This window comes from Streptomyces sp. E11-3 (assembly GCF_046540415.1).
GTDB lineage: Bacteria > Actinomycetota > Actinomycetes > Streptomycetales > Streptomycetaceae > Streptomyces.
This window is the reverse complement of record NZ_JAZGRL010000001.1, coordinates 845456-903126: the sequence shown is the minus strand read 5'-3', so window position 1 is coordinate 903126 and position 57671 is coordinate 845456. Positions and strand designations below refer to the sequence as shown.

The 57671-nt window shown below is 71.9% G+C and carries 51 protein-coding genes, 1 tRNA gene and 1 riboswitch (1 of these 53 cut by a window edge); of the genes, 31 read left to right on the top strand and 21 right to left on the bottom strand.

What is annotated here, in order from left to right:
• Positions 1-369, bottom strand: the 5' portion of a protein-coding gene (locus tag U9R90_RS03950; RefSeq protein WP_411054958.1) for a DUF309 domain-containing protein. Its footprint begins 186 nt before the window's first position; the window shows 369 of its 555 coding nt (coding positions 1-369); it begins with the start codon at positions 367-369; its stop codon lies off the left edge, out of view.
• 98 nt (positions 370-467) lie between these two features.
• Between U9R90_RS03950 and U9R90_RS03945 the strand changes: the two genes are divergently transcribed.
• Positions 468-568, top strand: a tRNA-OTHER gene (locus tag U9R90_RS03945).
• A 117-nt stretch (positions 569-685) separates the two neighbouring features.
• Here U9R90_RS03945 and U9R90_RS03940 read toward each other — a convergent pair.
• Positions 686-1405, bottom strand: coding sequence for a vWA domain-containing protein (locus U9R90_RS03940; RefSeq protein ID WP_411054957.1), 720 nt, complete (start codon positions 1403-1405; stop codon positions 686-688).
• Positions 1406-1576: 171 nt separating this feature from the next.
• Here U9R90_RS03940 and U9R90_RS03935 point away from each other — a divergent pair, with 171 nt between their 5' ends.
• Entirely contained in the window at positions 1577-3022 is a 1446-nt protein-coding gene (locus U9R90_RS03935; protein ID WP_411054956.1) for a glyceraldehyde-3-phosphate dehydrogenase, read from the top strand.
• Positions 3023-3121: 99 nt separating this feature from the next.
• Here U9R90_RS03935 and U9R90_RS03930 read toward each other — a convergent pair whose 3' ends face one another.
• Entirely contained in the window at positions 3122-5335 is a 2214-nt protein-coding gene (locus U9R90_RS03930) for an MMPL family transporter (RefSeq protein WP_411054955.1), read from the bottom strand.
• 387 nt (positions 5336-5722) lie between these two features.
• Here U9R90_RS03930 and U9R90_RS03925 point away from each other — a divergent pair, with 387 nt between their 5' ends.
• The 5 genes from U9R90_RS03925 to U9R90_RS03905 all read left to right on the top strand — a co-directional run bounded on the left by U9R90_RS03925 (position 5723) and on the right by U9R90_RS03905 (position 11121).
• Positions 5723-7429 (top strand): VanW family protein, encoded by a 1707-nt coding sequence (locus U9R90_RS03925; RefSeq protein ID WP_411057631.1) that lies wholly within the window; start codon positions 5723-5725, stop codon positions 7427-7429.
• Between the two features lie 96 nt (positions 7430-7525).
• Positions 7526-7618: riboswitch (cobalamin riboswitch) on the top strand.
• A gap of 156 nt (positions 7619-7774) precedes the next feature.
• A complete protein-coding gene (locus U9R90_RS03920) occupies positions 7775-8872 on the top strand; it encodes a FecCD family ABC transporter permease (RefSeq protein WP_411054954.1) in 1098 nt (365 codons plus the stop codon).
• Positions 8872-9639, top strand: coding sequence for an ABC transporter ATP-binding protein (locus U9R90_RS03915; RefSeq protein ID WP_411054953.1), 768 nt, complete (start codon positions 8872-8874; stop codon positions 9637-9639). Before U9R90_RS03920 ends, U9R90_RS03915 begins: the two co-directional genes overlap by 1 nt.
• A 35-nt stretch (positions 9640-9674) precedes the next feature.
• Positions 9675-10706 carry an ABC transporter substrate-binding protein gene (locus tag U9R90_RS03910; protein ID WP_411054952.1) on the top strand — a complete coding sequence of 344 codons (1032 nt, stop codon included), beginning with the start codon at positions 9675-9677 and terminating at the stop codon, positions 10704-10706.
• A 103-nt stretch (positions 10707-10809) separates the two neighbouring features.
• Entirely contained in the window at positions 10810-11121 is a 312-nt protein-coding gene (locus U9R90_RS03905) for a hypothetical protein (protein WP_411054951.1), read from the top strand.
• A gap of 33 nt (positions 11122-11154) precedes the next feature.
• Here U9R90_RS03905 and rho read toward each other — a convergent pair whose 3' ends face one another.
• A complete protein-coding gene (rho, locus tag U9R90_RS03900; protein WP_411054950.1) occupies positions 11155-12294 on the bottom strand; it encodes a transcription termination factor Rho in 1140 nt (379 codons plus the stop codon).
• Positions 12295-12801: 507 nt separating this feature from the next.
• Here rho and U9R90_RS03895 point away from each other — a divergent pair.
• A complete protein-coding gene (locus U9R90_RS03895) occupies positions 12802-14706 on the top strand; it encodes an ABC transporter ATP-binding protein (protein WP_411054949.1) in 1905 nt (634 codons plus the stop codon).
• Positions 14707-14723: 17 nt separating this feature from the next.
• On the opposite strand, the gene U9R90_RS03890 is transcribed toward U9R90_RS03895, so the two are convergent.
• From U9R90_RS03890 to U9R90_RS03855, 8 genes are all read right to left on the bottom strand, one after another.
• Positions 14724-15542 (bottom strand): endo alpha-1,4 polygalactosaminidase, encoded by an 819-nt coding sequence (locus tag U9R90_RS03890; protein WP_411054948.1) that lies wholly within the window; start codon positions 15540-15542, stop codon positions 14724-14726.
• A gap of 1 nt (position 15543) precedes the next feature.
• Entirely contained in the window at positions 15544-16212 is a 669-nt protein-coding gene (locus U9R90_RS03885; RefSeq protein WP_411054947.1) for a spherulation-specific family 4 protein, read from the bottom strand.
• Positions 16213-16278: 66 nt separating this feature from the next.
• A complete protein-coding gene (locus U9R90_RS03880; protein WP_411054946.1) occupies positions 16279-17196 on the bottom strand; it encodes an NAD-dependent epimerase/dehydratase family protein in 918 nt (305 codons plus the stop codon).
• A 3-nt stretch (positions 17197-17199) separates the two neighbouring features.
• A complete protein-coding gene (locus U9R90_RS03875; protein WP_411054945.1) occupies positions 17200-17913 on the bottom strand; it encodes an NDP-sugar synthase in 714 nt (237 codons plus the stop codon).
• 42 nt (positions 17914-17955) lie between these two features.
• Complete coding sequence (locus U9R90_RS03870; protein ID WP_411054944.1) at positions 17956-18957, bottom strand: SDR family NAD(P)-dependent oxidoreductase; 1002 nt, start codon at positions 18955-18957, stop codon at positions 17956-17958.
• Between the two features lie 65 nt (positions 18958-19022).
• Positions 19023-20369, bottom strand: a complete 1347-nt coding sequence (locus tag U9R90_RS03865) for a hypothetical protein (protein ID WP_411054943.1) — start codon at positions 20367-20369, stop codon at positions 19023-19025.
• On the bottom strand, positions 20366-21880 hold the full coding sequence (gene pelF / locus U9R90_RS03860; RefSeq protein ID WP_411054942.1) for a GT4 family glycosyltransferase PelF: 1515 nt from the start codon (positions 21878-21880) through the stop codon (positions 20366-20368). The genes U9R90_RS03865 and pelF overlap by 4 nt, the downstream gene beginning before the upstream one ends.
• A gap of 69 nt (positions 21881-21949) precedes the next feature.
• On the bottom strand, positions 21950-24178 hold the full coding sequence (locus U9R90_RS03855) for a hypothetical protein (protein ID WP_411054941.1): 2229 nt from the start codon (positions 24176-24178) through the stop codon (positions 21950-21952).
• Between the two features lie 362 nt (positions 24179-24540).
• On the opposite strand from U9R90_RS03855, the gene U9R90_RS03850 reads away from it, so the two are divergent.
• Positions 24541-24741: a hypothetical protein gene (locus U9R90_RS03850; protein WP_411054940.1), complete on the top strand. Its 201-nt coding sequence runs from the start codon at positions 24541-24543 to the stop codon at positions 24739-24741.
• A gap of 115 nt (positions 24742-24856) precedes the next feature.
• Here the strand turns inward: U9R90_RS03850 and U9R90_RS03845 are convergent, their stop codons facing one another.
• Positions 24857-25441, bottom strand: a complete 585-nt coding sequence (locus tag U9R90_RS03845) for a universal stress protein (RefSeq protein WP_411054939.1) — start codon at positions 25439-25441, stop codon at positions 24857-24859.
• Between the two features lie 622 nt (positions 25442-26063).
• Between U9R90_RS03845 and U9R90_RS03840 the strand changes: the two genes are divergently transcribed.
• From U9R90_RS03840 to U9R90_RS03820, 5 genes are all read left to right on the top strand, one after another.
• Positions 26064-28883 (top strand): cation-translocating P-type ATPase, encoded by a 2820-nt coding sequence (locus tag U9R90_RS03840; protein ID WP_411054938.1) that lies wholly within the window; start codon positions 26064-26066, stop codon positions 28881-28883.
• 82 nt (positions 28884-28965) lie between these two features.
• Complete coding sequence (panD, locus tag U9R90_RS03835) at positions 28966-29391, top strand: aspartate 1-decarboxylase (RefSeq protein WP_411054937.1); 426 nt, start codon at positions 28966-28968, stop codon at positions 29389-29391.
• A gap of 74 nt (positions 29392-29465) precedes the next feature.
• Positions 29466-29822 carry a GNAT family N-acetyltransferase gene (locus U9R90_RS03830; protein ID WP_411054936.1) on the top strand — a complete coding sequence of 119 codons (357 nt, stop codon included), beginning with the start codon at positions 29466-29468 and terminating at the stop codon, positions 29820-29822.
• Between the two features lie 124 nt (positions 29823-29946).
• A complete protein-coding gene (locus U9R90_RS03825) occupies positions 29947-30603 on the top strand; it encodes an aspartate/glutamate racemase family protein (protein WP_411054935.1) in 657 nt (218 codons plus the stop codon).
• Between the two features lie 28 nt (positions 30604-30631).
• Positions 30632-31072 carry a nitroreductase family deazaflavin-dependent oxidoreductase gene (locus tag U9R90_RS03820; protein WP_411054934.1) on the top strand — a complete coding sequence of 147 codons (441 nt, stop codon included), beginning with the start codon at positions 30632-30634 and terminating at the stop codon, positions 31070-31072.
• A gap of 524 nt (positions 31073-31596) precedes the next feature.
• Here the strand turns inward: U9R90_RS03820 and gndA are convergent.
• Entirely contained in the window at positions 31597-33036 is a 1440-nt protein-coding gene (gndA, locus tag U9R90_RS03815; protein WP_411054933.1) for an NADP-dependent phosphogluconate dehydrogenase, read from the bottom strand.
• A 98-nt stretch (positions 33037-33134) separates the two neighbouring features.
• Between gndA and U9R90_RS03810 the strand changes: the two genes are divergently transcribed.
• Both U9R90_RS03810 and U9R90_RS03805 read left to right on the top strand, forming a co-directional pair.
• Positions 33135-34109: an acetylxylan esterase gene (locus tag U9R90_RS03810; protein WP_411054932.1), complete on the top strand. Its 975-nt coding sequence runs from the start codon at positions 33135-33137 to the stop codon at positions 34107-34109.
• 112 nt (positions 34110-34221) lie between these two features.
• Entirely contained in the window at positions 34222-35445 is a 1224-nt protein-coding gene (locus tag U9R90_RS03805; protein WP_411054931.1) for a transglycosylase family protein, read from the top strand.
• Between the two features lie 66 nt (positions 35446-35511).
• On the opposite strand, the gene U9R90_RS03800 is transcribed toward U9R90_RS03805, so the two are convergent.
• The gene (locus U9R90_RS03800; RefSeq protein WP_411054930.1) at positions 35512-36657 is read right to left on the bottom strand and encodes a DMT family transporter; all 1146 of its coding nucleotides are present in this window, start codon (positions 36655-36657) and stop codon (positions 35512-35514) included.
• A gap of 229 nt (positions 36658-36886) precedes the next feature.
• Between U9R90_RS03800 and U9R90_RS03795 the strand changes: the two genes are divergently transcribed.
• The 3 genes from U9R90_RS03795 (at position 36887) to U9R90_RS03785 (ending at position 40714) form a co-directional block, all read left to right on the top strand.
• On the top strand, positions 36887-37606 hold the full coding sequence (locus tag U9R90_RS03795) for a (2Fe-2S)-binding protein (protein WP_411054929.1): 720 nt from the start codon (positions 36887-36889) through the stop codon (positions 37604-37606).
• Positions 37607-37719: 113 nt separating this feature from the next.
• On the top strand, positions 37720-39132 hold the full coding sequence (locus U9R90_RS03790) for a wax ester/triacylglycerol synthase family O-acyltransferase (protein ID WP_411054928.1): 1413 nt from the start codon (positions 37720-37722) through the stop codon (positions 39130-39132).
• 118 nt (positions 39133-39250) lie between these two features.
• The gene (locus U9R90_RS03785; RefSeq protein ID WP_411054927.1) at positions 39251-40714 is read left to right on the top strand and encodes an SDR family NAD(P)-dependent oxidoreductase; all 1464 of its coding nucleotides are present in this window, start codon (positions 39251-39253) and stop codon (positions 40712-40714) included.
• Positions 40715-40795: 81 nt separating this feature from the next.
• Here the strand turns inward: U9R90_RS03785 and U9R90_RS03780 are convergent, their stop codons facing one another.
• Positions 40796-41419, bottom strand: coding sequence for a TetR/AcrR family transcriptional regulator (locus tag U9R90_RS03780; RefSeq protein ID WP_411054926.1), 624 nt, complete (start codon positions 41417-41419; stop codon positions 40796-40798).
• Positions 41420-41491: 72 nt separating this feature from the next.
• Here U9R90_RS03780 and U9R90_RS03775 point away from each other — a divergent pair, with 72 nt between their 5' ends.
• Positions 41492-42091, top strand: coding sequence for a hypothetical protein (locus tag U9R90_RS03775; protein ID WP_411054925.1), 600 nt, complete (start codon positions 41492-41494; stop codon positions 42089-42091).
• Between the two features lie 8 nt (positions 42092-42099).
• On the opposite strand, the gene U9R90_RS03770 is transcribed toward U9R90_RS03775, so the two are convergent.
• On the bottom strand, positions 42100-42759 hold the full coding sequence (locus tag U9R90_RS03770; RefSeq protein WP_411054924.1) for a response regulator: 660 nt from the start codon (positions 42757-42759) through the stop codon (positions 42100-42102).
• The gene (locus U9R90_RS03765; RefSeq protein WP_411054923.1) at positions 42756-44087 is read right to left on the bottom strand and encodes a sensor histidine kinase; all 1332 of its coding nucleotides are present in this window, start codon (positions 44085-44087) and stop codon (positions 42756-42758) included. The genes U9R90_RS03770 and U9R90_RS03765 overlap by 4 nt, the downstream gene beginning before the upstream one ends.
• A 133-nt stretch (positions 44088-44220) precedes the next feature.
• On the opposite strand from U9R90_RS03765, the gene U9R90_RS03760 reads away from it, so the two are divergent.
• Entirely contained in the window at positions 44221-45129 is a 909-nt protein-coding gene (locus tag U9R90_RS03760) for an ABC transporter ATP-binding protein (RefSeq protein WP_411054922.1), read from the top strand.
• Positions 45126-45968: an ABC transporter permease subunit gene (locus U9R90_RS03755; RefSeq protein ID WP_411054921.1), complete on the top strand. Its 843-nt coding sequence runs from the start codon at positions 45126-45128 to the stop codon at positions 45966-45968. Before U9R90_RS03760 ends, U9R90_RS03755 begins: the two co-directional genes overlap by 4 nt.
• 98 nt (positions 45969-46066) lie before the next feature.
• On the opposite strand, the gene U9R90_RS03750 is transcribed toward U9R90_RS03755, so the two are convergent.
• Positions 46067-46540 carry a hypothetical protein gene (locus U9R90_RS03750; RefSeq protein WP_411054920.1) on the bottom strand — a complete coding sequence of 158 codons (474 nt, stop codon included), beginning with the start codon at positions 46538-46540 and terminating at the stop codon, positions 46067-46069.
• Between the two features lie 335 nt (positions 46541-46875).
• Between U9R90_RS03750 and U9R90_RS03745 the strand changes: the two genes are divergently transcribed.
• Complete coding sequence (locus U9R90_RS03745; protein ID WP_411054919.1) at positions 46876-47049, top strand: hypothetical protein; 174 nt, start codon at positions 46876-46878, stop codon at positions 47047-47049.
• A 124-nt stretch (positions 47050-47173) separates the two neighbouring features.
• Here the strand turns inward: U9R90_RS03745 and U9R90_RS03740 are convergent, their stop codons facing one another.
• Positions 47174-47821 (bottom strand): TetR/AcrR family transcriptional regulator, encoded by a 648-nt coding sequence (locus U9R90_RS03740; protein ID WP_411054918.1) that lies wholly within the window; start codon positions 47819-47821, stop codon positions 47174-47176.
• Positions 47822-47964: 143 nt separating this feature from the next.
• Here U9R90_RS03740 and U9R90_RS03735 point away from each other — a divergent pair, with 143 nt between their 5' ends.
• The gene (locus U9R90_RS03735; protein WP_411054917.1) at positions 47965-49395 is read left to right on the top strand and encodes an MFS transporter; all 1431 of its coding nucleotides are present in this window, start codon (positions 47965-47967) and stop codon (positions 49393-49395) included.
• Between the two features lie 64 nt (positions 49396-49459).
• Here U9R90_RS03735 and U9R90_RS03730 read toward each other — a convergent pair whose 3' ends face one another.
• Positions 49460-50752 carry a hypothetical protein gene (locus U9R90_RS03730; RefSeq protein ID WP_411054916.1) on the bottom strand — a complete coding sequence of 431 codons (1293 nt, stop codon included), beginning with the start codon at positions 50750-50752 and terminating at the stop codon, positions 49460-49462.
• Between the two features lie 175 nt (positions 50753-50927).
• Here U9R90_RS03730 and U9R90_RS03725 point away from each other — a divergent pair, with 175 nt between their 5' ends.
• The 7 genes from U9R90_RS03725 to U9R90_RS03695 form a co-directional block, all read left to right on the top strand.
• Entirely contained in the window at positions 50928-51920 is a 993-nt protein-coding gene (locus U9R90_RS03725) for an ABC transporter substrate-binding protein (RefSeq protein ID WP_411054915.1), read from the top strand.
• 35 nt (positions 51921-51955) lie between these two features.
• The gene (locus tag U9R90_RS03720) at positions 51956-52954 is read left to right on the top strand and encodes a FecCD family ABC transporter permease (protein WP_411054914.1); all 999 of its coding nucleotides are present in this window, start codon (positions 51956-51958) and stop codon (positions 52952-52954) included.
• Between the two features lie 317 nt (positions 52955-53271).
• Positions 53272-54261 (top strand): FecCD family ABC transporter permease, encoded by a 990-nt coding sequence (locus U9R90_RS03715; protein WP_411057630.1) that lies wholly within the window; start codon positions 53272-53274, stop codon positions 54259-54261.
• Between the two features lie 88 nt (positions 54262-54349).
• Positions 54350-55225, top strand: coding sequence for an ABC transporter ATP-binding protein (locus U9R90_RS03710; protein ID WP_411054913.1), 876 nt, complete (start codon positions 54350-54352; stop codon positions 55223-55225).
• An 83-nt stretch (positions 55226-55308) separates the two neighbouring features.
• A complete protein-coding gene (gene amiA / locus U9R90_RS03705; RefSeq protein WP_267904559.1) occupies positions 55309-55422 on the top strand; it encodes a streptamidine family RiPP in 114 nt (37 codons plus the stop codon).
• 84 nt (positions 55423-55506) lie between these two features.
• Complete coding sequence (locus U9R90_RS03700) at positions 55507-56340, top strand: hypothetical protein (RefSeq protein ID WP_411054912.1); 834 nt, start codon at positions 55507-55509, stop codon at positions 56338-56340.
• Positions 56337-57671: CocE/NonD family hydrolase (locus U9R90_RS03695; protein ID WP_411054911.1), on the top strand; the 1335-nt coding region annotated here is incomplete at its 3' end. The genes U9R90_RS03700 and U9R90_RS03695, both read left to right, overlap by 4 nt.

Here is a 57671-nt window from a genome sequence, read left to right as displayed (position 1 = left end):
CAGCCGCGCACCTCCCGTGGTGTTCCCCCGCGCCGCGTGCGTGAGGCCGACGGCCAGCTGGGCCAGCCCGCGCCACAGTGCCCGCTCCTCCTCGGGCCCCGACTTCCAGGCGTCCTCGAACACCTCATGCGCATGGAACGGCCGCCCCGCGTCCAGCAGCGCCTGCGCCTCGGCGACCGTCTCGTCCGGCGTACGCACCACCCCCTCCGGCTGGCGCTCGACGCCGTCGGCTCCGTACGGCAGCGGGCGGCCGAGGCCGTCCCGCGGCCGGGCGTTGCGCGCCCGGCCCTCGGTGTCGCGGTCACGGTCTGCGGGGCGGGGTCCGGTACTCACCCTCCGATTGTCGCCTCTCGCCACCGAATCCGGCATTGAGCCAGGTCCGGGGGTGGGTTGGGGGGAATGGCGGGGTTCTGGGTGAGGTAAGGTTCTGACTGTGCGAGCGCGGGAAGCCCCGCGGATCAGCACATCGGGACGTGGCGCAGCTTGGTAGCGCACTTGACTGGGGGTCAAGGGGTCGCGCACTTGACTGGGGGTCAAGGGGTCGCAGGTTCAAATCCTGTCGTCCCGACTCGAAAGAGTCGCAGATCAAGGGGCCGTTTCAGAGGAATCTGAAACGGCCCCTTGATCGTTTCCGGGGTCGGATGAGGGGTGCCCGGCGGGCGGGGCGCCCGGTGGTCGTCGTCCGTCAGTCCCGCACGATGCCGTGCGCGCGAGCGGCTGCCAGCCAGGACGGGAACTCGCCGATGAGCCGGTCGTACAGCTCCTCGTCGCGGATGCGAGGCGGGTCCTGGCCCGCGTGGAAGAAGCCCGCGTTGTCGACGGGGCGCTTGGCCGGGACCGCCAGTTCGTCGAGCTTGCGCAGAAAGTCGAACTGGCGGCTGTCAGGGTCGCCGAAGCCGACGAACTGCCAGAACATCGGCAGTTCGGCCGCCTTGCACAGGTACCGCTCGGCGGCGAACTTGCTGGTCGGCCCGCCGTCCGTCTGGAACACGACGAGGGCCGGATCGGTGGCGCCGCTCCCGAGGTAGTGGTCGATCACCGCGTCCATGGCCAAGTGGTAGTTGGTCCTGCCCATATGTCCGAGTTCCGCGACGATCCGGTCGATCCGGCCCTCGTGGTCGGCGAGCTCGATCTCCGTCTCGGTATCGACGTCGGTCGAGAAGAAGACGACCGGGACACACCCGTCGTCGTCGAGCTGCGCCGACAGACCAAGCACTCGGTCGGCCAGGGCCTGCACGCTGCCGTTCTTGTAGTACGGGCGCATCGAGCCCGAGTGGTCGACGACCAGATACACCGCGGCGCGCTGTCCGTGCAGGCCGTGCTTGCGCAGGGACAGGCCGGCCTGCTTGTAGAGGCTGACGAGAGCGGGGGCGGTCTCCTCCACCTTCTGGAGGCTGATGGCCATGTGCGGCTCCGTTCCCACCAGTTGACGGACTGGTCGAGGTGTCGAGGATACGGCGCCGGGCCCTGGTAGGGGACGGGCCGCTGCGCGGTGCGAGACCCAGGGGCACCGCTTGAATGATCAAAGTGGAGTGGGGTTACCATATGAGCACCGCCTAGCTCGAAAGATAACCCTGTGACTGTCAACGACGACTCGTTCACCAACTGGAAGAACCGCGAGGAGATCGCGGAGTCAATGATCCCGATCATCGGGAAGCTGCATCGTGAGCGGGACGTCACCGTCCTGCTTCACAGCCGCTCCTTGGTGAACAAGTCGGTGGTCAGCATTCTCAAGACCCACCGGTTCGCCCGGCAGATCGCGGGTGAGGAGCTCTCGGTCACCGAGACGCTGCCGTTCCTGCAGGCCCTCACCACGCTCGACCTCGGCCCGTCCCAGATCGACCTCGGGATGCTCGCCGCGACGTACAAGGCCGACGACCGCGGTCTGTCGGTGGCGGAGTTCACCGCCGAGGCCGTCGTCGGCGCCACGGGTGCCAACAAGATCGAGCGCAGCGAAGGACGCGATGTCGTTCTCTACGGGTTCGGCCGCATCGGCCGCCTCGTCGCCCGCCTGCTCATCGAGAAGGCCGGTTCCGGCAACGGCCTGCGGCTGCGTGCCATCGTCGTCCGCCAGGGCGGCGAGCAGGACATCGTCAAGCGCGCGTCGCTGCTGCGCCGCGACTCCATCCACGGCCAGTTCCAGGGCACCATCACCGTTGACGAGGCGAACAGCACGATCATCGCCAACGGCAACGAGATCAAGGTGATCTACGCGAACGACCCGTCGGAGGTCGACTACACGGCGTACGGCATCAAGGACGCCATCCTGATCGACAACACCGGCAAGTGGCGTGACCGCGAGGGCCTCTCGAAGCACCTGCGCCCCGGTATCGACAAGGTCGTCCTGACCGCGCCGGGCAAGGGCGACGTCCCGAACATCGTGCACGGCGTCAACCACGACATGATCAAGCCGGACGAGCAGATCCTGTCCTGCGCGTCCTGCACGACCAACGCGATCGTTCCGCCGCTGAAGGCGATGGCGGACGAGTACGGCGTGCTGCGCGGTCACGTGGAGACCGTCCACTCGTTCACCAACGACCAGAACCTGCTGGACAACTACCACAAGGCCGACCGCCGCGGCCGCTCCGCGCCGCTCAACATGGTCATCACCGAGACCGGTGCCGCGTCCGCCGTCGCCAAGGCGCTGCCCGACCTCAAGGCGCCGATCACCGGCAGCTCGATCCGGGTCCCGGTGCCGGACGTCTCGATCGCGATCCTCAGCCTGCGGCTCGGCCGCGAGACCAACCGCGACGAGGTACTCGACTACCTGCGCAACGTGTCGCTGACCTCGCCGCTCAAGCGCCAGATCGACTTCACCACCGCCCCCGACGCGGTGTCGAACGACTTCATCGGCTCGCGGCACGCCTCGATCGTCGACGCGGGCGCCACCAAGGTCGACGGGGACAACGCGATCCTCTACCTCTGGTACGACAACGAGTTCGGCTACTCGTGCCAGGTCATCCGGGTCGTGCAGCACGTGTCCGGCGTTGAGTACCCGACCTACCCGGTGCCGACTGCCTGATCTCGGCTAGTACGCGCACACGTGCCTCGGCTAGTACGCGCACACGTGAGGGGCCATCTTCGGATGGCCCCTCACGTGCGTCAGGCTGAGGCTCTGAGGTCAGCCGACCGTCACGGACTCCTTCTCGAGCTCCACGGCGGGCGCGGCGGGCCCCGTCGCCTGCTGCAGCCGCTCGCCCTCCACGTCCACGTTGGGCAGGGCCCGGTCGAGCCACTTCGGCAGCCACCAGGCGCGGTGGCCGAGCAGGGCCAGTACGGCCGGGACGATGGCCATCCGGACCACGAAGGCGTCGAAGAGGACGGCGACGGCCAGGCCGAAGCCCATCATCTTGATCATGTCGTCGCTCTCCAGGATGAAGCCGGAGAAGACGCTGATCATGATGATCGCGGCGGCCGAGACCACCCGCCCGCCGTGCGTGAAGCCGGTGGTGATCGCCTCGTCCGGGGTGGCCCCGTGGACATGGGCCTCGCGCATCCGGGTCACCAGGAAGACCTCGTAGTCCATCGCCAGACCGAACACCACACCGATCATGAAGATCGGCATCATGCTCATGATCGGGCCGGGCTGCTCCACGCCCACCAGGTCGGCCAGCCAACCCCACTGGAAGACCGCGACGACGGCGCCGAGCGCGGCGGCCACCGAGAGCAGGAACCCGAGCGCGGCCTTCAGCGGGACCAGGACGGAGCGGAAGACCACCATCAGGAGGAGGAAGGCCAGGCCCACGACCAGCGCCAGGTAGGGCAGCAGGGCGTCGTCCAGGGTCTGCGAGAAGTCGATGGTCATCGCGGTCATACCGGTGACCAGGAGCTCGGTGCCGGTGTCGGCCTGGATGCCGTCGGACAGGCCCCGGATGGACTTCACCAGGTCCTCGGTGGCGTGGTCGCTGGGTCCGGTCTTGGGCACCACCGTCATGATCGCGGTGTCGCCCGCCTCGTTGAACTGCGCGGGCGTCACGGCGGCGGCGTCGCCCTGCTCGGTGACGGCCTTGTCCACCGCTGCGGCCGCCGCCTTGATGTCCCCGCCGCCCTGCGGGTCGAGGGTCAGCGTCAGCGGGCCGTTGAAGCCGGCCCCGAAGGACTCCGACAGCATGTCGTACGCCTTGCGCTGGGTGGAGTCGGGCGCCGCCGTGCCCTCGTCGGGCAGCCCGAGCTCCAGGCTCGCCGCGGGCACGGCGATCACGCCGAGGCCCAGGACGGCCGTGACGAGCACCATGAGCGGGCGGCGGATGACGAACCGCGCCCAGCGGGTGGCGAGCTTCGGCCTGGCCTCGGCGGGCGCCGGCTCTTGGCCCTTGCGCTGCTTGCGGCTGAGCGCCCGGCGTCCGGCGAAGCCCAGCAGGGCCGGGGTCATGGTCAGCGCGATCAGTACGGCGATGGCGACGGTGGCCGCCGCGGCCAGGCCCATCTTGGTGAGGATCGGGATGTTCACCACGGCGAGCCCGGACAGGGCGACGATCACGGTCAGACCGGCGAACACCACGGCCGAACCCGCGGTGCCCACGGCCCGCCCCGCGGCCTCCTCCGGGGTGCGCCCCTCGGAGATCTCCGCACGGTAGCGGGAGACGATGAACAGGGCGTAGTCGATGGCGACCGCGAGGCCGATCATCATCGCCAGCGTCGAGGTCGTGGCTGAGAGGTCAAGCGCACTGCCGAGCGCCGCGATGCCGGAGATCCCGATGCCGACACCCACGATCGCGGAGAGCAGCGGCATCCCGGCCGCCACCAGCGAACCGAAGGTGAGCAGCAGCACCACGGCCGCGACCCCGATGCCGATCAGCTCCGCGGTGCCGCCGAGCTCCTCCTCGGCCGCCACCGCGTCGCCGCCCGTCTCCACCGTGTAGCCGCCGTTCCGGGCGGTGTCGGCGGCCTCGGTCAGCGCGTCACGCGCGTCGTCCGTCAGCTCCATCGCGGGGACCTCGTACGTCACCGATGCGTACGCCGTCGTGCCGTCCTGGCTCACCGCGTCGGCCTCGAAGGGGTCGGCGACCGAGACGACCTGGGGGCCTGCCCCGAGGTCCTTGACCAGCTGGGCGACCTCGGACTTGCCCGCCGCACCGTCGATCTTCTGCCCTTCGGGGGCGCGGATCACGACACGGGCCTGCGCGCCCTCCGCACCGGCCGCGGGGAAGCGCTCGTCGAGGAGGTCGAAGGCCCTCTGCGACTCCGTTCCCGGCATCGAGAAGGAGTCGGCGGGCGGCGCGGGCGCGGCGGCGGACGCGACGCCGACACCCACCAGGACCGCCACCCAGATCAGGGCGACCAGGCCGCGTCGCCTAAAGGCGCGGCGGCCCAGCGCGTACAGGAACGTAGCCACGTGGAATCAAGCTCCGTAGGAAGAAGTGGGCAGGCACGGGAAGGGTGCTGAGCAGGGCGGACGGGGCACCCGGTGAGTGCCGCTGCGTCCTTTTCCATCGTCTCCGTGGCCAGCGGGCCCGGCCTCGCCCGCAGTGACCGTTCCCGTGTACTGCTCCCGCAGTAGGCCCGCCCCATCCCCCTCCACCAGAAGTCGTCACGGCCGGCCGTCGCGTACTGCGCCTGAGGCACCCGCACGCCGAGCGCACCGTGATCCTCCGGACGACGCCGGGAACCGCTGCTTATACGCTGATTAGCGCACATGTGTTCCACCCGACGAGGAGGCTCAGTGCTCCGTTCAGCGCGCCGAGACGGATCAGATCCGGGCGAGGGCGGTCAGCGCCACTGGATACGTCCGGCCGCCCTCACGGTGGGGGTGGCCGGTGCCGCGTTCCTCGGGCTGTACGGGGTCGGCCTGCTGCTCGACGGGGACGACATACCCTCCGGCACCCGGGTACGGGGCGTGGACATCGGCGGGATGGACCGCGCCGAGGCCCGCGCGGCCTTGGACAAGGCGGCCGACGGCGCCTGGTCGAAACCGGTGCCGGTGCGGATGGGCGACGAGGACGGCACCGTCGACGTACGAGCGGCCGGATTCTCCGTCGACACCGGGAAGACCGTCGACCGCGCCGCCCGCGCGGGCAGCGACCCCGTGACCGTCATCGGCCGGCTGCTGACCCGCGGCGACCGGGACATCGACCCGGTCACCCGCGTGGACGAGGACACGGCGCACGCGGCCCTGACCAAGACGGCCAAGACGTACGACCGGCCCCTCAGGAACGGCGCGATCTCGTTCGAGAAGGGCAAACCGGTACCGGTACGGGCACGCGACGGACAGCGCCTCGACACCGACGGCGCGCTCACGGCCCTGCGCTCCGCCTATCCCGTGGCCGAGGACGCGCCGGTCGAGCTTCCCGTACGGCGGACATCGCCCCGCGTACCGGCGGCGGAAGTGACCCGGGCGATGCGGGAGTTCGCCACCCCCGCGATGTCCGCGCCGGTCACGCTCACCGTGCGCGGGAAGCCGGTCGAGATCAGCCCGGCGACCCTCGGCGCCCACCTCACCATGAAGGCGGACAAGGAGTCCGGCCGCCTGCGGCCCGAGCTCGACAGCAAGGCGCTGCTGCGCGACCCGGCGCTGGCCCGCCCGCTCGCCCAGGCGACCGGATCGGGGCCGGTCCCAGCGAAGCTGCGGCTCGACGGCGAGCGCGTGGTGGTGGACTCCGACGGCGAACCCGGGCACAAGGTCACCGCCAAGGCGCTCGGCAGCGCCGTACTGCCGCTGCTGACCAAGAGCGGCGCGGCGCGCACAGGCGAGCTGGCCACCAAGGAGGTGCCGCCGGCCCTGACCCGGCAGACGGTTGACCAACTGGGCATCAAGGAACTGCTGTCCAGCTTCACCGTCAACTTCGAACCCGCCGCGTACCGCACCACCAACATCGGCCGCGCCGCAGAACTGATCAACGGTTCACTGGTCAGGCCGGGGGACACCTGGAGCTTCAACGAGACGGTGGGGGAGCGCACCAAGGCGAACGGCTTCGTCGAAGGCACCTGGATCAATGACGGCCAGTACGGCCAGGCACTCGGCGGCGGGGTCTCGGCCGTCGCCACCACCATGTTCAACGCCGTGTTCTTCGCCGGAGTGAAACCCGTGGAGTACGGGGCGCACTCGTTCTACATAGAGCGCTACCCCGAGGGCCGCGAGGCGACGGTGGCCTGGGGCTCACTCGACCTGAAGTTCCTGAACGACTCCGGTAACGGCATCTACATCCAGACCAGCGCCACCGACACCTCGATCACCGTCACCTTCCTCGGCACCCGCAAGTACGACGAGGTCGAGTCGCTCACCGGACCCCGCACCAAGGTGACCGAGCCGGAGGAACGGACCGGAACCGGCGAGAAGTGCGTACCCCAGCCGCCGCTCGAAGGCTTCGACGTCGCAGTGGACCGGGTTTTCCGCAACGACGGCGAGGAGGTCAGGCGGGAGACCTTCAAGACCCACTACACCCCGCGCGACAAGGTCACTTGCGAGGCGGAGCCGCCGCCAAGCCCATGAGCCGCCGCCAAGACCGTGAGCCGTCGTCCCACCTCGTCGGCCGCCGCCCGGCTGAAGGGGCTCGCGCGGCACGCGCTAGGCTGCGGACATCCCGCGGGGGAAGTCCGGTCGAAGTCCGGCGCTGACCCGCAACGGTAGGCGGAACCAAGGGCCCTGAAGCGGCCCACGGTCCCGTGAGCCCGATTACCCGTGGGACCAGTAGCTCCTGACAACTCGCCGTGGTCTGCGAGAGGGTGCAGCGCGGGGCGCAGTGTGTCCTGGGCCGGTCCTTGGTACGCAGGTGAACGGCCCGAGGCGAAGGCGACACCCCCACTCGTGGCCCCACCGCTCGAACAAACCGCCGCCGTGCCGTCCGCGGCACGCACCGGCGCCGGACCCGCCCCACCCCGGCGCGTCCCGCTGCCACCCCTGCTCGCCGCCCTCTGCGTCGTCGCCGCCCTCTGCGTCGCACTGCTGCTCTCCCTGGTCTGCGGGGCCGGGCTCGGCGCGTCCGGGCTCAGCTGGGGCGAGGTGCTGCGCCATCTGTGGGCCGGGCTGAGCGGCGGGGTGATCTCCCCCGACGAGGTGGCGGCCTACACCATCGTCTGGGAGCTGCGCTTCCCGCGGGCCTTGCTGGCCGCCGTCGTCGGCGCCGGGCTCTCGGCCGTCGGCGTCGCCGTACAGGCCATGGTCCGCAACGCGCTCGCCGACCCCTTCACCCTCGGCATCTCGTCGGGCGCGGCCGTCGGCGCCAACGCCGTGCTGCTCTTCGGGGCGCTCGGCGCGCTCGGCATCTGGGCACTGTCCGCGGCGGCCTTCGCCTCCGCGCTGTGCGCCATGATCCTGGTGTACGCCGTCGCGCGCACCGCCCAAGGGCTGACACCGCTGCGGCTCGTCCTCACCGGCACCGCCATGTACTACGGCTTCTCCGCCATCAGCACCCTGATGGTGTTCATGGCCGAACGGGGCGAGGCGGCCCGCTCCGCGATGATGTGGCTGCTCGGCAGCCTCGCCGGGGCCACCTGGACCTCCGTACCCATCGCCGCGGCGGCCGTACTCGCCGGGCTCGCCCATCTCGCGGTGTCCGCGCGGCGGCTGAACGCCCTGGCCATGGGCGACGAGACGGCGGCCGCGCTCGGCGTGGACGCCGGGCGGCTGCGCAAGGAGCTGTTCCTGCTCGCCGCGGCCGTCACCGGGGCGGTCGTCGCGGTCAGCGGGGCGATCGGCTTCGTCGGGCTGATGGTGCCGCACGCCGCGCGGATGCTGGTCGGCGCCGACCACCGCCGGGTCCTGGCCGTCGCGCCGCTGGCCGGAGCCGTCCTGCTGATCTGGGTGGACATCCTCTCCCGCACCGTACTGGCGCCGACCGAACTGCCGGTCGGTGTGCTGACCGCGGTGATCGGCGTCCCGTGCTTCCTGGTGCTGATGCGGCGCCGCGGCTACAGCTTCGGAGGGGGTGCGTGATGCGTGTCGACATCGACGACCTTACCGTCGAGATCGCAGGCGCGCGGCTGGTGGAGGAGGTGACGCTGGGCGTCGGCAGCGGACAGCTCGTCGGGCTCGTCGGGCCCAACGGCAGTGGCAAGTCGACCCTGTTGCGCTGCGTCTACCGTGCGCTCAAGCCCACCGCGGGCGCCGTCCGGATCGGCGGTGACGACCTGGGCGCCCTGAGCGCCCGCGAAGGCGCCCGGCGACTGGCCGCACTGCCGCAGGAGGCCGCCACCGAGTTCGACTTCACCGTCGCCGAGGTGGTCGCCATGGGGCGGCTGCCGCACCAGCGGTCCGCGGCCAGGACCACCGACGAGGACCGGCGGGTGTGCGCGGACGCCCTGGCCAGGGTCGGCGCCAGTCACCTCGCGGACCGCGGCATCCTCACCCTGTCCGGTGGCGAGAAGCAGCGCGTCCTGATCGCCCGCGCCCTCGCCCAGGAGCCACAGGTCCTCGTCCTGGACGAGCCCACCAACCACCTGGACATCGCCCAGCAGTTGGAAGTGCTGTCCCTGGTACGGGGCAGCGGACTGACCGCGCTCACCTCGCTGCACGACCTCAACCTCGCGGCCGTCCACTGCGATCTGCTCCATGTCATCAAGGACGGGCGGATCGTCGCTTCCGGCGCCCCGCACGACGTCCTCACGTCCGCGCTGCTCGCCGACGTCTTCGGCGTACGGGCGCATCGCGTGCCGCACCCCGAATCCGGGGCGATCCAGCTGCTGTTCGACCGCCTGTCCTGATGGGCCCGCTCACCACCCGCCTCGTAAGGAGTCCCATGTCCCTGTCCCTCCCCGTGCCCCTCCCCGTACGCACCGCAGCTCTGGCACTCACCGCCGCACTCGTGCTCAGCGGCTGCGGCGCCCAGGTCGCGTCCGACGGCGAGACCGATACCAAGGCCGACAGCCGCTACCCGGTGACCATCGAGAACTGCGGCGAGAAGGCGACGTTCGACAAGGCCCCGCGGCGGGTGGTCACCAACGACGTCGGCATCACCGAGATCATGTTCGCGCTCGGACTCGAGGACCGTATGGCGGGCTATGTGATGCCCGACGACAAGGGCGACCTCGACTCCGTCCCCTGGAAGGACGCCTACCAGAAGACCAAGTGGCTTTCCAAGAAGACGATCAACAAGGAACTGGTACTGGACGCCAAGGCCGACCTCGTCTTCGCGGGCTGGAACTACGGCTTCGGCGAGGACAACGGCTTCACGCCCGCCGAGCTGAACCGGCTGGGCATCGACACGTATCTGCTGACCGAGTCGTGCCGCAACGGGCGCGGCAAGGCGCGCGGGGTGATGTCACCGCTCGACGCCCTCTACACCGACCTGCGCAACCTCGGGAAGCTCTTCGACGTGGAGGACCGCGCCGAGCGCCTGGTCGCCACGTTCCGCAAGCAGGTGGCCGACGCCGAGGCCAAGGCGCCCAAGGGCAAGGACCGGCCCCGCGTCTTCCTCTACGACGCCGGCCAGGACAAGCCGCTGACCTCGGGCGCGTACGCCGGGCCGCACGACATCATCACCAAGGCGGGCGGCGACCACGTGATGAAGGACCTCAAGGACAGCTGGACCACGGTCGGTTGGGAGACCGTCGTCGAACGCGACCCGGAGGTCATCGTGATCAACAACTACGGTGACACCACCGCCGAGCAGAAGCGCAGGTTCCTGAAGTCCTACCCGCCGCTCGCGGAGGTCTCGGCCGTCAAGAACGACCGGATCGTCGTCCTGGACTACGTGGACCTGGTCGAGAGCCCGCGCAATCCCGCGGCTGTCGTCTCCCTCGCGAAGGAGCTGCGTGGCGCCGGGTCCTAAGGGAGACGTCCCCTAGTACCGGCCGGGCATCGGGGCGCAGGCGGGGCTCAAAGACAGGCTCTGAGTTCGAGCGGTCGTATCGCAGCCATTACGATCCATGGCCATGAGCACAGATCAAGAACAGGCCGAGGCCGCGCCGGAGACCGGTCCCGTACGACGGGGGCCCACGCCGCGCCAGGCCCGGCTGATACGGATCACCGCGGCCTCGGTGCTGATGGCGGCGGCGGCCGTGGTGCTCGTGGTGCGTCTGGCGAGCCGGTCGTCGGTGCTGGTGGTGGGGGTGTACGGGCTGCTGCTGATCCTCTGCGGCCTGGTCATCGAGCTCAGCCGCAGAGGAAGGACCAGGCTCGGTACGTGGGTGCTCGGGGCCGGACTTGCGGCCGCGCTGGCCGCTGACTGGGTTCTGCTGCCCTGAGGGCACCGCAGGGGGCCGCTGCCGGGAAGGGGCTCAGGCGCCCGGGACGGTGTGCTGGACCTGGCGGAGGAAGGCCGCGTTGTCCGCGGTATGCCGCAGTCGGTCGAGCAGGGCCTCCAGGGCCGACTGCCCGTCTCGGGAGTGCAGGGCCCGGCGCAGGCCCCGGGTGGCCTTCAACTCCGCGGCGGGGAGCAGCAGTTCCTCGCGCCGGGTGCCGGAAGGCGCGATGTCGACGGCCGGGAAGATCCGCTTGTCGGCCAGCGAGCGGTCCAGTCGCAGCTCCATGTTGCCGGTGCCCTTCAGCTCTTCGAAGAAGTAGTCGTCGGCGCGCGAGCCGGTGTCCACCAGTGTCGTCGCCAGGATGGTCAACGACCCGCCTTCCTCGGCGAGCCGGGCCGCGCCGAAGAGCCGCTTGGGGCCACCCAGCGCCGCGGCGTCCACACCGCCGCTGAGGGTACGGCCGCCCGCACCGGCCGCGTTGTTGTGGGCGCGGCACAGCCGCGTCAGCGAGTCGAGCAGGATGACGACGTCCTGGCCCTGCTCGACGAGCCGCTTGGCGCGCTCCACCGCCAGTTCGGCCAGGGCGATGTGCTCCTTGGCGGGCCGGTCGAAGGTCGAGGCGAGCACCTCGCCCCGTACCGAACGGCGCATGTCGGTGACTTCCTCGGGCCGTTCGTCGAGCAGCACCACCATCAGATGGCACTCGGGGTGGTTCTCGGCGACGGCCGCGGCCAACTGTTGGAGCAGTACGGTCTTGCCGGTCTTGGGCGGCGCGACGATCAGCCCGCGCTGCCCCTTGCCGACCGGCGCGAACAGGTCGACGAGCCGCGGCGCGAGACCGCCCGCCGCGCTCTCCAGGCGGAGCCACTCGCGCGGGTGCAGCGGGGTGAGGTCACGGAAGTGCGGCCTGCCGCGCAGGGCCTCGGGCGGGCGTCCGTTGACGCGCTCGACCCGGGCGAGCGTGCGCGGCTTGCCGCGGAAGCCTTCGACGATGTCGCCCTTGCGCAGGCCGTGTTGGCGGATCAGAGCCGAGGGGACCTGGACGTCCTGTGCGGTCGGCAGGAAGGCGGCGGTGCGCAGGGAGCCGTTGCCCTGGTGTCCGATGTCGAGGACGCCGGCGGCCGGGGCGGGGGCCTGCTGCTGGGCAGGAGGGTGTTCGAGAGTGGTGGCCATGCGGGAGGTCCTTTCACGGACTGGGCAGCGCCGAGCCGGGGCTGGATCGCCGGTCGGAGAGGACGGGCGACGGCCGTACCAGCTGCGATGCGCGAGAGAAGCGGCGCAAGTGAAGCGATGCGAGAGAAGCGACGCGCGAGGAAAGACGCGCGAGAAGAAACAGAACGAGCACCGGCGCCTGAAGGTGAGGCGTACACACGTGCTGCTCGCACTGTACCACCCGCTGTGACCGCCGCGTCCTCCCGCTCACATTCCCCCTCGTCTCCCTCCTCGCCCTGGCCCTCGTCTCCCTCCTCGAATCCCTTCGCGAATTTTTCACTAGGGGGAACAATTCGGGACAGGGGACCGTTTATACGGGTGTGGGCGCGGACGAGGTGGTTTCCCCGACCGCCTAAGTCCCCTGCACGGCTCGCCCCGATCGGCACACCCCCCCCGTCCGGTCGGGGCGTCGCCTGTGTTCGAGTCGTTCTTGACCTGAAGTTTGGTTGAGGTCCTACCGTTCGGTTCATGAGCATGGAGACCACAGCCTGGACGCAGCTGCGCACGGTCATGGACGCGCAGCAGGACCACCGCCCCTTCACCCGGGCCACCCTGCGCCGCATCGGCGCCTTCGCCCGCCCGCACCGCCGCCGCATCGTGCAGTTCCTGCTGGTCAGCGTGGTCACCGCGGTCCTCGCCGTGGCCACGCCGGTCCTCGCGGGCAGCGTCGTCAACCACATCGTCGGCGGCTCCGACCCCGGCGTCGTCGTCCGGATCGCCCTCCTGATCGCGGTGATCGCCCTCGCCGAGGCGGGGCTCGGGCTGCTGAACCGCTGGCTGTCCTCCAGCCTCGGCGAGGACCTCATCCTGGGACTGCGCACCGCCGTCTTCGATCATGTGCAGCGGATGCCGGTCGCGTTCTTCACCCGCACCCGGACCGGCGCCCTGGTCAGCCGCCTCAACAACGACGTCATCGGCGCCCAGCGCGCCTTCTCCAACACCCTCTCCGGAGTGGTCTCCAACAGCGTCACCCTGCTGCTGACCCTCGCCGTGATGCTCACCCTGTCCTGGCAGATCACCCTGCTCGCGCTGGTCCTGCTCCCGGTGTTCGTGGTGCCCGCCCGCCGCATGGGCGCCCGGATGGCCAGGCTGCAGCGCGAGGCCGCGAACCACAACGCCGCGATGGGCACCCGGATGACCGAGCGGTTCTCCGCGCCCGGCGCCACCCTGATCAAGCTCTTCGGGAGGCCCGGTGCCGAGTCCGAGGAGTTCGCCGAGCGGGCCCAGCGGGTGCGCGACATCGGCGTACGGACGGCCATGGCGCAGTCCGCGTTCATCACGGCGCTCACCCTGGTCTCCGCCCTCGCCCTGGCCCTCGTCTACGGCCTCGGCGGCTTCTACGCGCTGCGCGGCTCCCTGGAGCCCGGCGCCGTCGTCGCCCTCGCGATGCTGCTCACCCGCCTGTACGCGCCGCTGACCGCGCTGGCCGGTGCGCGGGTCGAGGTGATGACCGCCCTGGTCAGCTTTGAGCGGGTCTTCGAGATCCTCGACCTCAAGCCCCTCATCGAGGAGAAGCCGGACGCCCGACAGGTGCCGGAAGGGCCGGTCGCCGTCGAGTTCGAGGACGTACGTTTCGGCTACCCGTCCGCCGACAAGGTCTCCCTCGCCTCGCTTGAGGAGGTCGCCTCACTCGACACCCGCGGCGGCGACGAGGTCCTGCACGGTGTGTCCTTCCGTGCCGAGCCCGGACAGACCGTCGCCCTGGTCGGGTCATCGGGCGCCGGCAAGTCGACCATCGCGCAGCTGGTGCCGCGGCTGTACGACGCCGACACGGGCGCCGTACGGATCGGCGGCGTCGACGTACGCGACCTGAGCGCCGCATCGGTACGCGGGGCGCTCGGCATGGTCACCCAGGACGGCCATCTCTTCCATGACACGGTCCGCGCCAACCTGTTGCTCGCCCGGCCCGAAGCGGCCGAGGACGAGCTGTGGGACGCGCTGCGCCGCTCCCGGCTCGACGGCCTGGTCGCCTCGCTGCCGGACGGCCTGGACACCGTCGTCGGCGAGCGCGGCTACCGGCTCTCCGGCGGGGAGCGGCAGCGGCTGACCATCGCCCGGCTGCTGCTCGCCCGACAGCGCGTGGTCATCCTCGACGAGGCCACCGCCCACCTGGACAACACCTCGGAGGCGGCCGTCCAGGAGGCGCTGGCCGAGGCGCTCTCCGGCCGCACCGCCGTCGTCATCGCCCACCGGCTGTCCACGGTGCGCGCCGCGGACCAGATCCTGGTCGTGGAACAGGGCCGGATCGTGGAGCGCGGGCGGCACGAGGAGCTGCTGGCCCTGGACGGGCGGTACGCCGAGCTGTACCGCACCCAGTTCGCCGGCGCCGCCGAGGACGAGGGGGAGCCGGAGGTGGCCGCCCCGGCCGCGTAAGGGCCCGGGGTCTGGCGTCAGCAGGGCTGTCGCCAGACCCCCAGGTTGAGCTTCTTGCGCATCGAACTGAGCCCCAGCGCGCGGGCCTGTGCGCAGAACTCGCTGGTGGGCTCGGCGTATTCGACATGGAACACGGCCTTGCCCGCGTCCACGAACGGCTTGAGCGTGGCGCATTCGTCGAACTGCGCGCACTCCTCGTTCACAGCGAAGTCGAAGTCGCCGACCAGCTGCGGGATCTGCGGCATATCGTTCTTGAGGCCGACGGACATCCCGCGCTCATGGGCCAGCTTGGCGATCATCCGGTTGTAGGCGAGCTGGTGCTCGGCGGTCAGCGGGAAGCCCGTACGGTTCAGATACCCGTCCAGGAGATCGGGCTCGACCGCGTCGAACCCCTTGTCCCGGCACATGTCGAAGCGCTTGGCCATCAGCGGTCGCAGCACGTCGAGTTGGCGGATGTCCAGCCAGCGCTCGCCCTTCCAGCCGTTGGACATGCCCCGTACGGCCTTCGGGAAGTCCGCTTTGTCGGGGCGGAAGGACTCCCAGGCACCGGCGTTGATATAGCAGATCACCTTGCGCCCGTCGCGGTGCAGCCGCCGTACGGTGGCCGCGTCGTTCTCGAAGCCGTCGATGTCGTAGACCGGAACGTCGACCTTGGTGTCCACCCGTCCTTCGAGCTGCCACTGCCAGCGCGTACCGGGCTCCGGCTGCCAGCGAGAAGAGCTGGGCGACGGCTCGGGTGAGGGAGTGGGCGAGGGCGAGGAGGAGCAGGCGGCGAGCGCAACCAGGGCCGCGAGCAGCAGCAGGGCGGTACGCGGACGGGGCACGGCGCGGGTCATGTCAGGGGCTTCCGGTGAAGTGGCGGAGTACGGGTGGCAGGGCCGACCAGGGGTTGGGGCCGTGGCCCGCGACCGCGCAGTGGACCGCGGCGTGCCGCAGCCGGGCGGTACGCGCGGCCACGGCACACAGTCCGGGCGGCACCCCGTGGACAAGATGGCAGAAGCGTTCCGGCGGTTGGCTCCGGGTCCAGTCGGGAATCGCGGATGCCGCGTGGTAGGCGGCCCAGTCGCCTTCGAAGGTGACCAGCAGATCGGCGAGGGCGGCGTAGCCGGGTGCCGGGTGGGTACCCGGGTTGAGCACGAGCGTACGGCCGCCGCGGGAGCGGGCGGCACGGGCCAGCCGCCGGTAGTGGCGCAGCCGGTCGCGGGTGGCGGATGCCTGGTCGAGGAAGAACCCGTCCGTGCCGTACCAGTCGCGGTGGCGGTCGAGGTCGGCGGCGACCGCGCGCTGCGGTCGCCGCCCGTAGTCGGTGTCCACGTACCCCAGCACCCGCGCCCCTGCCGAACGCAGCGCCCGAGCGGCGGCGGCGAACTCCGGGTCCGGGGCGTTGCCTGGACCGCTCGCGGGGTTGAGTACCACCCCGTAGAGCCGGGGCGCCGCCGCGACCAGGGCGCGCCAGGCACCCCGGTCGAGGGCCGGGTGGACGTACAGGGGCACGAGCAGCGTCATACGGTCAACTCTCCCCGGCCGGACGGCCTCCCGCGCCCATGACGCGGGCAAGGCGCCGGATGACCGTCACGGCCGCGCCCCGGCCGGGGCCTGCGATGCCCACAGGTCGGCCAGGGACTCGGCCAGTGTGTGCTGCGGACGCCAGCCGAGAGCGGCCTGCGCGGCCGAGGGGTCGGCGCACTGCCAGGAGACCGCGGCGGACCGGTCCGATCCCGCGCCCGATTCCTCGATGCGGCCGTGGAACCCTGCGGCGCGGGCGAGTTGGTGGACGAGTTCGCGTACGGAGGTGGCCTGTCCACTGCCGATGTTGAGGACGGGCGGCAGCGGGGCGGGTGCGGTGGCCGCCAGGGCCACCGCGTGCGCCACATCCCGCGCGTCGACGAAGTCGCGGTACGCGGAGAGGTCCCCGGTGGTGACCGTCCCCTCCGTCCCGTCTGCCCCCTCCGCACGGACCCGCCCCAACTCGGCCGCGAGGCGGCCGGGAAGAGACGAGTCCGGTGCGCCGGGCCCGACCGGGTTGAAGACGCGGAGTACCACCGCGTCCACCCCCGAGGCGGTGACGGCGAGCGTGCCCGCGAGCTTGGTGGCCCCGTACACCGCGACCGGTGTCGTCGGAGCGCTCTCCGCCACCGGCTCGCCCGGCGGCGTCGGACCGTACTCGGCCGCCGAGCCGAGGTGGACCAGCCGGGCGTGCGGTGCGCCCACGGCGAGCGCCTCGCAGAGCACGGCCGGTCCGCGCGCGTTGACCTCGGCCATCCGGCCCGCGCTACCGCCCACGGCACCCGCGCAGTTGACCACCGCCGCGGGCGCCAGTGAGGCGAACGCGTCCGCCAGGACCCGTGGTTCGGCGCGAGCGAGGTCGGCCGTGAGGTCCGCGTCGGCGGAGCGGCCACCGGTCAGCAGCTGTACGCCCGGCATGGACCGCAGGAGCGCGGCGACCTCACCGCCCAGGAACCCCCCGGCCCCCAGAACCAGAACCCGCACCGCTCACACCCCCTTCAGCAGCAGGTCACGGCGGCTGGAGAACTCCGCGTTGGCCTGGTCGTAGTCGTCGGGACGGCCGATGTCGAGCCAGTAGCCGTCGAACTCGTGGGCATGCGGCGGGGTTTCGGCCTTCAGCAGATCGAGCACCAGCTCGTCGAAGCCGAGCGGCAGCCCCGGCGTGTACCCCGCCAAGGTGTCACGGGACACCCCGTACACGCCCATCGAGACCCGGTAGTCCACGCTGGGCTTCTCGGTGAAGCCGACGACCCGCCCGGACTCGGTGGTGAGCACACCGAAGTCGATGGCGACCTTGCGCGCGTACGTGGCGATGGTGAGCGGCGCGCCGGAGGCACGGTGCCCGGACAGGAGGTCGCCGTAGTCGAGGTCGGTGAGGATGTCGCCGTTCATGACCAGGAACTCCTCGGGTAACCGGTCCATCATGGTGAGCAGCGGCCCCATCGTGCCGAGCGGACTGTCCTCGGTGCAGTACCCGACCCGCAGCCCCCACTGCGAGCCGTTGCCGACATAGGCGCGGATGATGTGGCCGAGGTGGCCTATGGCGAGGGTGCAGCTGCTGAACCCGCGGGCCGCCAGCTGCCGTAGGACGATCTCCAGGATGGCGTGCTGGTCGCCGATCGGCACCAGCGGCTTGGGCAGCGCGGTCGTGTACGGGCGGAGTCGGACGCCCTTGCCACCGGCGAGGATCACTGCGTGCATAAGAGCTCCCTGAAGTCAGATGCCTGAGATGGTTCAGATGCTTCAGATGTTGTAGATGCCGGTCTTGTACCGGGAGAGGTTCGCGGGGTTGCGGAAGAAGTCGACCGTGTGGGCAAGTCCGGTCTCCAGACCGGCCTCCGGCCGCCATCCGGTGGCCGCGCGCAGCCGGGACGCGTCCGCGACAAGACGCATCACCTCGGAGCTCGCGGGCCGTACGCGCTGCTCGTCCTGCCGTACGTCGATGGAGGCTTCCATCACCTTGCCGATCAGCCGGGTCACGTCGCCGACCGAGATCTCCTCGCCCGTACCGGCGTTGAAGGTGCGCCCGACGACGGCCTCCGCGGGTGCGGTGCCGACGGCGAGAAAGGCGCGGGCCGTGTCCTTGACGTAGAGGAAGTCGCGGGTGGGCCGCAGATCCCCGAGGGTGATGACCCGTTCCCCGGCCGCGACCTGGCCGATCACGGTCGGGATGACCGCCCGCATCGACTGCCGCGGCCCGAAGGTGTTGAACGGGCGCAGGGTGGTGACCTGGGTGCCGAAACTGGCGTGGTAACTGTCCGCCAGCCGGTCGCCGCCCGCCTTCGAAGCGGCGTACGGGGACTGGGTGTGGATCGGATGGTCCTCGGTGATGGGTACGGTCTGCGCGGTGCCGTACGTCTCGCTGGTGGAGGTGTGCACCAGGCGCGGGATGTCCAACTGGCGCACCGCCTCCAGGACGTTGAGGGTTCCCGTCACATTGGTGTCCACATAGCTGTGCGGGGCCTGGTAGGAGTACGGGATCGCGATCAGGGCGGCGAGGTGGTAGACGGTCTCGGCGCCGTCGACGAAGCGGTGTACGGATCCCGGGTCGCGTACGTCGCCGAGGACGATCTCGACCTGGTCGAGGGTGTCCGGGGCGAGGGTCTCCAGCCAGCCGTAGGAGGAGAAGGAGTTGTACTGCGCCATCGCGCGCACCCGGAAGCCGGCGGCGACCAGGGTCTCGGTGAGATGGGAGCCGATGAAGCCCTCGGCTCCGGTGACGGCGACGACTGGGGCTGAACTCACGGGCGTACTCCTCGGTCGTGTGGGGCGTTGACGCGGAACGGTGCGGGTGGTGCGGGGTGTTGCGGTCAGCGGTGTGCCGTGACTCTGCCGAGGAGCCACAGCGCGCAGCCGAGCAGAAGCGCCGACGCGGCCACGCAGCAGGCCACTTGGGCCGCACCGGGCGGGACATCGGCGAGCCGGGTGGCGGACCACACGGCGGCGGTGCAGAGGCAGACGGTCGCGGGCAGCCAGGCCACGGTGAACGCCTGGAGCAGCAGCGCGGTCCACAGCAGGGTCCCCAGGGCGAGCAGTGGACCGGGGGAAACTCCGGCGACCAGCGCCCCGGCCGTCAGCAGGCCCAGATACCCGGCCAGGCACAGGGCCAGGGCGCGGGCGGCGCGCAGCGCGAAGGCGCGCGGCACCGTACTGGCGCGGAGCGCGGCGAGCGCCAGGCCCCGGTAGCGGTAGAGCAGCCACTCCGCCGCGCCCATGCTGAGCGTGAGGACGACGACGGCCCGCACCTCGTGGGCACCGGCGAGCACCACGAGCACGCCCGCCGCGAGACCGAACACCGCGTACGGGAGCGAGGCCGCGTACCCCGGCGCGTCGGCGGCGGGCGGAGGGGCGGCGGCGCGCAGGGTGTGGGCCGCGGCCGACACCGCCAGCAGCACGGTGGCGAGCAGCAGCACCGTGGTCGGCGTGGGCGGCAGCGGCCGCCACAGCAGCAGCGCGGCTCCGCCGACCACCGGCAGCAGCGTGACCAGCAGCAGCCGCTCCCGGCCGAGGACCAGCAGCGCGGTCGCCGCGCCGAGATAGCAGGACTGCCCGGCCGCGAACGCGGCGGCCAGCCCAGGACCCGCCGTGAACAGCGCGGCCACCGTGGCGGCGAGCGCCCCGACGGGCGCACCCGTACGCAGGGTGCGGACGGCAGCCGCGCGGCCCCCGGCGGACAGCCGCAGATGGGCGCGGTGGCTCAGCCCCTGGTTCCAGGCCCACGACGTCAGCGCGGCGACGACCAGCGCCGGGACCCCGGCACCGGCGCCCGCTCCCCACAGGCTCCCGGCCAGCAGATACCCAAGCCCAGGGACCGCGAAGAGCAGACCCCGCAGGGCGCACCGCAGATGGTCCGGACGCCAGGGGTCAGGGGGCGGCGGGGGCTCCGGGTAGTGCCGGGGCACACGCGCGTAGACATCATCGGCCAGCGCGAACAGATCGCGATGGCCGTAGCGTTCGGTGATCTGATCACCCGTCATGCCCGCCGACTCCAGGATGGCGGCCACCTCGTACGGATGGACCGCCGCGCCGACCGGCTCCGCCAGCCGTGCGGCAAGCTCGTCCACCGGGTCGACGGCCCAGCTCGGCGTGTGGCGGCCGTACGGGCCACTCGGCAGTGCCCCGCCGTCCTCCGGTACGAGCCGCAGCGGGCCGCTCATGCGGTGGCTCCTGCCACGTGGCGCCCGGCCCACCTCGGGTGCGCAGGCTCGGTGGTGACCGCATCGGCGCCGCCGATGGCGAGTTCGGTGTAGATCGTGCGGAAGGTGTCGACGGTCTGGGAGAGTGTGAACTGCTCGATGACCCGCAGCCGCGCCGACTCGCCCATACGGGCCCGGCGTTCGGGGGCGCGCAGCAGTTCCACGGCGGCGCGTGCCATGGCCTCCGGTTCGCGCGGCGGCACCACAAGGCCGCTGTCGCCCACCGCCTCCCGGACGCCCCCGACATCGGTCGAGACGGTGGCCCGCCCGCAGGACATGGCCTCGATGAGAGTGAACGGGAACCCTTCGCTGATGCTGGAGAGCATGACGACATGCCCCGCCGCGTAGGCGTCCCTGATGTCCGGCACGCGTCCCTCGAAGGCGACGGACGCGCCGAGGCCGAGCTCGTCGGCGAGCGCCTGGCACCGCTCGCGGTAGCCTTCGCCGCCGCTTGGGGTGCCGCCGAAGAGCCGTAGCCGGGCCGCGGGTATCTCCCGCTGGACCAGTGCGAAGGCGCGGATCAGTGTCTCCAGGTCCTTGATCGGATCGATCCGGCCCGCCCAGCTCAGGGTCGGCTCGGCGGGCTCGGGGCCGGCCGTGGGGAAGGCGGCGGGATCGACACCGTTGTAGACGGTGCGGATACGGCGCGGGTCGGCGCCACCGCGCTCCTCCCAGAGCCGGTTGTAGCGGTTGCCCGGGGTGATCAGCGCGGCCCGCCGGTAGCTCTCCTCGGCGAGCAGCCGGTAGAAGCCGAGCAGCACCGCCTTGACGGGCCAGCGGTACGGTCCTGTGCGGTGCCCGAGATAGCGCTCGCGCAGATAGACCCCGTGCTCGGTCAGGAGCAGCGGCGTGCCGTACAGCTCCTGGGCGGCGAGCGCGGGCAGTGCGGCGAGGCCACCACTGACGGCGTGCGCCACCCCGCTCTCCGGTGGCGCGGCGCCGAGCGGGCGCAGGGCGTGCTCCAGCAGGTCGGTCGCGGTCAGCGCGTCGTGCAGTGTGGGCCTGGCCTCCCGTACCTCAGAACGCGGCCCGTTCCACAGGCCGCTGAGCACACGCACGGCCGCCTCGCCGCGCAGTACGGGCGCCAGCACCCCGTCCCGCGCGGCCCTGGCCAGCTCGAACAGGGCGGGTCCGAAACGGTGTTCGGTCGTGGGGTCGAGTAGCGCGGCGAGGAAGTCCTCGTACGAGGACAGCAGACGCCTGCGCCGACGGCCGCGCGGGGCCGCCGACGCGGCCGTCTGCCCCCACAGCGGGATCACCACGGGCGCGGCCACCTGGGCGGGAAGCTCCCAGGCGAGCCTCTCCTGGCCGGTTCCGGTGACCGCGATGACGCGGAAGTCGAAGTCCGGCATACCGCGGACGAGTTGGTCACACCACACGCTCACGCCGCCGTGGCTGTGCGGATAGGTGCCCTCGGTCAGGAGGGTGACACGGACCGCGCCGGAGCGCGGACCGGGAACGAGTTCTGGCATGGGCTGGGGATCTCCCGCGAAGTGTGAGAGCGACTGCGAGCGACACCGCCCCGCGCCGGGGCGCGGCGGTCAACTCCGTACGGGCGCAGGCGCTTTCACTCTGTCCGAAGCGGCAGACCCCCGGACGTTCGGGATCTCCGGGATCTCCGGGATCTCCGGGGACTTCGGGAACTTCGGGAACTCTTCGAACTCCGGGACGGGCAGCTTGGGCGCGGGCTTCTGCACCGGCGCCGCGGGTGAGCCGTCCGCGGCGCCGGTGGGCGCGGCGGCGGGCAGGGTGAGCGTCACCCGGTCCTGGCCGGTGGCCGGGCCGGTCCAGCCCGAGACGGTGCCCGCGTACGGACTCCCGAAGTCCTTTCCTCCATCAGGCAGTTGCTGCTGAGTGCCGTTCGGCATGCTCGCCGGAACCCGCACGTCATCGGGGGCGACGACCGTGACGGCCGTACCGATCCGGTACGCGGTGACCTGTCCGGCGTCGAGCGCAGCCTGCCAGGCGGCGCGGTCGCGGAGCTCCGCACCGATGGCCCGCTGGCGCGGATTGACCAGGGGGGCGTTGTCCGCGTAGAGCGCCGCGTAGTCGTCGAGCAGGCGGTCGAGAACGGGATAGGCGATGCGGTCCTCGGCCAGGTTGGACTGGTGGATGTAGTGCGGGCGGGGGTCGTTGGACAGCGTGCGGCGCAGTGCGCCGGCGGCCTCCAGGGGCACGATGTAGTCGTCGTACCCGGTCACCGGGTCCAGTGGCGCGTCCAGGCAGGTCGTGTCGGGGGCCGTCTCGCAGATCCCGCTGCCACCGTCGGCGGCCTTGGTGTAGAGCCAGTTGTACTCGTCGATCTGCTCGGCCTCGCGCCCGACGTTGTAGAAGATGTTCAGGGGATGCCGGGGCACGGTCAGCGCCTGGCCCACCGGACGCTGGGCGGGGTCGCGGGAGTTGTCCGAGCCCAGCCACTCGATGCCGTTCTCGGCCAGGGCCGGGGCGAGATGCGGGTTGTCGTCGGGCTGCTGCGGCAGGATCCGCATCCCGGAGTGCTCGCCCGTCACCAGTTCGCCGTTCTCCAGCGGGAGTCCGGCGCGCTCGCCCCACGCGCGGTTGTCACGGATCTGCCGGGAGATCTCGTCCTGGCCGACATAGCGGGTACTGCCGTCGAGCTCGGTGGCGCACTTCCACGGGACCACGCTGACGTCCTGCACACAGCCGAGGAAGGCGTGGTCATAGGTGTGGTTGATCCACCGGAAGGCGTTCTTGTCGGTGTCGAGCTGGTCGGCGAGCGGATCCTGGCCGCCGTTGTCCTCCCGGTACCGGTCGCTGCCACCGCCGTTGAAGGCCAGGTCGAGCCCGAAGCCCCGGGTCCGTGACCAGTCGGCGGCGTGGCGCGCGTCGTCCGGGGACATCCGGATGGGGTTGGTGGCGCCGGGGTCGGGCTGGCAGTCCACGTCGCCAGGAGTGCAGTTGAGTTCGGTGTCCCAGCGGTCGTCGGCGCCGTAGACGTCGTCGATGTGCACCGAGAAGTAGTTGCGGGACAGGCCGAGGCCGGTGTCCTGGGTGAGCCAGCCCACGATGCCGCGGGCGAGCAGCTGGAACTGCCGCTGATGGCTCGCGTACGCGAACGTGACGACCAGCTCACGGCGGCCGTCGTGCCGGTACTCGCCGACGAGCGAGCCCCGCCCGCCCGAACCCGGTATCGGGGCGTCCACATAGCTGGTGAAGTCGGCGTCGGCGGCGGGCCGCGCCAGATACCCGTAACTCTCGTCCTCGGTCGGTGAGATGTCCTCGAAGGGCACGCCTCCATCGAGATAGCCGAAGGGCCCGGCCCGCCCCGCCGTGGTCACCGCGGCCTCGACACCGTCCAGCGGACCGCTGTAGCCGCCTTGTGTCGGGGGATCGAGTCCGACCTCGGGACGGGCGTACGTATAGGCGTCGACCTGCGGGACGGCGAACTCCTTCTCGTACGAGGCGAGAGCCGCCAGCTCCGTGGAGCCCGCGCCGAACGGGTTGTCGTTGGGCAGCACCACCGCCTGGTACTTGGCGCGCGGCCGCCCGTCCACGGTGTCCGCCAGGAAGTCCCCGTCGATCACCGGCCGTCCGGGATCGGAGAGGTCGATGTTCGTATACGGCGTGCCGGCGCGGCGGAGTTCGTCGGCGATGGCACTGGTCGCCGGCCCCTCGTCGTCGACCAGCAGCACTCTGAGATCGACGCGCGGTGTGTCGTCAGGTGCCGCGGTCGCGGTGTTCAGTGGTGCGGCGACTGCCAGCAGCAGCGCGCTCGAAGTTAAGACGGCCATACGGGTCTTGCGGCTCATCGGAACAGTTCCTCCCCCAGATGGCATGCCACCCTCGTGACCGGCGGCCGGGCATGCCTTCCCCCCAGCGGAAATCCGCGCCAACCGGGTCACGGCAGGCGTTCCGCTCTTCCGGGTCACATAGTGGTTGGACTGTGTGACGGACTGTGTCGAAATCGTGAAACCTGGCCTGAATAATGTGTGGCGCCGCGCGATTCGGACATTCAGACACCCCTTCCGGGGTCCGCTGGACTCACGGAGTGTGGGCCGCGGCCCTCGCCGTGCCGCGCCGGGGGAGACCTACGGCCTCTGTACCGGATGTCGCGCCGGGAACTGGACCGGCGGGTCACCGAAGTGCCGCCCTGACCCAGTCGGTGCTGACCGTGGGCATCGGCTCTCTCGTCTTCGGTGCTCAGTGGGGCGACTCACTCGCCGCCGGTGCGCTCATCGCCGTCTGGGCGCTGGTGGGCACGGGCGCGGGGATCCTGTCCGGCGCGCTCCTCCGTACGCCGGAACAAGTCCACGCCATCGGGCCCGCCGTCGGCATCGGGCTCGGCATGCTCGGGGTTGCATGTGGCCGCTGACCTTCGTGCCCGGCTGGCCGCGTGCCGCGGAGCACGCGGTGCCGCACGCCTGGGCCGTCGACCCCTGGACCGTCCTGCTCTCGCCCGCGCGGCGGAGCTGACCGGGCCGAGCGTCTCAGCCGTGCGGAATGACGGCGACGGGGCAACCGAGGCGATACAGGGCACTGTGGGCGGAGGGCCCCAGGTCGCAGGTGCGGTGGGAGGGGTGCCGACGACGCCCTGCCACGGTGAGTCGGGCGTGGGCGGCGGCGTTCAGCAGCACATGACCGGCGGACCCGACGGCGAGATGCTCGACCGCTGGAACGGTGGGGAACTTCTCGCGCCACGGCGCCAGCGCCTCGACGAGCCTCGCGCGTTCTTCGGCCTTGTAGCGCTCATCGGCATGCTGACCGGTCATCAGATGCGGGTGGGTCACCAGGCGGAGAAAGGGGCAGGCCCCTACGGCTCGTACGCGCGATCCGTGCAACTCGGCGGCGGTGAGGGTGAACTCCAGCAGCGAGTCGGCGCCGGGCCCGGACTCCCGTACACCGACGACGACCTCGTTCCGGCCGGATGCGCAGGGGTGTCCCCAGCCGCACTCGACGCTGGGATCGCCGTCCCGCACGGCGACGGCCGGGCATCGCGCGACGCCTAGGGGGCTGGTGGAACCGAGGACGAAGCCCGCCAGGGTTCCGTGTCCGCGGGAGCCGAGCACGAGCACGTCGGCGCTCCGGCCACGGTCCAGGAGGGCCTGCGAGGCCGGGGGTCCAGGAGTGGAGCAGGAGGAGAGGCAGGTTACGCCCCCACTGCTTCGCGCGCGGCCCACCAGGCCGCGGTCAGGCTTGCGGGCGAACCGTCGAGTCCGACGACGACAGGACCAGTCATGGCGTACCTCCGAGGTCGGGACGACAGGAAGGACGGCAGGCCACGCACGTGCCCCTGCCGTCACCTCCAGCGGTATCGCCGGACGACCGCCGAGGGGGAGGGCCGGGTGGGGCACCCCTCGCCCCTTGCGGCCCCGTGCGGGCTGCGGTGGGCTGGGAGAGGCTGAGACCCGAAGTCGGTGAGGCGAAGGCTGGCCGGAATGCTGCCCAGCGGATGACGCCGCGCCGCGTAACTGACCGGACGAGGCTGCCGTCGCCTCGTCCCGCGCACGACCTGGCTGCGCCCCGGTCCGGGACCGCGCCTGGCGAGGGGAGTAGGGGAGTGGTGATGAGCGGTCCGATGGTGGTGGAAGCGGATGGCCCGCCGTCGAACCGGGCAGCGGGGAAGCCCGCCGCACGGGAGGCCGACGGCTCTCCCGGAGCCGCAGGGTCCGCCGTCTGCTTCGGCGAGGAGTGACCGTGGCCAGGCAGCGAAAGACCGTGGTCGCGGAGACGGACCCTGCCCGGGCGCGTTCCCTGGACGTCCCGGACGGGTACCGGCTGGCTGCCACGCTGGTGGCGGACCGGCTCGGTGTCGACCCGCGCGCCGGACTGAGCACGCGGGAGGCCACCGAGCGCGCGGCGGCCCACGGACCGAACCGGCTGGCCGAACCCGCCCGGCGTCCGGAATGGCGGAAGTTCCTGGACCAGTTCCGCAACTGGCTCATCGGCATCCTGCTGATCGCCGCCGTCGTGGCCGGAGCGATCGGTGACATCAAGGACGCCGCGGTGATCACTGTCGTCGTGCAGATCAACGCGGTCCTCGGGTATCTGCAGGAGCGGCGCGCGGAACGCAGTCTGGAGGCGCTGCGCCGGATGCTGGTGCCCACCGCCCGGGTCCGCCGCGACGGCGAGCAACTGGTGGTGAAGGCACACACGCTCGTGCCCGGGGACGTGGTCCTCCTGGAGGCCGGCGACCGCGTACCGGCCGACGGACGCCTGACCGTCGCCGAGTCGGTCGAGGTGGCCGAGGCGGCCCTGACCGGCGAGTCCCAGCCGGTCGCCAAGAACGTGGCGGCCGTGGACGGAGACGGAGCGGCCGCGGTGCCACTCGCCGAGCGCACCAGCGCGCTGTTCATGAACACCGCGCTGACCCGGGGCCGAGCCGAGATGATCGTCACGGCCACCGGTATGCGCACCGAACTCGGAACGATCGCCGAGGCACTGCGTACAGGTGAGGAGCCGCCCAGCCCGCTCCAGGTCCAACTGGACAGCCTGGGCCGACGGCTCGCGCTGCTGAGCGGAGTGGCGATCGCCGTCTACGCCCTGTCCGCACTCGTCCAAGGCGAGTCCCTGGCGGACCTCGCGCTGCGGGCGGTGGCCCTGGCCGTCGCGGCGATCCCCGAAGGGCTGCCCGCCGTACTGGCCCTGACGCTGGCCCTCGGGGTCTACCGCATGGCCCGCCGCGGCGCCATCGTCAAACGGCTCGCCTCGGCGGAGTCGCTCGGCTCGGCGACGGTCATCTGCAGCGACAAGACCGGCACGCTGACACTCAACGAGATGACCGTACGAGCCCTGTGGAGCGCCGGGACGCTCTACGACGTCACGGGCGAGGGCTACGGAACGACAGGCGCCATCCGACCCTCAGACACCAACCGCCCCTCAGGCACCGGCGGCTCCCCTCACCCGGACGACCTGGCAGAGGCGGTGCTGCCGTTCGCCGTGTGCAACGACGCACACCTGACCGACGGGAGCTTCATCGGCGATCCGACGGAGGCCGCGCTGGTGGTGCTCGCGGCGAAGGCCGGCGTGGATGCCGACCGACTGCGTGCGCAGCGGCCCCGCTCCGGCGAGCTGCCCTTTGACGCGTCCACCAAGTACATGGCCACCTTCCACGCCCAACCCGACGGCCGCACCCGTATCCACGTCAAGGGAGCGGTGGACGTCCTGCTGGGGCTGTGCACCGCCGTCCGCACCGAGGACGGCGTACACGACCTCGACGACCGGCACAGGAGCGAGGTGCTCGCCGTGTCCTCGCGTCTCGGCGGCGCCGGGCTGCGGGTTCTGGGCGCGGCCACCGCTGTGACGGACGGGCCGCCTCCCACGTCCGTCCCTCCCACGTCCGCGTCCGTCCCGCCCACGTCCGTCCCGGCCGCGCTGCCCGGACTGACGCTGGTGTCGATCGCCGGGATCGCCGACCCGCCCCGACCGCAGGCCCGGGACGCCATGGCCCTGTGCCGTACGGCGGGCGTCGCCGTCAAGATGATCACCGGCGACCACGCCGACACCGCGTCGGCCATCGCGCGTGAGCTGGACATGGGCGGCGACGTCGTGACCGGAGCCGACCTGGACCGCATGACCGGCGACCAACTCGCCGCCCGCATCGACGACATCGGAGTGTTCGCCCGAGTCGCTCCCGAGCACAAGGTCCGGATCGTACAGGCGCTGTCGAGCCGGGGGCATATCGTCGCCATGACCGGCGACGGCGTCAACGACGCCGCCGCGCTCAAGGCCGCCCACATCGGCGTGGCCATGGGGATCACCGGCACCGACGTGGCGAAGGAAGCCGCCGACATGGTGCTGACCGACGACGACTTCTCCACGATCGTGCACGCGGTCCGCGAAGGACGCGCCATCTACGCCAACATCGTGAAGTTCGTCCGCTTCCAGCTGGCCACCAACGTCGGCGCGATCCTCACCCTCCTCGGCGCCTCGCTGGCCGGACTGCCCGCCCCGCTCACGGCCGCCCAGCTGCTCTGGATCAACATCATCATGGACGGACCACCCGCCATGGCACTCGCCGTCGACCCCGCCCGCGAGGACGTGATGCGCCGGCCGCCGCGCGACCCGGCCGAACGCATCCTGGACGGCCGACGGCTCGTGACGATCGTCCGGGCCGGCGTGGTCATGGCGCTGAGCACCGTGGTCCTGCTGGCTCTCGCCCGCCCACGTGTCGGTACGGACACCGCGCTCACCATGGCGTTCACCACGTTCGTCCTGTTCCAGCTGTTCAACGCGCTCAACGCCCGTGCGGACAACGGCCCCGTCCTGGGCCGACACCAGTTCCGCAACCGGACCCTGTGGCTGTGCCTGGCCGGTGTCCTCGCGGTGCAGGCCACCGCCGTGCACCTGCCCTGGGCCCGCGCCGTCATCGGCACCGTCCCGCTGAACGCGACCCAGTGGGCCCTGTGCCTGGCCATCGCGTCCACGGTGCTCATCGTCGAGCTGGCCCTGCGCGCCGTGGGGTCACTCCGCCGTGGGGTGCGGAAGCCAGCCGGAACGCAGGCCGTTGTAGAGTGAAAAGCGCCCTTGACCTGCAATACGCAGGCAACGCCCTTGACCTGCGACGAGCAGGCAGGGAGCCGGATTCCAGGAGCGCTCCATGCTGCGTACCATGTTCAAGTCCAAGATCCACCGCGCCACGGTCACCCAGGCCGACCTGCACTATGTGGGATCGGTCACCGTCGACGCGGATCTGATGGACGCCGCCGATCTGCTGCCCGGTGAGCTCGTCCACATCGTCGACATCACCAACGGCGCCCGCCTTGAGACGTACGTCATCGAGGGCGAGCGCGGCTCCGGTGTGATCGGCATCAACGGCGCGGCGGCGCATCTCGTGCACCCGGGCGACCTGGTCATCCTGATCAGCTACGCCCAGGTCGACGACGCGGAGGCCCGTGCGCTGCGGCCCAGCGTCGTGCACGTGGACGCCGACAACCGCATCGTGGCCCTGGGCGACGACGCCGCAGCGCCGGTGCCGGGCGGCGACACCCAGCGGAGCCCGCACGCGCGCGTAGCGGCTCACTGACTTCCACGCGGGCGTAGCGGCCCTCTGACCCCTCCACGCGCGCGTGGCGGCGCCGGTTGCCGCAGACTGTGGCCATGACCAATGATCTTGAGATCCGTATCCGTGATGACCGGGCCCGGGGGCTGCTCGAAGCCCACTCCGACGGCGGCGAAGTGCTGGGATGTATCGCCTACTTCGTCCTGGACGACCCCGCGCCCGCGCTGGTAGCGGTACACACCGCCGTGGAGCCCGCCCACGAGGGCAAGGGCCTGGCAGGCGCTCTCGCCACGGAGCTCTATGCCGTCGCGGCGCGGGAGCAGGTCGCCGTGGCCCCGCTCTGCCCGTACGTCGCGCGCTGGGCCGAACGCCACCCTGACCTGGCGCCGGCCGCTCCGGCACCGCTGATGGACGCGGCGAAGGAGGCGCTGGCCGCGAACTCCGCGCTGTGGTGAGCCGGGCTCGGGGCGGGCCCTGCGGCGCCCCTCACCCCGCCTCGCGCCCCGCACATCCCCGAGGGCCTGTCCGCGGCACACCCTCGGAGGGTCTGTCCATCGGACAGGCCTTAGCCTCGGGTTCATGCTCGCCCTGCTGCACACCTCACCCGTCCACATCCCGGTCTTCGACGCCCTGCGGGACCAGGACCATCCCGACCTGGAGCTTGGCCACTTCGTGCGCCAGGAGCTGCTCGACCGGGCCAGGGCCGACAGTCCGGAGGCCGTCGAAGACGACGTGCGCGCGCTGCTCGTCGACGCCGTCGCCCAAGGGGCGGCAGCCGTGCTCTGCACCTGTTCGACGATCGGTGGCGTCGCCGAGGCGCAGGCCGGCGCCGTCGGTGTGCCGGTGCTGCGGGTCGACCGGCCGATGGCGGCGGCCGCGGTCGCCATCGGGCCGCGTATCGCGGTCCTCGCCACGTCGGAGAGCACGCTGGGCCCGACGGTCGCGCTCGTCGAGGAGGAGGCCCGCCGCGCCGGGCGGCCCGCCGACGTCCGGGCACGGGTCGTCGAGGGCGCCTGGGAGCGGTTCCAGTCCGGTGACCGGGAGGGCTACGCCGCGTCGGTCGCCGACGCGGTCGACGCCGTGCGCGATGCTGATGTGGTGGTACTCGCCCAGGCGTCCATGGCCCCCGCCGCCGACCGGGCCGAGACCCGGCTGCCGGTCCTGTCCAGCCCGCGGCCGGGCCTCCGCGCGGCGGCGCTCCAGTGGGGCGACAGCGCCAGGGGCGAGCGGAGTTGACGCTCAGACGACACACGAAGGAGCTCACATGGCACAGGACGCCGAGGTCGAGGCCAGCCCTGAGGAATGGGTGGAACAGCAGGCGCGCTTGTACGAAGAGTCCGGCGGCACCGAGGGCACCACGATGAAGGGCGCGCCCTGCCTGCTCCTCGACTACCGGGGACGGCGCACCGGGAAGTGGCGCCGCACCGTACTGATCTACGGGCAGGACGGCGAGGACTACCTGATCGTGGCGTCCAACGGCGGCTCCGACCACCACCCCCAGTGGTACCTCAACCTGCGGGCCGAGCCCGAGGTCCGCCTCCGGGTCGGCCCGGAGCGGTTCACCGCGCACGCCGAGACCCTGCCGGCCGACGAGAAGGCCCGCGTCTGGCCCCACCTGGTCGCGCTCTTCGCCGGGTACGAGGACTACCAGCGAGGGACGTCACGCGACATTCCCGTCGTACGCCTGACCCGGACACCGTCCTGACCGGCGCGCTGTAGCCCCTCCGCGGGGCGAAAACCGGCCAGTCCCGCCCTCGTACGCCCCGAACGCGTGGACTCGCCGGGCGCGGGAACGCGTGACGGGAGAGAGTGGACGGCGAGGCCGTCCACGGATCGGCCGCCGATCCACTGCCCTCCGTTCCGCTGGAGGAGTTCCCATGACACACCCGTACCCCGAGCCGGTTCCGCCAGGACCGACGCCAGGGCCGATGCCAGGGCCAGGGCCGGGCCCGGACCATCCCGACCCCGGGCCGTTCCCCTCGCCCGTGCCCTCTCCCGAGCCGAGGCCCGCGCCGGAACCTTCACCGTCCCCGATCCCGAAGCCCCCGGGACCCGACCCGGAGCCTGAACCCGAGCCGGGACCCATGGGGTAGTGCGCGGACGCGGGGGCCCGGGCGGCCCNCCCGCGCCGGAACCTTCACCGTCCCCGATCCCGAAGCCCCCGGGACCCGACCCGGAGCCTGAACCCGAGCCGGGACCCATGGGGTAGTGCGCGGACGCGGCGACCGGTCAGGCAGTGACCTCGGACCGGTCGCCGCCCCACAGGGTGTGGAACGAGCCGTCCCGGTCGGTACGCCGATAGGTGTGCGCACCGAAGAAGTCCCGCTGCCCCTGGGTCAGCGCGGCCGGCAGCCGCGCGGCGCGCAGCGCGTCGTAGTACGCCAGCGCCGCCGAGAAGCCCGGCGTGGGCACCCCCTGCCGGGTGGCCGCGACCAGCACCGCCCGCCAGTCGTCCTGCGCCGCGCCGATCTCCTCGGCGAAGCTCTTGTCCGAGAGCAGGCTCGGCAGGTCCGCCCGCGCGTCGTAGGCCGCGCGGATACGGTCCAGGAACGCGGCCCGGATGATGCAGCCGCCCCGCCAGATCGCAGCCACCGCACCCAGGTCGATGTCCCAGTCGTACGCGTCGCTACCGGCCTGGACCTCGTGGAACCCCTGCGTGTACGACACGATCTTGGACGCGTACAGCGCCTGCTCGACCTTGTCGGCGAAGGCGGCGGCCTCGGCCTCACCCAGCGGCGCGGGCGAGGGCCCCGCCAGGCCCACCGACGCCTCGCGCAGCGCCGTGTGCCCCGACAGCGAGCGGGCGAACACGGCCTCCGCGATACCGGAGACCGGAACCCCCAGGTCGAGGGCGATCTGCACGGTCCAGCGGCCGGTGCCCTTCTGCTCGGCCTGGTCCTGCACCACGTCCACGAACGGCCGGCCCGTCGCCGCGTCCACGTGGGACAGCACCTCGGCGGTGATCTCGATCAGGTAGGAGTCGAGGCGTCCGGTGTTCCAGGTGCGGAAGATGTCGGCGATCCGCGCGGGCGAGTAGCCCGCCACCGCACGCAGCAGGTGGTACGCCTCGGCGATCAGCTGCATGTCGGCGTACTCGATGCCGTTGTGCACCATCTTCACGAAGTGCCCCGCGCCGTCCGGACCGCAGTGCGTCACACACGGCGTGCCGTCGGGGGCCTTCGCGGAGATCTTCTCCAGCATCGGCCCGAGCGTGGCGTACGACTCGGCCGAGCCGCCGGGCATGACGCTCGGCCCGTGCAGCGCGCCCTCCTCGCCACCGGAGACCCCGGCGCCCACGAAGTGCAGGCCCTGCTCGCGTAGTTCGCGCTCGCGGCGCCTGGTGTCCGCGAAGTGTGCGTTGCCCCCGTCGATGATCATGTCCCCGGGCTCCAGGAGCGGGGCGAACTCGCGGATCACCGCGTCCGTCGGCTCGCCCGCCTTCACCATGATCACCAGTCGGCGCGGGCGTTCCAGCGCGGCGACGAACTCCGCGGCCGTCTCGGCGGCGACGAAGGTCCCCTCCTGCCCGAACTCCTCGACAAGTGCGTGTGTCCTGGCCGCGGTGCGGTTGTGCACCGCGACGGTGTAGCCGTTGCGTGCGAAGTTGCGGGCGAGGTTGCGCCCCATGACCGCAAGCCCGGTGACACCGATCTGGGCTGAAGTGCTCATGCGTGTGGCTCCTGGAATCGGGAATCTGTCGCAGTGACGCAAGTATGTCGTCACCGTGCCGGTGTTTCCCGGCGATCCAGCAGGGGGAAAGGGCTTTCATGGCCCTTTTCGATCTTCCTTTGGAGCAACTGCGCGACTACCGGCCCGAACTGCCGGAGCCCGCCGACTTCGATCAGTTCTGGGAGAAGACCCTCATCGAGGCGTCCCAGTTCGACCTGGACGCGCGTTTCGAGCCCGTCGACATCCCGCTCGCGGCCGTCGAGGTGTACGACGTCACCTACGCCGGATACGGCGGACACCCCGTCAAGGGCTGGCTCGTCCTGCCCGCCGGTGCCCGCGAGCCGCTGCCCGCGGTGGTCGAGTACATAGGCTACGGCGGCGGGCGCGGACTGCCCCATATGCATCTGCTGTGGGCGGCGGCCGGGTTCGCGCACTTCATCATGGACACCCGAGGGCAGGGCAGCGCGGGCTGGGCCAGCGGCGAGACCCCGGACCCGGTCGGCAGCGGCCCCGCCCACCCGGGCTTTATGACCCGCGGCATCGAGGACCCGCACGACTACTACTACCGCCGCCTCTACACCGACGCGGTACGGGCCGTCGCGGCGGCCCGGGCCCACCCCCTGGTGGACGCCGCGCGGGTCGCCGTCACCGGGGTCAGCCAGGGCGGCGGGCTCGCCATCGCGGTCGGCGGGCTCGTCCCCGACCTGGCCGCGGTCGCCCCCGACGTACCGTTCCTCTGCCACTTCCCGCGCGCCACCACCCTCACCGACCGCCAGCCGTACCGCGAGATCGGCGCGTATCTGAAGGCCCGCAGGACCGGCGAGGAACAGGTGTACCGCACGCTCTCCTACTTCGACGGGGTGCACTTCGCCGCCCGCGGCCGGGCCCCCGCGCTGTTCTCCGCGGCGCTGGAGGACCAGACCTGCCCGCCGTCCACCGTCTTTGCGGCCTTCAACTCCTATGCGAGCGAGGAGAAGTCCATAGAGGTGTACTCCTTCAACGACCACGAGGGCGGCGGACCTTACCAGCAGCAGGCGCAACTCCGCTGGCTGCCAAGGCATTTGAGGGGCTAGTGCGTCAAGTGATCTTTTGCGGGCGGTAGTTGGCGGTGGTGCGCCCCCTTGTCATCGCATGTTCGCAGCGGTTACTTTTGCCGCTTCCGACAGGTGTCTGTAGGGGGCTCCCATGGCCGTACGCGGTCGTCACCGCCGCTACCAGCCGAGCAGGATCAACCGCGCATCGCTCACCGTCACGGCGGGCGGGGCCGGAATGGCGCTTCCGCTGATCGGCAGCGGTACCGCCCAGGCGGCCGACGTGGACACCTGGAACAAGGTCGCCGCCTGCGAGTCGACCAACAACTGGTCGATCAACTCGGGCAACGGCTACTACGGCGGACTCCAGTTCAAGCAGTCCACCTGGGAGGAGTACGGCGGCCGGGCCTACGCCCCGCGCGCCGACCTGGCCACCAGGGACCAGCAGATATCCATCGCCGAGAAGGTGCTCAAGGGGCAGGGCCCCGGCGCCTGGCCGGTCTGCTCGGTACGCGCCGGACTCACCCAGGGCGGCGACTCACCCGACATCAACACCGGCGGGGCAGCCCGGCAGGCGAAGGCCAAGGCGCCGCGGACACCCGGGGCCAAGCCCGAGGTGACCCCGCAGTCCCGCGCGGGCAAGGCCGAGATGTACACCGTCGTCCGGGGCGACAACCTCTCCGGCATCGCCGACGCCGAGCGTGTCAGGGGCGGCTGGCAGCAGCTCTACGCCGCCAACCGCGAGGTCGTCGGCAGCGACCCGGACCTGATCGTTCCGGGACAGCGGCTCGCCCTGCGCGCGGACGGCACCTCGCGGGTGGCGCAGCCTGCTCCTCCGAAGCCGAAGCAGCCGCCGAAGCCCAAGCAGCAGCCGAAGCCGAAGCCGCAGCAGGAGAAGCAAGAGAAGCAGCAGAAGCAAGAGAAGCAGAAGCAGGCCCCGCGCGCCGAGCCCGCGAAGGCCAAGACCGCCGTACAGGGCCTGTCCGCCCCGGTCGCCGCGAGCCCCAGCACCCCGTACCGCGCCGCTGGCGGCTCCTGGGCCAGCGGCTACCACACCGGCGTCGACTTCGCCGTACCCACCGGAACCTCGGTGAAGTCCGTCGCCACGGGCCGCGTGGTCTCGGCGGGCTGGGCGGGCGCGTACGGCTACCAGGTGGTGATCCGGCACAACGACGGCAGGTACAGCCAGTACGCGCATCTGTCGGCGCTCACCGTGAAGGCGGGCCAGAACGTCGGAGCGGGCCAGCGCATCGCCCGCTCCGGCTCCACCGGCAACAGCACCGGGCCCCATCTGCACTTCGAGGTGCGGACAGGGCCCGGCTACGGCTCCGATGTCGACCCGCTGGCCTATCTGCGCGCGGGCGGCGTCAGGATCTGAATCGTGTACAGGCATCAGGATCTGAAGCGGCGCACAGGCATCAGGATCTGAAGCGGAGTACAGGCATCAGGATCTGAATCGCGTACAGGGCGCGCGCAGCACGCACCAGTCCGGTGGATCCTCGACGGGCGGTACGGGTTGCGTGGGCAGCCCCTGCAGTCGTGTCGCCTCCGTGGGCCGTGGCGCAGCTGACGGGCGCCGTTCCACCCGCGGCGCCCGCAGCGCCACCCGGGCGCCGACGGCCGGCCGGTCCAGCAGGTCCGTGCCCCGCCGGGAGGCATCCCGCACCGCCACCGGAGCGCCGGCCAGCGGCATGCTCGGTGCCACGGCGGCGACCGGAGCCGGGAGTTCCGCGCGCACCGGCTGATCCTGGCGCTGCTCGGTGCGCCCGATGCGCTCCGTCGTCAGCAGGATCAGGCCGCCCGCCGCCACCACCGCGCAGCCCAGTGCGAGCATCGTGCCCGCGGTGCCGTACCGGAAGCTCTCCTGGAACAGCGTGAGGCCGACCGCGGCGGCGATCGCCGGGTTCACCACGGTCACCGTGGCCAGCGGCGCCGCGAGCCCCGCGCCGCGGTACGAGGCCTGGGACAGCAGCACGCCCGCGGTCGCCAGGACGCCGATCACCGAGAGGCTGGGCAGCTGTCCGAGGATCCCGCTCGTGCTCCAGTCGACCGCGACCGTCTTGGTGAACACCGAGGCGATCCCGAAGGCGACACCCGCGCCACCGGCCAGCAGCACACTGCGCACCACGGGGTGTCGGTGCACCGTACGGGCGGCCACCACGAGCGCCGCCACCACACCGAAGGTGACGGCTGCCACCAGGACCCGCTGGGTCGCGTTCAGCGAGCTCGATCCGGCGGCGCCGGTGAGCGCGAGGAGGCCCGCGAGACCCACCGTCGCCATGATCGCGCCGCGCCAGGCGGTGGACCCGGCCCTGCGGCCCACGAACAGGGCCGCCATGGGCAGTGCGAAGACGATGGTCAGGGCGCCCAGCGGCTGGACCAGGCTCAGCGGCCCGAGGGCCAGCGCGGCCACGTGCAGCACGGCCCCCACACCGTTGAGCGCGATCGCCACCCACCAGACCGGTCGGCGCAGTGGCGCGTACGGCTGGTCCGGCGAGGACACGGCGACCCGTTCCTGCAGGATCGCCCCGCCCGCGTAGGCCACCGCGGAGACGAGGGAGAGCAGCACGGAGAGGGCGAGTGCGCTCATCGGGCACCCGCCGGGTCCTGTCGCGTACGGTCGGCTGTCATATCTCTACGATGACGCCTGGATCGGTGCGCGTCGTCGTCCTCCAGCAGGCATTGGGTCCTACTGCCGATGGAGTAGGCCGCCGTCTGTGTAGTCCCTGAGTCGCCCCCTATGGCATCCCGAAGGTCGGATCCCGGCCATTTCGGGGGTGCTACGGGGTTGTTCCGGTAGACGAGGAGAGAAGGTGGCAGTGGACTTCGGGGAAGTCGGGTCCGTCGGCGGATTCTTCGCCCTGCGTACGGGGGCGCCGCCTCCCGGCGTCGTACTCCTGGGCCAAGTGTACGCCGGGGACGCGGCGCCGCTGGGGGTGCGCGTGGACAGGGTGGCGGCGGGCCTGCGGGCGCCGGAGACCCGGATCGCGGTGTCCGTGGCCCAGCTGGGGCTCGCCGCCAGGCTCTGGTCCGTGGCGCTGGGCTCGGCCGCGCTGTACGGCCGGGTCCCCGACCTGGACCCGGCGCTGCTGCACTGGGATCCAGCCGGCAGCAGCCCGGACGACCTGTGGCTCGACACCGGGGATCTCGACACCGGGGATACGGTGCGGACGCTGCCCGTCGAGCAGCTCGGGCCGGTCGTCCTGGAGGCCCATCTCGCCCCGCTCGGCGCGGCCCTGCGGCGCGAGTACCGCGTCTCGGAGCGGCTGTTGTGGGGTAACGCCGGGTCCGCCCTGGCCGGGGCCGCGCGCGAGGTGCACCGCTGGGCGCACCGCGAGTCCCGCCCCGACGTCGGTGCGCGGGCGCTCGCGCTCGCCGCCGAGCTGCTGAGCCGCCCCGAACTGCGCGCCACCGGCACCTTGCGCGGTACGGCCTTCAGGCGGCGCAGCTGCTGCCTTTACTACCGGGTTCCCGGTGGTGGGCTGTGCGGCGACTGCTGCTTTGACCAGCGACCGGGACGCCGGGATCGGCGGGACTGACGCGACAAGGCTTAATCTGAGTGTAACGGTACGTGTTCCGTTCCTACTTGACCGTAGTCGTCAATGCTCTGTTGACTGCTGGGGTCCCCCGACGTCGACGCGAGAGTTGCAGGATGACTGGCGATCTGCTCGCACCACTCGACCTGGCCTTCTGGAACATCGAATCCGCCGAGCACCCCATGCACTTGGGGGCACTCGGCGTCTTCGCCGCGGATTCCATGGATCCCACGGATTCCGGGGATCCCACGGATTCCGGAGATTCCAGGGATGCCGCCACCGCCGCCCGGTACGCGGCCGACCTGCTCGCCACCCGCGCCGCCGACGTCCCAGGACTGCGCATGCGGATCCGCGGCGTCTGGCTGCCGGTCGGCGCCGCTGTACGCGAACCGGTGGCCCACTTCGATCCGCTGCACCACGTCCAGCTCGCCCCGCCCGTGGCCGACTTCCACGCCGTGGCCGGGGCGCTGATGGAACGGCCGCTCGACCGGGAGCGGCCGCCGTGGGAGGCCCATGTGCTGCCCGGAGCCGACGGCACCTCCTTCGCGGTGCTGTTCAAGTTCCACCACGCACTCGCCGACGGGCTACGCGCGCTGACCCTGGCGGCCGGGGTGCTCGACCCGCAGCCAGCGACCACCGGCCGGGCGCCCCGCCCCGCCGCGAAGCCGCCCACGCCCGCCGGCCCGCGGCTACCCAACCCGTTCGCCCTGCCCGGCGCGTTGCGCCGCGGGATCGACGAGGTGGGCCGGGGCATCGGCGAGGTCGGCCAGGCCCTGGAGATCGGCACCTCCGTGGCCCGCGCCACCTGGGGCGTACGGACCTCACCCGCCCTCGCGTCCGAGGCCACCGGAACCCGGCGTACCGCGGGAGCCATCCTCGACATCGACGACGTCCACCGCGTCCGCAAGCGCGTCGGAGGCACCGTCAACGACGTCCTGATCGCGGTCGTCGCGGGCGCCCTGCGCCGCTGGCTCGACGAGCGGGGCGAGTCGAGCGAGGGGGTGACGCCGCGCGCCCTGATCCCGGTCGCCCGCCGCCGCACCCGCGCCGACCGGCCGACCGGCAACCGGCTCTCCGGGTATCTGATCCGCCTCCCGGTCGGCGAGGCGGACCCGCTCGCCCGGTTGCGGACCGTACGCGGCGCCATGGACCACAACAAGGACGCCGGGCCCAACCGCGGCGCGGGCGCCGTGGCGCTGCTCGCCGACCATGTGCCGCCGCTCGGGCACCGGCTCGGCGGGCCCGTCGTCGCCCAGGCGGCCCGGCTGCTGTTCGACATCCTGGTGACCAGCGTGCCGCTGCCCAGCCTGGGCCTGCGGCTCGGTGGCTGCCCGCTCACCGCGGTCTACCCCTTCGCCCCGCTCGCCCGCGGCCAGTCGCTCGCCGTGGCGGTCTCCACGTATCGCGGATCCGTGCACTACGGCCTGATCGGCGACGCCGAGGCCGTCCCCGACCTGGACCGGCTCGCCCAGGCCCTGGGCGACGAGCTCGCCGAGCTGATCAAGGTAGCCGAGGAGATCGAGATCTGAGCGGTGACGAGGTCGACACCTGAGCGGTTTGGCGTCAACCCGCTCGCCTACGTAAAGTTCCTTCTTTGGAAACTTCATGGCGCGCGGGTGCGCACGACCGAGTACGAGGAACACAGCGATGACCGTGGCAGACGACAGCCAGGAGTTCGGCCCCGGAATCGACCCGGAGCGCCTGGCTGTGTGCCTCGGCGTACTCGAAGAGCTCGACAAGCTGGAGATCGACCACCCGGACGCGATCGCCGTACGCCGGGCCACCGCGGGCGTCTACCGCACGGTCAAGCAGCGCCGCCGCCAGGAGCGCCGGGCCGCCAAGACCGCCCACGACCGCGCGGTGACCCACGCCACGGCCACCGGCTCCGCCGAGCGCATCGACGACGAGACCCAGGGCCTGCTGCCGTCCTCGTCCGTGGTGGGGGAGATCGCGGGGATACTCCAGCGCCCGCGGTCCTGCTATATCTGCAAGACCCGGTATGTCGAGGTGGACGCCTTCTACCACCAGCTCTGCCAGAAGTGCGCCGCCGAGAACCGGGCCCGCCGCGACGCGCGCACCGACCTCACCGGCAAGCGCGCCCTGCTCACCGGCGGCCGCGCCAAGATCGGCATGTACATCGCGCTCCGCCTGCTCCGCGACGGCGCGCACACCACCATCACCACCCGCTTCCCGAACGACGCGATCCGCCGCTTCAAGGCGATGCCGGACAGCGCCGACTGGATTCACCGCCTCAAGATCGTCGGCATCGACCTCCGCGACCCGGCGCAGGTCGTCGCGCTCGCCGACTCGGTCGCGGCCGAGGGCCCGCTGGACATCCTGATCAACAACGCGGCGCAAACCGTACGCCGCTCCCCGCAGGCCTACAGCGAGCTGGTCAACGCCGAGTCCGCGCCGCTCCCGGCCGGTGAGCTCCCCTCCGCCGAGGTGATCGGCACCTTCGGCTCCGGCGCGGTCGCCGCGCTGCCCGAGGCCCGTACCGGCGACGGCACCGAAGCGCTGACCGCCGACGACGTCACCGGTCTCGCCCTGGTGACCGGCTCCGCCTCACTGGCCCGCATCGAGGCGGGCACGGCGATCGACGCGGGCGGCCTGGTGCCCGATCTGCACGACACCAACAGCTGGGTCCAGACGGTCGACGAGGTCGGCGCGGTCGAGCTCCTCGAAGTCCAACTGTGCAACTCCACCGCGCCGTTCATCCTGATCAGCCGCCTGCGCCCGGCGATGGCGGCCGCCGCGGGACGGGCGTACATCGTGAACGTCTCCGCGATGGAGGGCGTCTTCGGCCGCGGCTACAAGGGCGCCGGACACCCGCACACCAACATGGCCAAGGCCGCGCTGAACATGCTCACCCGTACCAGCGCCCAGGAGATGTTCGAGAAGGACCGCATCCTGATGACCGCGGTCGACACCGGCTGGATCACCGACGAGCGTCCGCACCCCGACAAGATGCGCCTCGCCGACGAGGGCTTCCACGCCCCGCTCGACCTCATCGACGGCGCGGCCCGCGTGTATGACCCGGTGGTGCGCGGCGAGTCGGGCGAGGACGTGTACGGCGTCTTCCTCAAGGACTACGCGCCCGCCAACTGGTGACGCGATGTGCCCGCCGGCTGGTGACGCGATGCGCCCGCCAACTGGTCGCGCGCTGCGAGCCCACGTCCTAGGTCAGTACGCCTAAGGCGCGGGCTCGTTCGCGCGGGCGATCAGGCCCGCGGCGATCGTTGCCGCCAGCTCGTCCAGCAGAGCGTCGTCCACCGGCAGGTGGAACGCGAACAGGGCGAGGAACAGCGGGCCGCCCAGGAGCAGATGGGCCAGCGTGGGGTCCTGCGGGCCCGGTAGCTCGCCGCGTTCGGTCGCGCGCCCCAGGATCGCCGTGAGGTCCTGCCGCTCCTGGGCGATGAAGGTGCTCTGGAACCGCGCCACCAGCGACGGGTCGCGCCCCATCTCGACCATCAGCGCAGGTGTCACCACCCGGGCGGCGGGCGCCGAGAGGCGCTCGCGGACCAGGCCCGCCATGGCCCGGATGTCCCCGCGCAGCGAGCCGGTGTCCGCGGGCGGCTCGATGTCCATGCCGTGCACGGCCGCGGCGAACAGCAGCTCCGCCTTGGAGCCGAACCTGCGGTAGATCGCCGCCTTTCCGACGCCCGCCCGGGTGGCGATCCCGTCCATCGTCACGCGCGCGTACCCGACCTCGGCGAGGAGCTCGCGCGCGGCCGTGAGTACCGTGCCGTCGATCTGACTGTCCCGGGGGCGTCCCAGGCGCGGTGGTGGGTTCGACGGGGAGTTCGGCTTCGGCATGACCCAACTATACGATACTGGAGTTCCGGAACTCGGGTATCGTAAAGTCAGTCGACAACGGGAGGCGGAGTCATGCTGCACCGCAAGTCCGACCTGAGGATGGCCAGTTGCGACGACTGGCTGCCGCGCTACCACTGGCGCACCCACCACGACCGGGCCGTGCGGGCCGAGCCCGCGGCGGCCGCCCGGGCCGTCCGCGAGGTGAGGGCGGGGGACACGTACATCCTCAGGCCGCTGGTCCTCGTGCGCGGTATCCCCGCACGCCTCAGGTCACGCGACAGGGAGTGGTACCCGACCAAGGAGGAGCGCATCCTCGATGGGCTGCGCGACGGCGTGGGGGCCTTCCCGCTCCAGGACGATCCAGGCGGCGACCTCGTCGTCGGCTTCGTGGGACAGCCATGGAAGCTGCGGCAGCAGTGGCTGGCGCTGACGCCTGACGAATACCGGGAGTTCGACCAACCCGGTTACATGAAGGGAGTGATGGCCTTCTCGGCCAGCGGCCGGGGCGAGCGGACGCTCCTGCACACCGAGACCCGGATCTACGGCACCGACCAAGCGTCCGTACGCCGTTTCCGGCCCTACTGGCTGCTGATCGAACCCTTCAGCGGCCTGATCCGCCACGACTGGCTGGCCGCGGCGGCCCGCAACGCGCGGAGCTCGGCGCGGCCATGAGGGGTCGCTCACCGGGACGGCGCCACCAGCCCCGCCTCGTACGCCAGGATCACCAACTGCACCCGGTCGCGGGCGTCGAGTTTGGCCAGGAGCCGGGTCAGATAGGTCTTGGCGGTGGCGACGCTGATGGTGAGCCGCTCGGCGATCTCGGTGTTGGACAGGCCGCTGCCGACCAGGGTCAGGACCTCGCGTTCCCGGTCGGTGATGCCGTCGAGTCGCACCGGCGGCGGGGGCGTCGCCGTGGGGCGGCTGGTGAACTCCTTGATCAGGCGGCGGGTGACGCTCGGCGCGATCAGGGCGTCTCCGGAGGCGACGATGCGCACCGCGCCGAGGATGTCATCCAGGGCCATGTCCTTGACGAGGAATCCGGACGCGCCCGCGTGCAGCGCCCCGTAGACGTAATCGTCGTCGTCGAAGGTGGTCAGCACGACGACGCGGGTGTCGCCGGTGCCGGTGGTGATCAGCCGGGTGGCCTCGATGCCGTCCATGCCGGGCATCCGGATGTCCATCACGACGACGTCGGGGGCGAGTTGGCCGGTCAGCCGGACCGCTTCGGTGCCGTCACCGGCCTCGCCCACGACCTCGACGTCCTCCGTCTCGGTGATGACCATCTGCAGGGCGGCGCGGACCAGGGGCTGGTCGTCGACGAGTACGACACGGATGGTCATCTGGCTCCGGCCTTCGTTTCGGTCTCGGTCTCCGCGGCTGCGGGGATGGGTAGTACGGCCGTCACCAGGAAGCCGCCCTGGGGGAGCGGACCCGCGGTGAAGTCCCCGTGCAGCAGGGCGACTCGCTCGCGCATGCCGACCAGACCGTACCCGGTGTCCGTGCGGGTGCCGCCGCCCCTCCCTCGGTCGGAGACCGCGATGACCAGGTCCTCGTCCCGGTACTCGACGCCCACCCGGCAGGAGGCGGCTCCCGAGTGCCGGACGACGTTGGTCACCGACTCCTGCACGATCCGGTACGCCGCGAGGTCGATGTCCGCGGGCAGCGGGCGGGGCCTGCCCTGCCACGCCGCCTCCACACGGACGCCTGCGGCCGTGGTCGTCGCGGCGAGCCGCTCGACGCCCGCCAGCCCGGCGGCCGGGCGCAGCGGCGCCTGGGCGCGCTCCTGGCCCTGGCCCAACTGCCCCCGGTCCTGATCCTGGCCCGACTGTCCCTGTTCCTGACCGAACTGCCCGTGTTCGTGACCGAACTGCCCCTGTTCCTGGTCCGCCTGGCGCAGTGCGCTGAGCATCCGCCGCAGCCCCGACAGCGTCTCGCGGCCCGCCTTCTCCACGGTGAGCATCGCCTCGCGGGCCTTGGCCGGCCGGGTCTCGACGACACGGGCCGCGGCTCCGGCCTGGAGGGCGATGATGCCGATGCTGTGCGCGACGGTGTCGTGCATCTCGCGGGCGATACGCAGCCGTTCGGCGGTGACGGCCTGGGCGGCGGCCCGAGCGTGCAGCTCCTCGGTGTGGGCGCGGGCCTGGTGCACCGAGTTGCCGACGAGCCAGGCGATGACCACGGTGAGGGCCACGTACGGCTCGGGGGCGATGCCGTCGTAGTCCTCGACCTTGAGCGTCCGCACGGTGAAGTAGGCGGCCAGCATGCCGAGTGCGGCAGCGGCGGCGGTGAGCGAGCTCCGCCGCGAACGGGTAGCCGCGATGGAGCACAGGGCGACATCCACGCCCAGGAACTGCATCGGCGGAATCTGGTGCTGGCGCCAGGCCAGCGTCGAGAAGGCCGTGCCCGCGAGCACCAGCCCGTATGCCGTCAACGGCCTGCGGCGCAGCATCCGACAGCCGAACAGGACCAGCAGGAAGGCGAAGGTGAGCTGTTGTTGGGCCCTGTTCGAGTCCAGCCCGTCCCGCGGGTAGCTGTACGAGAGCTCCCGCTGCGCCGGCATCAGGACGTACTCGACGATGGGCTGCACCGCGGCCGCGAACCACACCAGCGCCGTCCACAGGCCTGGCGGTATGCGCTTGAGCAGGGGCAGCGGCGGTGAGGCGGACATGCCGTGATCGTAGCCACGCGCGCGTGACCGGTCATCGTTCCCTGGCTGTACAACCAGGGTCGACACCCGCCTCCGGAGATTGTCAGCGCTGGTCCGACGACGCGCGGGCCCGCCCACCGGCACCGTGGTCCCCGTGATCGAAGTCAACGAACTCACCAAGCGATACGGCGGCACGACGGCCGTCAAGGACCTGACCTTCACCGTGCGGCCCGGCCAGGTGACCGGCTTCCTCGGGCCCAACGGCTCCGGGAAGAGCACCACTCTGCGGATGATCCTCGGCCTGCACCAGCCCACCAGCGGCACGGTCACCGTCGACGGCCGCCCCTTCCGCGACCGCCCGCGCGGTCTGCGCCAGGTCGGCTCCCTGCTCGACGCGCACGAGGTGCACGGCGGACGCGGCGCGGCGGCCCAACTGCACGCCCTGGCCCGAGGCAACCGCATCCCGCGCGGCCGGGTGGACGCGGTGCTGGGCGAGGTGGGCCTCACCGAGGTCGCCGGGCGCCGGATCGGCGGATTCTCGCTCGGCATGAAGCAGCGGCTCGGTATCGCCTCCGCGTTGCTCGGCGACCCACCGGTGCTGCTCTTCGACGAACCGCTCAACGGCCTTGACCCGGAGGGTGTGAGGTGGGTGCGGGGCCTGTTCCGGCGGCTGGCCGCCGAGGGCCGCACGGTGTTCGTCTCCAGCCATCTGATGTCCGAAATGGAGCACACCGCCGACGCGTTGATCGTCATCGGCGGTGGCGAACTGATCGCGGCGGAGGGCCTGACGGAGTTCTCGGCCCGTGGCACCCGGCAGAGCGTCACGGTGGGCACGCCCGCGGTCACCGCCCTGGGAGACCTGCTGACGGCCGAGGGCGCGACGGTGCACGCGGACGGTGACCGGCTCACCGTGACCGGCCTGACGGCGAACCGCGTCGGCGAGATCGCCCTGGCGCACCGCCTCCCGCTGCATCACCTCAGCGCTGATTCCGCGTCCCTGGAAGAGGCGTTCATGGAGCTCACGGCCGACAGCGTCCAGTACCTGGCAGGAGAACCCCGATGACCACGACCCCGCTGTACGCACCGGCGGCCGCCGAGCCCCGCGCCCGTTTCCGTGACCTGGTCGCCGCCGAGTGGATCAAAGTCCGGTCCCTGCGCTCGACGTTCATCGCGTACGGGTCCACCGCCGTGCTCGTCCTCGCGTTCAACGTGGGCACGGCGTACGACACGTACAAGTACTGGGCGGAGCAAAATGTTCCGGACCGGGCCAAATTCACCCGGGACGGCATCCCGCTCCAGGAGGCATTCAACGCGAACGCCGCCGTGATCATGATGCTCGCCCTCGGTGCCATCGGCGCCCTCATGGTCGTCGGTGAGTACAGCACGGGCACCATCCGGACGACGTTCGCGGCCGTTCCGGCCCGCCGTTCGGTGCTGGCGGCCAAGGCGGTTGTCGTCGCGGCGGTCACGACCGTCTTCGGCGCGTGCGTCGCGGGGGCCTCGTTCGCGCTGACCCAGGCGATCCTCGACGGCCGGGGTGTGGGTGTCTCGATCGGTCACCCGGGCGCTCTGCGCGTCGTGCTGGCGTCCGCGCTCCTGGCGCCGGTGTGCGCGCTCACCGGCTTGGCGCTCGGGACCGTCATCCGGCAGACCGCGACCACCATGATCGCCACCGTGGTCGTGATCCTCGTCCTGCCCATGGTCTTCACCGACGGCCGCCACTGGTCGGCGGTCGTCGGGCACACCATGCCCTACCAGGCGTGGCGCCGACTCGTGGAGGTCGAGTTCTCCCCGCCGACGGCCTTCCCCTGGACCACGGGCGGAGCCTGGACCGTCTACGCGGTCTGGGCCCTGGCCGCGACCGCACTCGCCGTCACCAGCGTGCACCGACGCGATCAGTGAGCGAGCGACATTCGTGGACCGGGTGAGGAAGGGTCACACGGATGGCCGAACGTAGAAGAAGCGCTCCTGCCCCCACCTTCGCAAGACCACGCCCCGGATCAGCGCAGCGTCCGCGCGGGCGTCGCGTGCGCGGTGGCGGCGACCAGTTCCAGTACGGGGCGCCAGTCTTCCAGGATCCCGGCGTTCAGCCCGGCCGCCCTGGCCGTGGCGGCGGCCTGGCGCAGGGTGGCCGCGTCCTCGGTGGCCGGGGTGTGGCCGAAGTCACTTGCGGGTGGCTGGGCGTGGAGGCGGATCAGGGACGCGACCCGGTCGCCGAGCAAAGGACGTACCGCGTCCGCCGCGCGGTCGGCGTGGCCGGGAGCGCCACGCGGCGGCAGGAGGTGGCCGATGGCCTGGAGCAGGCCGGCGAGCTGCAACTCCTTGTCGCTGGGGTGTGAGCGACGCAACAGTGCCGCGGTCTGCAGGGCGTGATCGTGCAGGTCGACCGGGTTGCTCTCGTGGTCCGGGGTGTCCCGCGCGCCTCGGCAGGCGTGCAGCAGATCCATCAACTCATCGACGCCGCGCAGCTCCACGCGTCACTCCCTCCGCGTCCCCATGCCGGTGCACGGCAGCACACCATGGCCGGGTGAACGCGAGGCTACGTGTATCAAACGGGTCAGTTTTCGGCCCCATCGAGCGCAGGGCCGCTCATTTGGTTACCCTGTACCGGACGGACAGCCGTATTCGGGTCCCACCCATACCCACGGTCCGTTCTGGGGCAAGCCGGTCACCACGGTAAAGTCCCGCGCAAGTTGCCGGCGCCACAGTGTCCGAACTGCTTTTTGCTCCACCCCTCAGGGCGGCTGGAACCGGTAGCGGCAGGCCGTGTCGGTGCGTCCGGGGTTACACGACACCTAAGGAGTGCGCGGTGACACCAGAGAAGACGAAGAGCGATCAACGCCCGAAGGAACACGGGGAACGAGGCGGCCACGGAGCCGAGCGGATGGGCAGCCTGGAGGTGTGGTCCCGATCGGCGCCGATCCGGCTCGCGGGCTACGAGGACGACCTCGCCGAGCCGCACATCCTGCCGAGCGTGGACTGATCGCAGAGGGAGGGTCCCCACCGCGGACGCGCGGTGGGGACCGCTGTATGCGGTGAGGGTTGTACGTATATGCGCATATGCCGTATATGCGCATAGGTGGGGAGAGGGGGCCGCTCCCGGACGCTCAGGCGTCGCGCGGGGCGTAGTGGCTCAGGAACATGTCGACGCCGCTGGTGGTCAGGCGGTCCGTCAGGTCCTCGTCGAGCGTCGTGCCGTACGAGCTGAAGACCAGGTGCGGGTAGACCAGCAGCGCGTAGAGCTGGATGATCGCCGCTTCCAGGTCGGGGATGTCGAGCCGACCCTGCTCGGTGAGGGCGCGTAGGGCGCCGGCGAGTGCGGGGTGGTGGCCCTCGGGGCTGTGCTGCTTCCAGGCTGTGCCCAGTTCGGGGAAGCGGTGCAGTTCGGCGGCGACGAGGGTGCGCAGCGCGCGTACGTCGTGGTCGTCGCGTACGGCCTGCACCCAGGAGTGCGCCGCCTCGGTGAGGGCCGCGCGCAGGTCGTCGGCCTCGGCGAGTGAGGTGAGCGCGGTCGGGGTCGCGTCGCCGAGTGGTGCGTCGAGCGCGCCCGTGATCACGGCGGTGAAGAGCGCTTCCTTGCTGCCGAAGTGGTTGTAGACGGTCACCTTGGAGACGCCCGCCGCGGCGGCGATGGCGTCCATGCCGACACCGAATCCCTCGCGCAGGAACAACTCCTGGGCGGCCTGGACGATGGCCTGCCGTTTGCGCTGGGCGCGCGGTCCGCTCGGGGGGCGTTTGGCGGTCTCGGCACTCATGGGGCGAGCCTAGCACTGAACTGAACTCTTGAGTTCATGTGTACTGTTCCGTACAGTTCAGTTCAGGCGCCCTTCCGTGTCTCTGGGTGCCCTTCTGTGCGCTTCCGTGCCCTTCGTGCCGCTTCCCTGTGAGGACCCTTGCTATGACGCACTCCGCTCCCGACGCCGCGCACGCCCCCGCGCACCCTTCGCCCCCTGCCGACCCACGCCGCTGGGCCGCGCTCGCGCTCATCTGTGTCGCCCAGTTCATGCTGATCCTCGATGTCACGGTGGTGACCGTCGCGCTTCCCGACATGGCCGTCGATCTGGACCTCGGCCGCCAGTCCCTGACATGGGTGGTCACCGCCTACACCCTCTGCTTCGGCGGGCTGATGCTGCTCGGTGGACGGCTGGCCGACGCCCTGGGCGCCCGCCGCACCCTGCTCGCCGGGCTCGCGGTCTTCACCCTCGCCTCACTGGTCACCGGACTCGCCGTCAACGCGCCCATGCTGATCGGCGGGCGCGTCGCCCAGGGCGTCGGCGCCGCCCTGCTGTCGCCCGCAGCGCTCTCCCTGGTCACGACCACTTTCCACGGGGCGGAACGGAACAAGGCGCTCGGCGTGTGGGCCGCGATCGGCGGCGCCGGATCAGCACTCGGGGTGCTGCTGGGCGGCGTACTGACCGACGGGCCAGGCTGGCAGTGGGTCTTCTACGTCAACGTCCCGGTCGGCGTACTCCTGCTGGCCCTGCTGCCCGCCTTCGTCGCGGCCCGCCCACCGCGGCCCGCCCGGCTCGACCTCCCCGGGGCGCTGCTGGTCACCGCCGGAACCGGCGCGCTGATCTACGGACTGGTCAAGGCCGGTGACACCGGCTGGAGCGGCGCCGCCACGCTGCTGTCGCTGGCCGGCGCGGTGGTGTTGTACGGGGCGTTCGCGGTGGTTGAACGAGCAAGCCGGACGCCGCTGATGGACCTGCGGATGTTCACCAGGCGCCCGGTACTCGCGGGCTCGTTCCTGATGCTGATCGCCACGGCCCTGCTGATCTCGTTCTTCTTCCTCGGCTCCGTCTATCTGCAGAAGGTGCGCGGGCTCAGTGCCCTGGAAACCGGCCTGGTGTTCCTGCCGGTGGCCGTGGCGACCGCGCTCGGCGCACATCTGGGCAGCCACTTCGTGGGGAGGCTGGGCAGCAGGCCGACCGCGGTCGCGGGGATGGCTGTGGCGGCCGTCGGTCTCGTGCCGCTGACCCGGCTCTCCGCCGACGGCAGTGTCTATACGGGGCTACTGCCCGGCCTGGCCGTCGCCTCGCTCGGCATCGGTGCGGTCTTCGTCACCGCCACCACCACGGCACTGGCCATGGTCGAACACCGGGAGGCGGGGCTGGCCTCCGGTGTCGTCAACACCTTCCACGAGGTGGGCGGTTCCATCGGGGTCGCGGTGGTCTCCACGGTGGCGGCGACCGGCATCGAAGGGGGCGCCGCCAGCGGCTTCACCGACGCCTTCCTGCTCTGCGCGGTCGCCGCGGGCGTCAGCGCGGTGCTGGCCATCGGGCTCGTACCGCAGGGCAAGCCGCAGCTGTCGGGGCCGCACGCGCACTGACGGCAGGGTCGCGATCAACACGCCTAGGTGTGCTGTCCGGCGGATCATGCCCGGTGAGCGGCGCTCAGCGCCCCACGGGATCACCGTGCGCGCCGTCGCCGCGCACCATGAGGGCCAGATGCCCGCCCTCGTCCAAGGGAGTGGGGACCGTCAACACCTCCTGGCGGTCGGGTCGTTCGCTGTCCACGAGATGGATCTCCCCGTGCCCGCCCCGGGTGACCGCGACCAGCGGCCCGCCGGGGGACGCGGCGATCGCCCTGCGCTGCACCCCGTCCCACGGCGTGCCGCCCGGCTTCGGCGCGCCGTCCATGGCGGGCAGCGGTATCCGGGCGGTCACGGCGGGGTCGGCGGCGTCGAGCAGGATCAGCTCGTCACCGTCGGGGTGCACGCGCGCGTAAGCCACCCGCCGCGCGGCGACCGCCAGTCGGAACACCAGGCCGGGGCCGAGGTCGAGCCGCCCGGTGCGGCCGCTGTCCAGGTGGTGCCACCAGGCGTGGTTGGTCCACTCGGGCCAGGCGTCCGGCGCAGGGGGTCCACCGCGTACGCACGACCACAGGGTGCGTCGCACCGGGTCGAGCCGCAGATAGTAGCCGCGCCCCGGCCCGCCCCAGTCCAACGGCTCCTCCGCGACCAGCCCGCCGTCCGGAGCGATCCGGGCCCGGTGCACGCCCTCGCCGGTCGCCGCGAACAACCGCTGGTGCAGCGGATCCTGGGCGTCCCCGTGTCCATCGCCGGGCAGCGGAAGTGTGGCGTAGGGCTCCACCGGCGGGCAGGCGGGCGGTGCTGCCAGCAACTCGCTGTGCCGGTAGGCGGCCAGCACGCCCGGTTCGCGGTGGCGCAGGACGACACGCGGGTCGTCGGAGCCGAGCACGGTGACGCCCGGCTCCCCGGTCCTGGTGCGTACACGTACGGCGCTCGGCCCGCCGGGGGCGGCCAGGTCGACCACGGTCAGCAGATCGCTCCACGCCTCCGAGTTCCGGCCGAGCCCGGTGCTCACGGCGAGCCGCCGCCCGCTCGGATCACCCGCCAGATGCTCGGCCGGCACGGCCACCGCCGTGGCCGACTCCACCAGCCTCATCGGCACCGCTGACCACATCGACCCCACCTGACCTACTGACCCCACCGGCTCGTCGGCGAACGGGGCGAGCACCACCAACTCGCCCGCCCGATCGTCGACGAACGCCGTCCGGTCCCCGGGCAGCGCGAGGAACCCCGCGTGCTCGGCGAGGTGGCGGCCCTGCACGCGCGCCGTCGTACGGCCATCGGGAAGGCTCAACAGATGGACGGCTCCGGCGACTTGGTCGGCGACCAGGAGGCGGCAGGGCGGGTGAGTGGCGGCGGTGGCGGGTGAGTTCATGAGCGGGCGCTCCTTTCGGCTGAGGACAGCAGACTTGATTTGGTAATGATTATCATGTCTAAATAGGGCTCTCCGGGGGGACCACCGGAGCGCCCCTCCGCGCCCGCCGCATCCGTGCATGTCGGTGCCCGCACTTCTGCCTGCGCTCCGGAAGCCGAGAACGAAAGAGCTGCCGATGTCGCGCACCTCGATCAAGCGCGTACGCCGCTGGGCCGCCGCCGCTGTCCTGGGAGTCCTCCTGGCGGGCTGTGGCACCACCGACCAGTCCACCGACGGCGGCGACGACGCCGACAAGGCGGGAGCCGCAGGTGCGAAGTCACCCGCGGCCATCAAGCCGGTGAAGCCCGCGCGCACCATCACCGACGTCAAGGGCGTCAAGGTCAGCACTGACAAGGAGCCGCGGCGGATCGTCTGCCTGGTGGCCCTCTGCGACGACATGCTGACCGAGCTCGGCCTGAAGCCGGTCGCCACCAACTCCACGCTGCTCGCCCATGACGCCTTCCTCGGCAAGAAGGAGGCCGGGAAGATCCCGGTGATCCCCGGTGGCTTCCTCAGCCCCGAGGTGGAGGCGATCCTGTCCCACAAGCCGGACCTGGTCATCGGCCTGGAGGACACCCACGGCAAACTGGCCCCCGCGCTCAAGGGCGCCACCACCTTCTGGCCCGTGCAGCCGAGCTCGTGGGAGGACAGCGTCGCCTACCAGCGCGACCTGGCCGCGCTCACCGGGCGCGGGGAGCGGGCCGTCGCCGCCGAGAAGAAGTTCCGTACGAAGCTGGCGGACGCCGAGGCGCACAAGAGCGACAAGACCGCGCTCATCATCTTCGGCAGCGACGAGAACTTCGGCGTCGCCACGCCCGGCAACGACGTCACCGCGGGGCTCTTCCCGAAGATCGCCGACTATCCGTGGAAGAGCCGCGGCGTCGAAGGTACGTACAGCCTCGAAGAGATCATCGCGCGCGACGTCGACGTCCTCTTCGTCGAGACGCTCTCCTTCGGCGAGCCCGACGGGCAGCTCTCGGACAAGCTCGCCAAGAACCCGCTGTGGAAGCGGATTCCAGCGGTCCAGAAAGACCAGGTGATCGAGGTCGACCCGGACGTCTGGGCGAAGGGTCGCGGCACCCGCTCGCTCTCGATCGTCCTCGACGAGGCGACGGCCGCGCTCAAGTGAGGCGCCGGCCCTACGCCCTGCCGACGTTGCTGGGCGTGTTGGTGCTGGGAATCGCGGTCTGCGCCCTGTGTCTGGGCACGCCCGCGGTGCCGCCGCACCGACTCCTCGACGGCGGCACCCAGGGTGTGATCGTCGCGGAACTCCGGCTGCCCCGGCTGGTGTTGGCCCTGGTCGCCGGGGCCTGCCTGGGGGCCGCGGGCCTGGTGCTCCAGGAGGCGTTGCGCAACCCCCTCGCGGTGCCGGAGATGCTGGGCGTCTCCTCGGGTGCCGCGCTGGGCGTTGCCGCACCGTTGGTGCTCGCGCTGGCGATCCCGGCCGCCGTACAGCCGCTCCTCGCCGTCGGGGGAGCGGCGCTCGGCGGGGGGCTCACGCTGCTGGCGGCCGGATTCGGGCGCAGCCCGTCCGCCGTGCTGCTGACCGGTGCGGCCGTGGCGGCGGCGCTCCAAGCCGCCCTGCTGGTCCTGATGGTGATGGCCGATCAGCTCGACCTCCAGCTCATCTACCGCTACCTGCTGGGCAGTCTGTCCGGCCGGACCTGGGACGACGTCACGGGCCTGTGGCCCTGGCTGCTGATCGCGCTGCCCGCGCTGGTGTTGTGCGCGCCGGTACTCGCCGTGCTGCGGCTCGGTGATGACGACGCACAGGCATTGGGCGTACGGGTACACCGTGCCCGTCTCGCGGCGCTCGCCGTCGCCGTGGTGCTGATCGCCCCGGTCGTCGCGGTGTGCGGCCCGGTCGCCTGGGTCGGCTTCCTCGCCCCGCACCTGGCGCGCCGCCTCCGCCCGGACGCGGGCGCGGTGGGCTGGTTGCCCTGGTCGGCGGCGTGTGGCGCGACGGTGGTGGCCGTCGCCGACCTCCCGGCCCGGCTGGCACTCGCTCCGACCGAGACACCGGTCGGGGCGTGGACGGCGCTCCTTGGCGTACCTGCCGGGGTGGCCCTGCTACGGATGCGCGCGCGGGTACGGGAGCCGTCGCGCGAGCGCGAGCGGGTGGGGGCGCGTACGGAGGAACTGGTCGAGGGGGGAGTGACGTGAGGGCTGCGGGCGAGGCGGGGCCGGAGGGCGCGGGGCCCGAGCGTGGCGCTGCCGATGAGAGGGCGCTGGGCGGTGGCGTGCTGCCGGTCGGTGACGCACAGGCCGTCGGCGGCCTGAACGGCGGCGGGGACGCGCCACCCGACGATGAGGCGCGACCTGCGGGGGACCTGCGGGTGGCCGATGAGGGGGAGTCGGAGGCTGCGGGAGGGCCGCGAGGTGTCGCAGAGGCGGAGCCCTCACGCGGCGTACGGGCCGACCATGCCGTGCGGGACGCTGATGCTGATGGCGTGCGGGGGCCCGTCGCGAGGCGGGTCGCGCTGGTCGCCGTACTGCTCCTGGTCGCCGTCGTGGCTGACCTGTTGGCCGGGCGGGCCGTGTCGCCCGGTGAGGTGTGGCAGGTGATGCTCGGGGGCGGCGACGACACCACGCGGCACATCGTGCTGCGACTGAGGCTGCCCCGGATGCTGGTGGCGCTGGTCGCCGGGGCCTGTCTCGGGCTCGCCGGGCTCGTGCTGCAGTCCGCGCTGCGCAATCCGCTGGCCGGGCCCGAGGTCACCGGGGTCACGCCGGGTGCCGTGCTGGGCGCCGTGGCGGCCACCGGGCTGGGGCTCGCCGGGTGGGAGTCGCCGGCCGCCGTCGTCGCGGCCGCCTGCGTCGGCGGGTTCGCCGGGGCCGGGCTGCTGTGGGTACTGGCGGGGCGCGACCGGGGCGACCCGGAGCAGACCGCGGTGCACGGGGTGCTGGTCTCCGCGGTGCTCGCGGGGCTGACCGCGATGGTGCTCCTGGTGGCCCCCGGCGAACTGGGCAGCGTCGTGCAGTGGCTGGTCGGCTCCACCGAAGGCCGGGTGTGGGAGCACTGGCACCTGCTGTGGCCCTGGGCCCTCGGCTGGGCCGTGGCCGCCTGCGCACTCGCCGGACCGCTGACGCTGCTGCGCTGCGGCGACGAACAGGCCGCGGCGGTCGGGCTCGCCACCGGCAGGGCCCGCGCGCTGGCCCTGGTGTGCGCGGTCGCACTGACCGCGGGGGCGGTGTCCGTCGTCGGCGCGCTCGGCTTCGTAGGTCTCCTGGTGCCGCATGTCGCGCTCGCCCTGTTCGGCGCCGACCTGCGCCTCGGACTGCCGGGGGCCGCGCTGCTCGGCGCGACCGTGGTGTGCGGCGCCGACGCCGTGGCGCAGGGCGCGTCGCGGCTGCTCGCGGCGGCGTGGGACGCGGACCGGCTGACCCTGCCGACCGGGGCGGTGACGACCTTCGCCGGGGCGGTGCTGCTCCTGGTGCTGGTGCGCCGGGTGCCCCTGCCGCGTTCTTGAAGTGCCTGAAGTGCCTGAAGTGCCTGAAGTGCCTGAAGTGCCTGAGGTGCCCGAAGACCGCCCGCGCCCACGACCGACGAGGACGAACATGACGCAATCCGCTCCACCCCATGCACCCCGTACACGGGAGAGCCAGGAGCCCCAGACGGCTACCACGCCCGCGTCCACGAAGGACGCCATCACCGTCGAAGGGGTCCGCTTCGGCTATCCAGGGCGTTCGGTACTCGACGGAGTCGATCTCAGGGTCACCCAGGGCGAGTTGGTGGCCCTGGTCGGGCTGAACGGCTGTGGCAAGAGCACCCTGCTCCGGCTCGCCGCAGGGCTGCTGCGCCCAGGCGAAGGGCGCGTCCTGCTCGGCGGCGACGACCTTGCCCGCCTCTCGCGGCGCGCCGCGGCCCGGCGCGTCGCCCTGCTGCACCAGTCCGCGCCACCGGTGCCGGGCATGACCGTACGCCAACTGGTGCGCCAGGGCAGATACGCGGCCCGCGGCCCACTCGGCATGCTCCGCGAGGGCGACGACGAGACCTGCCGCCGCGCGCTCACGGACGCGGGGGTCGCCGACTGGGCGTCGCGCGGCGTCGACACGCTCTCCGGTGGCGAACGCCAGCGGGTACGCCTGGCGATGGCGCTGGCCCAGGACACCCCCGTACTGCTCCTGGACGAGCCGACCACGTACCTCGACCTGCGGCACCAACTGGAGGTCCTGCAGACCGTGGTGCGGCTGCGCGAAGAGCGGGCGCTGACCGTGGTGATGGTGCTGCACGACCTCGCCCACGCGGCCCGCTTCGCCGAGCGCGTCGTCGCGCTGCGCGGGGGCCGGGTGGCCGCGGACGGGCCACCGGGAGAGGCGGTGACGCCGGGCCTGCTGGCCGATGTGCTGGGCGTGGCGGGGCGCGTCGGACGTGACCCGGAAGGCGGGTGGCCGGTGTGTTACCCAGATCACCCACTGCCACTTGGCACATGATAATCATTTTCAGTTAGTGTCTTCGGTGTGGCCCCGGCCGGACCCGCCACACCCATCGCAACCTACGCAGAAGGGCTCAACACATGGACCAGGAAAAGGTGTTCACCCCGATCGCCGAGCAGGGCCAGCTGGCACACCTCTCCGCGACCCACTCCAACGCCCTCGTCGAGAACCCCTTCGACGACGGCGAGGAGTAAGCCCGACCCAGGGCCCGCCCGGAACGCTTCTTCCGGGCGGGCCTGTCCCGTTCCCCACCTCGCCACACCTTGGAGACACCTGATATGACGCGCAGTCACCTCGCGCCGGGCGTGAGCCTCGTCGCCGTGCCGGACGGCGGGTTCGCGGTCCGTACGCCCGACGGGGAGTTTCTGCGGGTCGACACCGGCACGGTGCCGGCGCAGCACCTCCGGGTCCGGCTCACGGGTGAGCGCGAGCAGGAGGAGGACGCCGAACTCGCCGCGCTGATCGGAGCGTTCGAGCGCGCGGGCTACCTGATGGCCGAACCCTCCGGCCGAGACGACGGCGCGCCGCGCTGGCCGCTCGACCGGCGCGCCGTGCTGCTGACCGGAGCACCCGCGCTCACCGGCCCCCTCGCCGCGCTGCTCACCGAGTGCGGAGCCGAGCCGCGCACCGGCACCCCCGACGAGGCCGCCGCCGCGACGCATACCGACACCGCGGCCGTCGTCTGGTGCCTCGACGAGCCCGTGCCGCCCGGCCTGTGGGACGCCGCCGACCGGCTGCCCGAGCGCGGCGTCGGCTGGCTGCGCTGCCACCGCGAGGGCTTCCAGGTGTGGATCGAACCCCTCGCCGCCGAACCCGGCGACGTGACCTCCGCCCATGTGCGGGCGCGCCGCCTGGCGGCGACCCCCGCACACCGCGAGCTCACCGCGTACTGGGAGCGAAGCCGCACCGAAGGGGAGTTCCGGCCAACCCCCGTGCACCGCCACCTGGTTGCCGCGCACCTCGCGGCCGATCTCACCGCGTGGGCACAGGGCACGCCCGCCACCCGCCGACTGCGCCGTATCGACCTGCGCCAGGCGACCGTCAGCGACCACCCCGTGCTTCCGGTGCCCGACGTCACGCCGCTGCCCGCAGCACGGACATCCGTCTCATGAACACGCGCTACCTGACAGCCCCGGACGGAACCCGCCTCGCCACCGACCTCCTGCTGCCCGAAGGCGCGGGCCCCTTCCCCGCCGTACTGATCCGCACACCGTACGACCGGTTGCGCCACCGGGCCGAGCTGCGCGGCTGGGCCGGTCGCGGCTTCGCCGCAATCGCCCAGGACGTACGGGGCCGGTATGCCTCACACGGCAGTTGGCACCCGTTCCACCATGAGGCCGACGACGGGGCAGCCGCACTGGCTTGGATACGGCGACAACCATGGTCCGACGGGCGGGTCGTGGTGTGCGGTGCCTCGTACGCCGCGCACTGCGCCCTCGCGACCATAGGAGACGGCGGGTCTCCCGATGCCGTCATCGCCGCCGTACCCGCGCTCGGCCCCGCCGAGACCGCGCGCGAGGAGACAGGCCCCGAGCGGCTGTTCGCGCGGGCCGGATGGTGGGCCGCGCACGGCGACCGGCGCACCTCCGACGAGAGCGCGCTCGCCAAGGCGCTGTCCGCTGACCCCGCGCTCCTCGACCACCTCCCCGTACGCGACCTGCCGCACCGACTGGGCCGCGAACTGCCCTCCTGGGCAGGACTGTGGGCCCACCGGAGGCGCTATGAGCCCCCCATCGCCCACAGCCTGCCCCTGCTCGCCGTGGGCGGCACCCACGACCCGTTCACCGAGGACACCCTGCGCCTGTGGCGCGACTGGCACGGCCCGGCCCGACTGGTGCTCGGCCCCTGGGGGCACGGCCTCACCGCGGAACCCGGCGCCGACGCGGGCGCGGCACACCGGTTGCGCCTCGGTGAGCTGTACGTGGCCTGGGCGCGCGCGGCGCTGGACGGGGCGCTCGGCGCGGGGCGCGCGGGCGCCGTCGCACTCGGCGGAAGCGAACTATGGCTTCCAGCAGCCCAGTTGAACGATCCATCAGCCGCGTTTCCGCTCGACGGAATGCGGCTCCTGCGCGGACCCGACTTCCACGCCGACCCCGAGCGTCCGGTGCGCTCCGACGACCTGGAGGTCCCCAGGGACGGCCCCGCCGACCGCTGCCTCCTGGTCACCGCGCCGCTGCCCCGCCCACTCGACCTGCTCGGCGCGGCCGAGGCCAGGCTGCGGGTCACGGCCGACGCCGACTGCGCCGACTGGGTCGTACGCCTGGTCGCGCTCACGGTCGACGACGTAGCGAAGCCGCTGGCCACAGGCGTGATACGGAGCACCGAGGGCTCCCCAGCCCGCACCGTTCCGCTCGGGCACCTCGCCCGGCGACTGCCCGCGGGCACCCGGCTGCGCCTGGAGATCGCCGGCCACCACTTCCCCGCCCACGCCCGCAACCCCCAC

Bases quoted from the DNA above. Each gene is read 5' to 3' on its own strand.
- U9R90_RS03940 (WP_411054957.1), bottom strand. From the start codon at position 1,405: ATGGCCATCAGCCTCCAGAAGGTGGAGGAGACCGCCCCCGCTCTCGTC.
- U9R90_RS03915 (WP_411054953.1), top strand. From the start codon at position 8,872: ATGCGTGTCGACATCGACGACCTTACCGTCGAGATCGCAGGCGCGCGG.
- U9R90_RS03910 (WP_411054952.1), top strand. From the start codon at position 9,675: ATGTCCCTGTCCCTCCCCGTGCCCCTCCCCGTACGCACCGCAGCTCTG.
- U9R90_RS03905 (WP_411054951.1), top strand. From the start codon at position 10,810: ATGAGCACAGATCAAGAACAGGCCGAGGCCGCGCCGGAGACCGGTCCC.
- rho (WP_411054950.1), bottom strand. From the start codon at position 12,294: ATGGCCACCACTCTCGAACACCCTCCTGCCCAGCAGCAGGCCCCCGCC.
- U9R90_RS03895 (WP_411054949.1), top strand. From the start codon at position 12,802: ATGAGCATGGAGACCACAGCCTGGACGCAGCTGCGCACGGTCATGGAC.
- U9R90_RS03890 (WP_411054948.1), bottom strand. From the start codon at position 15,542: ATGACCCGCGCCGTGCCCCGTCCGCGTACCGCCCTGCTGCTGCTCGCG.
- U9R90_RS03885 (WP_411054947.1), bottom strand. From the start codon at position 16,212: ATGACGCTGCTCGTGCCCCTGTACGTCCACCCGGCCCTCGACCGGGGT.
- U9R90_RS03875 (WP_411054945.1), bottom strand. From the start codon at position 17,913: ATGCACGCAGTGATCCTCGCCGGTGGCAAGGGCGTCCGACTCCGCCCG.
- U9R90_RS03865 (WP_411054943.1), bottom strand. From the start codon at position 20,369: ATGAGCGGCCCGCTGCGGCTCGTACCGGAGGACGGCGGGGCACTGCCG.
- pelF (WP_411054942.1), bottom strand. From the start codon at position 21,880: ATGCCAGAACTCGTTCCCGGTCCGCGCTCCGGCGCGGTCCGTGTCACC.
- U9R90_RS03855 (WP_411054941.1), bottom strand. From the start codon at position 24,178: ATGAGCCGCAAGACCCGTATGGCCGTCTTAACTTCGAGCGCGCTGCTG.
- panD (WP_411054937.1), top strand. From the start codon at position 28,966: ATGCTGCGTACCATGTTCAAGTCCAAGATCCACCGCGCCACGGTCACC.
- U9R90_RS03830 (WP_411054936.1), top strand. From the start codon at position 29,466: ATGACCAATGATCTTGAGATCCGTATCCGTGATGACCGGGCCCGGGGG.
- U9R90_RS03825 (WP_411054935.1), top strand. From the start codon at position 29,947: ATGCTCGCCCTGCTGCACACCTCACCCGTCCACATCCCGGTCTTCGAC.
- U9R90_RS03820 (WP_411054934.1), top strand. From the start codon at position 30,632: ATGGCACAGGACGCCGAGGTCGAGGCCAGCCCTGAGGAATGGGTGGAA.
- gndA (WP_411054933.1), bottom strand. From the start codon at position 33,036: ATGAGCACTTCAGCCCAGATCGGTGTCACCGGGCTTGCGGTCATGGGG.
- U9R90_RS03810 (WP_411054932.1), top strand. From the start codon at position 33,135: ATGGCCCTTTTCGATCTTCCTTTGGAGCAACTGCGCGACTACCGGCCC.
- U9R90_RS03805 (WP_411054931.1), top strand. From the start codon at position 34,222: ATGGCCGTACGCGGTCGTCACCGCCGCTACCAGCCGAGCAGGATCAAC.
- U9R90_RS03800 (WP_411054930.1), bottom strand. From the start codon at position 36,657: ATGAGCGCACTCGCCCTCTCCGTGCTGCTCTCCCTCGTCTCCGCGGTG.
- U9R90_RS03790 (WP_411054928.1), top strand. From the start codon at position 37,720: ATGACTGGCGATCTGCTCGCACCACTCGACCTGGCCTTCTGGAACATC.
- U9R90_RS03785 (WP_411054927.1), top strand. From the start codon at position 39,251: ATGACCGTGGCAGACGACAGCCAGGAGTTCGGCCCCGGAATCGACCCG.
- U9R90_RS03780 (WP_411054926.1), bottom strand. From the start codon at position 41,419: ATGCCGAAGCCGAACTCCCCGTCGAACCCACCACCGCGCCTGGGACGC.
- U9R90_RS03775 (WP_411054925.1), top strand. From the start codon at position 41,492: ATGCTGCACCGCAAGTCCGACCTGAGGATGGCCAGTTGCGACGACTGG.
- U9R90_RS03770 (WP_411054924.1), bottom strand. From the start codon at position 42,759: ATGACCATCCGTGTCGTACTCGTCGACGACCAGCCCCTGGTCCGCGCC.
- U9R90_RS03765 (WP_411054923.1), bottom strand. From the start codon at position 44,087: ATGTCCGCCTCACCGCCGCTGCCCCTGCTCAAGCGCATACCGCCAGGC.
- U9R90_RS03755 (WP_411054921.1), top strand. From the start codon at position 45,126: ATGACCACGACCCCGCTGTACGCACCGGCGGCCGCCGAGCCCCGCGCC.
- U9R90_RS03740 (WP_411054918.1), bottom strand. From the start codon at position 47,821: ATGAGTGCCGAGACCGCCAAACGCCCCCCGAGCGGACCGCGCGCCCAG.
- U9R90_RS03735 (WP_411054917.1), top strand. From the start codon at position 47,965: ATGACGCACTCCGCTCCCGACGCCGCGCACGCCCCCGCGCACCCTTCG.
- U9R90_RS03730 (WP_411054916.1), bottom strand. From the start codon at position 50,752: ATGAACTCACCCGCCACCGCCGCCACTCACCCGCCCTGCCGCCTCCTG.
- U9R90_RS03725 (WP_411054915.1), top strand. From the start codon at position 50,928: ATGTCGCGCACCTCGATCAAGCGCGTACGCCGCTGGGCCGCCGCCGCT.
- U9R90_RS03710 (WP_411054913.1), top strand. From the start codon at position 54,350: ATGACGCAATCCGCTCCACCCCATGCACCCCGTACACGGGAGAGCCAG.
- amiA (WP_267904559.1), top strand. From the start codon at position 55,309: ATGGACCAGGAAAAGGTGTTCACCCCGATCGCCGAGCAGGGCCAGCTG.
- U9R90_RS03700 (WP_411054912.1), top strand. From the start codon at position 55,507: ATGACGCGCAGTCACCTCGCGCCGGGCGTGAGCCTCGTCGCCGTGCCG.